Here is a 57,287-nt window from a genome sequence, read left to right as displayed (position 1 = left end):
CGGATGCGACGCAGCTGCGCGCCATGTGGTGGGGCTCGCCCGACCGCGGCAAGCGCACCGTCGCCGTCGCGGAGCTGTTTCACGCCAAGAATGCCGATATTTCCGTGATCGGCGAAAGCATCAGCGGCGATGGCTACTGGACCAAGCTTGCGACCGGAATGGCAAGCCAGAACATCGCCGATGTCTTCCAGCTGGAGCCGAGTACGATCTCCGACTATTCGAAGCGCGGCGCCTGCCTGCCGCTCGACCAGTTCGTGCCTTCGACCCTGAAGGTGGATGCTTTCGGCAAGGACATGCTGAAGCTGACCACGATCGACGACAAGCTCTATGGCGTCGGCCTCGGGCTGAATTCCTTTTCGCTCTTCTATGACGAGGATATCTTCAAGAAGACGGGCCTGACCCCGCCCGGCCCGACGACGACCTGGGCCGAGTATGCCGACCTGGCCGTCGAAATGACCAAGGCCGCCGGCAAGCGGGCCTATTGGGGCGGGCCCTATGGCGCGCGCTACAACTACGTGCTCGATGCCTGGATGCGCCAGCGTGGAAAGAGCCTCTATACCAAGGAAGGCGATCTCGGCTTCGGCGTCGACGACGCCAAGGAATGGTATTCCTATTGGGAAGACCTGCGCAAACGCGGCGGCACGGTGCCGCCCGATGTGCAGACGCTCGACCAGAACGTCATCGAAAGCAATTGCCTGGCGCTCGGCAAATCGGCGATGGGCATGGCCTATTCCAACCAGCTCGTCGGCTACCAGCTCGTGGTCAAGAGCAAGCTGGCGGTCACCATGCTGCCGCGCGAGAAGAAGGACGGTCCTTCCGGCCATTATTATCGTCCCGCTCTCATCTGGAGCGTGGGCGCCAGCAGCAAGAATGGCGAAGCGGCTGCGAAATTCATCGATTTCTTCGTCAACGACGTCGATGCCGGCAAGATCCTCGGCGTCGAACGCGGCGTGCCGATGTCGCCGGCCGTGCGCGAGGCGATCCTGCCGCAGCTCAATCCGGTGGAGCAGCTGACGGTAAAATATGTCGAGCTGCTGAAGGACCAGGTGGGCGACTATCCGCCGCCGGCGCCGATGGGCTCCGGGGAATTCGACCAGAACGTCATGCGCCCCGTCGCCGACCAGCTCGCTTTCGGCAAGATCACGGTCGCCGAGGCGGCGCAGAAGCTGGTGGACGAAGGCAAGGCCAAGCTCAAGAAGGGGTGATTGGGGTTGTGGCCGCATAAGGAGCGGCCCCCTCCGTCATTTCGCGACAGAGGAGGGTATCGCACCCTCCTCCAACGCAGTGCAAATTCCTACTTCCCATCCCAGGGCGTCAACGCGTCCTGCTTCATGCGACGCTGTTGTTCCGGCGGAAGCTTGTAGTCCCCCTTATAGGGCGCGCTTTCGAAGGAGCCGTAGGTCGGGTTGGCGATGGCGATCCAGTCGTGGCCGAAATGGGAGATATTGGCTTCGAAGACCTTCTGCCGCTCCTCGACCGTGCCTTTGTAATCGTCGGTGAAATCGCCGAAATTGTCGCCGAACATCAGCAGGATGCGATAGTTCTTGGCGATGAAGGCGCGGCGCGTGCCCTTGGCGGAGGTCCAGTCAGGCTGCTCCTTGACGCTGAGGAATGTGTCGACGTTGTCCCCCATCGGAAAGCCGAAGCGCTTCAATTCCTCGACGGTCGGCTTCTCCTCGTCGGCCGTGCGGTTGGTGACGTAGAAGACCTTCACGCCTTTCGAGGCGGCGTATTGGGTGAATTCCACCGCGCCGGCGATCGGCTTGTCCTGCTGGGCATTCACATATTGCGTCCAGCTGTCCGCGGTGAAGCTGCTGCCCGTCGTGATGTTGCGCGCCTGATAGGGGGAGGTGTTCAGGATGGTATCGTCGACATCGAGGATGACCGCCGGCGGAAAATCTTGGAAATTGCCCGTCTGCTCGACAGGGGCTGCCGTCCAGCTTTTGTCCGCCAATGCCTCGTCGAGCCGGATGCGGCCGAGCGTATAGGCGCCGAGCGCGTTGGCCTGCGCCTCGACCGATGTCTGGTCCCAGAGAACGGCGTTGAGATTGTCGTCCGGCATGGCGTCCGGCAGATCGGCGGCCAGAGCCGGCAGGGCGGCGACGAGGCTGATGGCTGCGACGAGCGCTCGGCGCCCGGTATATCCGTTTCTCACGCTGTTCTCCTTTTGCTGAAATCCGCAAGGCATATCAAACGCTTCTGATATGTCTCGATATCATGATCCGGGTAAGGATAGTTTGCGCGCGAAGCGAATGTGTCAAGTCTGTGACAGTTTGCGCCGTCATCGTAAAGCAAATTGCCGCCCGCAATCATGAAAGATGCGGGCGGCAATCGGCTTCGATATGAGGATTTTCGCCTGTTTGACGGGGCCTGGATAATGCCCCGCCGCACGAAGACTTTTGTTTTCAGCGCGCGGCCCAGTTGGCGCCGCGGCGGAAGATGGTCTTCATCTGCGGCACGTCGAACTCCTTGGCCTGGTGGCCGAGCGAGGAATAGAAGACGCGGCCCTTGCCGTATTTGCGCTTCCAGGCGACGGGCATGACGACGCCGTCGATCCAGTAGGCATGATCACCGGTAAAGGTCGTGGTGGCCAGCACCTCGTTCGAGGGGTCGACATGCATGTAATATTGCTCCGACGTGTAGGGGAAATCGGTGATCCCCTCCATGATCGGGTCGTCCGGCCGCGTGATGTTGACCGTGTAGTCGATGATGTTGCCGGGGTGGGCGACCCACTGGCCGCCGATGATGAACTGGTACTCGACGCTTTCGCGGAACGAATCGCCCGCGCCGCCATGGTAGCCGGCAATGCCGACACCGCTTTCGATGGCGGCGGCGAGGTTCTTCACCTCTTCCTTCTCGATCTTCGACATGGTGACGATCGGCACGATCAGGCTGAGATCGTGGATCGAAGGGTCGGCGAAGGCCTCGGTGCTGTTTTCGAGGTAGACCTTGAAGCCATCCTCCTCCAGCATGTCGCGGATGATATGGGCGCATTCCTGCGGTTCGTGGCCGCTCCAGCCGCCCCAGACGATAAGTGCTTCACGCATGATAATCCTCCTGAAAATGCGTCGTTAGCGGCCGATCTGCCCGTCCACCAGGGATTCGGACAGAGGGGCGGGACGCTCCGTTTGCGTCGTGATGGTGACCGTGCGCCCGCCGTCGGAGGCCGTCTGGAAGGCTTCCATGACCTCGAGCACATGCAGCGCGAGGCTGCCATTGGCGCGGTGCGGCCGGCTCGAGCGGATGGCGTGCGCCAGGTCGGCAACGCCGAGCGAGCGATAATTGCCATCGGCATAGGGCGCGGTGATCTCGCGTTCGGCAAACTCGCCGCCCTTCTTCAGGAACTCGACGGGGCCGCCGAAGCGATTGGGATCGGGCACAATCAGCGTGCCTTCGGTGCCGTAGACTTCGAGCGGCACATGCTTGTGGCCGGCGACATCGAAGCTCATGCCGATCTGCACGACGGCGCCGCTGGCAAAGGCCATGACGCCGGCGACATGGGTCGGCACATGCACGGGAATGTGCTCGCCGTTGCGCGGCTCGCTGGTGATGATGCGCTCCTTGCGCGGCGTCACGGCGAAGCCTGCGACCTGCGAGACGGGCCCGAGCAGGTTGACGAGATCGGTGATGTAGTAGGGACCCATGTCGAGCATCGGGCCGCCGCCGACTTCATAGTAGAAAGCCGGATTCGGATGCCAGCGTTCGTGGCCGGGGCACATGAAGGTGGCGGTGCCGCCGACGGGGATGCCGATCGCGCCCTCGTCGATGATGGCGCGCGCCGTCTGATGGCCGCCGCCGAGGAAGGTATCGGGTGCCGCGCCGATGCGCAGGCCCTTGGCGGCAGCCGCATCCGCGAGTTTCTTGCCCTCGGCGAAATTGATGCCGAGCGGCTTTTCCGAATAGGTGTGCTTGCCGGCGTCCAGCGCCTGCAGGCCGACGGCGACATGCGCCTTCGGGATGGTCAGGTTGACGATGATCTCGATCGAGGGGTCGGCGAGAAGCGTCGCGATATCGACCGCCTTCAGGCCGAATTCGGAGGCCTTTGCCTCGGCGAGCTCGCGATTGAGGTCGGCCACGCCTTTGATGTCGAGAATGGGAAAGGATTTCATGGCGGTGAGATAGGCGCCGGAAATGTTTCCGCAGCCGATTATGCCGATGCCGACCTTGTTCATAAACGTCCTCCAGATGAATTGTCTTTGTCTGTCCTGGAACGGCTCAGCGTTTCGCATAGGCGCTGAGCCGCTCTATCCTGTTGTTTCGACACAATTCCGGCCGGAAAACCGCTGCGCACTTTTCCTGGAATTGCTTAGGGCTCAGAGGGCCGGCGCCGGTCCCGTCGTTCCCCAGGGCGATTCGTAGAGTTCGCGCAGCGCGACGACGGCCGCACCCTGCGCCCAGGTCTCGTCGGTCGACTGGTCGAACACGAGTTCGGTCACGCCCTTGATTGATGGCGGGATGGCCAGCGAATAGGCTTCCCGAAGGCTGTCGAGAAAGGGCTGGCCGAGCGCCAGGCTGGATCCCACGAGAATGACGCGCGGTGGGGCAAACAGCGTGACGATGTTGGCGAGCGCCATGCCGCAGGCTTCGCCGGCGCGGATCGCAGCGCCGATCAGCGCATTGTCTTCGGCGGCAATCAGCGTCTTGGCATGGGCCATTCCCCGGCCGAGGCGAATGGCTTCGGCGAAGCGGCCGCTCGGCTGATCGCCGAGAATGGCGCTCTCGCCGGCAAGGCTTGCCAGCCGGACGGTGCCCTGCGGCCCCATGCCGAGCACGAGATCGCCGAGATTGTGGCTAAGGCCGCCGGCGCCGCGAAAGAGCTGGCCCCCATGCAGAACGCCGAGCCCCAATGTCTGTTCCAGCGACACCAGAACCATGTCGTCGAGGTCTCTCGCCCTGCCGAACCAGTGATGCGCCAGCGTGATCGCGTGCGCGTCGCTTTCGACGATGGTGGTGACGCCAAGCCGCTCCGACATTTCCTTGGCGAAATCGACGCCGCTTTCGCGGAAGATCGGGCTGGTGCGCACATGGCCGGTGCGATGTTCGATGACCCCCGGCAGGCCGAGGCAGACGGAATCGATCTCGTCGAGAGCCAGATTGGCGTCCACCACGCAGCGGCGCACGCCATCCTCGATCAGGTCGGCGATGACGCCGATCGGCTGCCGATCGACGCGCAGCGCCAGCGTCAGCGTGGAAAGAACCTCGCCGCGAAAGTCCGTCACGACGAAGACCATGCGGTTGGCGGCGATTTTCGCGCCGACGACGCGGGCGGCATCCGGATTGAGTTCCAGCATGACGCGGGGCCGGCCACGGGCCGCCGCCTCGCGCAGGTCGCCCTCGGTGCGCGCCAGGATCAGGCCGTCATCGAGCAGCGATGCCGTGATTGCCGAGACCGTGGTGGTCGAAAGCTGGGTGCGGTCGCTGATTTCGATACGTGCGATGGAGCCCGCCCGCCGGATCGTATCCAGCACGTTGAAGCGGTTTATCGCCCGCATAAGTTCGGGATCTGCTGTTTTCATGAGACTGATGCCGAATGACGGACCCGCTCGGCTGCGGCCTGGTATTTTTAACGGAATGCGAATTAAATAACCTATGGTCATTGCCCAATGTCAAGCCGTTTTACCGGCAATCTGCCGAAAATTTAGCGGCGGTGGTTGACATTTCAGCAAAGCTCCGTTGAATTATTCCGCATAAGGGAAAAAATATTGAGGCTCTTGGTTCCCTTGGGAGGAGAAAATCATGATCCATCTACGTGGGGCGAAAGCCCTTCGCAGCGCCGCTATTGCCGCCACTGCCGGATTGGCTGTTCTGGCCGGCGCGACGAGCGCTTTTGCCGACACCACCGTCAAATGGCTGCATCTTGAGGCCAATCCGGCCTATGTCGCCATCTGGCGCAAGATCGCCGACGAGTACGAGGCCAAGCATCCGGGCACGAAGATCGAGATGCAGTTCCTGGCCAACGAGGCCTTCAAGGCCAAGCTGCCGACCCTGTTGCAATCGAACGATGCTCCCGATTTGTTCTATAGCTGGGGCGGCGGCGTGCTGAAGCAGCAGCAAGAGACCGGCACGCTGCTCGACCTGACCCCGGCGATGGATGCCAAGGACGGGGCCTGGAAGAAGAGCTACAACCAGGCCGCCATCAAGGGCCTGACCTTCGACGGCAAGATCAGCGCCGTTCCCTATCAGATGGGCACGGTTTCCTTCTTCTATAACAAGGCCCTGTTTGCCAAGGCGGGCGTCGATGCCGATGCCATCAAGACCTGGGACGACTATCTGGCTGCTGTGAAGAAGATCAAGGCGGCCGGCATCGTGCCGATCGCCGGCGGCGGCGGCGAAAAGTGGCCGATCCATTTCTACTGGAGCTATCTCGTCATGCGCGACGGCGGCCAGCAGGTCTTCAACGACGCCAAGAATGGCAAGGGCAACGGCTTCAACGACCCGGCGATCATCAAGGCCGGCGAACAGCTTGCGGAACTCGGCAAGCTCGATCCCTTCCAGCCCGGCTATCTCGGCGCGACATGGCCGCAGACGCTCGGCGTCTTCGGCGACGGCAAGGCGGCGATGATCCTCAGCTTCGAGACGACGGTCGCCACCCAGCGCGTCAATTCGGGCGATGGCAAGGGCCTGGCCGACGACAATATCGGCCGCTTCGCCTTCCCGGCGGTGACCGGCGGCGCGGGCGCTCCGACGGATACGCTCGGCGGCCTGAACGGCTGGGCCGTCACCAAGAAGGCACCGCCGGAAACGCTCGATTTCCTCGCCTATCTGACCAATGCCGAGAATGAGCGCACCATCGCGCAGGGCGGTTTGATCATTCCCGTCGCCGTCGGCGCGGAAGATGGCATCAAGTCGCCGCTGATGCGTGGAGCCGCCGACCAGCTGGCGCATTCGACGTGGCACCAGAACTTCTTCGACCAGGATCTGGGTCCCTCCGTCGGCCGCGTCGTCAACGACATTTCCGTCGGCATCGTCTCCGGCCAGTTGTCGCCGAAGGATGGCGCGCAGCAGGTTCAGGACGCCTTCGAGCAGGACCAGCTTTAACGGCATCCGGCGCCGGCGTTTCTTGCGTCGGCGCCAGTCTTCCTTTTGAATTTCAATCGTCGAGACCGCCCATGACCGATGTCAGCGCCACGACCGCCATGCCTTCCGTCGCAAGAGCGAGGCCGACTGCCAAGCGTAAATCGCCGTCGGCGCACGGCCGCATGCCCGTCATCCTGCTGTTCCTGCCGCCGGCGCTGCTGCTTTTCACCATCTTCGTCATTCTGCCGATGGGCGAAGCGGCCTGGTACAGCCTTTATCGCTGGAACGGCTATGGCCCGCCGACGGAATTCGTGGGGCTGCGCAATTTCCAGGTTCTGTTCAAGAACGGCGCCTTCCTGACGTCGCTCAAGAACAATGCGCTCATCATTCTGGTTTCGATTGCCATTCAGGTGCCGCTCGCCATCTGGCTCGCGACGATGCTGGCGAACCGCATTCGCGGCGTCGTGCTCTTCCGGCTGATCTTCTTCCTGCCCTATGTGCTGGCGGAAGTGGCCGCCGGCCTGATCTGGCGCTTCGTCTATGACGGCGACTACGGGCTGTTTGCCGCGATCGCGCATTTCCTCGGCACCGCCACGCCCTATGTGCTCGCCGACAAGGATCTGGCGATGTATGCCGTGCTCGGCGTCATCGTCTGGAAATATTTCGGCTTTCACATGATGCTGTTCATCGCAGGCATGCAGTCGCTGGACAAAAGCGTGCTCGAGGCGGCCGAGATCGACGGCGCCACCGGCTGGCAGAAGTTCCGCTACGTTACCCTGCCGCTGCTCGGCTCGACGCTGCGTCTCTCCGTCTTCTTCGCCGTCGTCGGATCGCTGCAGCTCTTCGACATGATCATGCCGCTCACCGGCGGCGGCCCGTTCAACTCGACGCAGACGATGGTGACCTTCCTCTACAATTTCGGCGTCACCCGCATGCAGGTCGGCCTCGGCAGCGCCGTCGGCGTCGTGCTGTTCGTGATCTGCGTCACCCTCGCCTTCGGCTACAAACGGATATTTATGCGCAATGACTGATATGGCCTCATCCGTTCGACTGACCACCGGCACGAAGATCTATCTCTACGTGTCGCTGACCATCATCGCCGCCATCGTGCTGATCCCGCTCGCGACGACCGCGCTCGGCGGCTTCAAGACGCTCGGCGATCTCCGCACCAATCCCTTCGGATTGCCGGCCGAATGGCATTTCGAGAATTATACGAGCATCCTGTTCGGCGACCGCTACTGGCGGCAGATGATGAATTCGCTCATCATCGCCGTCCTCACGGTGTTCCTGACGCTGTCGGTCTCGGCCATGGCGGCCTTCGCCTTCGCGCATGTGAAGTTCTTCGGCTCGAACTTTCTGCTCAACTATTTCCTCATCGGCCTGATGTTTCCGGCCGCCACCGCCATCCTGCCGCTGTTTATCCGCATCCGCGATCTCGGCCTGCTCAACACCTATTGGGGCGTGGTGCTGCCGCAGGTGGCTTTCGGCCTCGGCATGAGCATCCTGCTTTTTAGAAACTATTTTCGAAACCTTCCGGAAGAATTGTTCCAGGCGGCGTTTGTCGACGGTTGCGGCTATATCCGCTTCTTCTGGCATATCTCCTTGCCGCTCTCGCGGCCGATCATCGCCACCGTCAGCATCATCTCCTTCGTCGGCAGCTGGAACAGCTACATCCTGCCGCTGATCATGCTGAATTCGGATTCGATCTATCCCTGGCCGCTCGGCATGATGGTCTATAGCGGCGAGTTCGGCACGGAATGGGAGCTGGTGCTCGCCTTCATCACGCTCACCATCCTGCCCACCATCATCGTCTTCTTCCTGGCGCAGAAGCACATCATCGCCGGTCTTACCGCCGGTGCGGTGAAATCCTGAGCCTGGAGCGGTTCAGCCTTTCATGGAAACCCTGAACCGCTCCATCTTTTTGTTTTGACGCAATTCCGGACGGAAAACCGCTTCGCACTTTTCCTGGAGTTGCTCTCATCGGAGCAAACAACATGGCATCCGTCGAACTGCACAACATCCACAAGGCCTATGGCGCGCTCACGATCATCCACGATATCTCGCTGGCGATCGAGGACGGCGAGTTCATCGCGCTTGTCGGGCCTTCCGGCTGCGGCAAGTCCACGCTGCTGCGGATGATCGCCGGGCTGGAGGAAATCACTGACGGCGACGTGTCGATCGGCGGGCAGGTGGTCAACGCCATGACGCCGCGCGAGCGCAACATCGCCATGGTCTTCCAGTCCTACGCGCTCTACCCACACATGACGGTCGCCCAGAACATGGGCTTCAACCTGAAGCTCTCGGGCGAGACCAAGCAGGTCATCGAACAGCGGGTCAACGAAGCCGCGCGCATGCTCGATCTCACCAAGCTGCTCGACCGCAAGCCGGCGCAGCTTTCCGGCGGCCAGCGCCAGCGCGTCGCCATGGGCCGCGCCATCGTGCGCAATCCCGCCGTCTTCCTGTTCGACGAGCCGCTTTCCAACCTCGACGCGAAGCTGCGCGTGCAGATGCGCTCCGAAATCAAGGCGCTGCATCAGAAGGTGCAGACCACCTCGATCTACGTGACCCACGACCAGATCGAGGCCATGACGCTTGCCGACCGCATCGTCGTCTTGAATCAGGGCAATATCGAGCAGCAGGGCACGCCGATCGAGCTCTACCGCAAGCCTGCCAATCTGTTCGTCGCCGGCTTCATCGGCTCGCCGGCGATGAATTTCCTCGACGGCGTGGTGGACGGCGTCGAGGGCGCGCCTGCGGTGCGGCTGAAGGACAGCACGCCGATCCGCATTGCCGACGAGCGTAAGGTCAAGGCGGGCCAGAGCGTGAAGATCGGCCTGCGACCCGAGCATTTGAGCCTTGTCAGCAATGGCTCGCCGCTCACCGGCCAGACCCTTCTGGTCGAGCCGACGGGCGCGCAGACGCATGTGCTGTTCGATCTTGCGGGCGATCAGGTGACCGCCGTGGTCGACGGCGAGGCGCCGGTGCGTTACGGGCAGCCGCTGAACGTCTCCATCAGCCCGGAGCAGGTCTACGTCTTCGATGCGTCGAGCGGGCTTGCTCTTTAGAATGGTTCAGCCGGGCTCTCCGAGCCGCTCCATCTCTTTGCCGTCCCGCAATGCCGGGACGGAAAGCCGTTACGCATTTTTCCTGGAATCGCTCAGGTGACGATGTCGATCGAATCGACGCGGTCCGGGTAGAAGGCCATGTAATCCTTGATCCGGCTGACCGACGCGTAGGGATTTTCATAGCTCCAGATCGCGTTCACCGAACCCTCGCCGCCGGCCGGGATGCTGTAATAGGAGCACTCGCCCTTGTAGGGACAGTAGGTCTCATGGCTCGTCTTCTGCAGCGCCGCCATGTCGACATCCCTGCGGGGAATATAGAGCACGGCCGGATAGGACGCCTCCTTGAGCGACAGCGCGTCGTTCGTGTCGGCAATTATCTTGCCGGCGACGGAGACGGTGACATGGGCATGCTTGTCCTCGATGGTGATGGGGTGATCGGGACCGGGGATCTTGACTGCTCTTTCCGACATGATGGGCCTCCTGGGGTGAGGTAAAGGGCGGGCAGTTTCCGTGCCTGAGGCAACTCCACCGTTCCTGTTTCAAGACATATAGGAAGGCCCGCGCGGATTATCAGCCCTTTTGCACCGGCCAGCGCAGGCCATCCATCAAGAGGCGCACGAGGCGGCGGGAGCGATCGTGCCATTCCGGCGAATTGGGCATGGAGTAGGTGCCTGACAACGCATGCAGCACATCCGTGCTGTCGACATCGGCGCGGATCGAGCCGGCGGCGACCGCTTTTTCGATCAGGCCTGCAAGTGCGACGGGCACCCTGCCGTTGCTGTCGGCAAAGAGCTTGGAATTGCTGTTGAGAAGAATGCGCAGGCTGTCGGCCATGCCGCGCTTGGTGGCGATATAGCCGACGAAGCGGTGCATCCACTCTTCCAGGGCCTTGTCGGGAGCAAGTTCGCCGGCAAGCGTCCCGGCCGCTTCGCAAAGCGCTTCGACTTCGTGGCGGTAGACCGCCTCCACCAGATGTTCCCGGCTCGGGAAATGGCGGTAGAGCGTTCCGATCCCGACATCCGCCCGGCGGGCGATATCCTCCAGGGAAGCATCTGTGCCATGGCTGGCGAAGGCCTGAGCCGCGACCTCGATCAGCGTGTCACGATTACGGCGCGCATCGGCGCGCAGAGGCCGGCTGTCGTTCGGCAGCGTATCCTTCGGTTCCGGCAACGGCTTGCGCGCCAATTTCTGCTCCCTGCGGATTGCCGTATGTCGATATCCGGCTCATGCCTGCGTGGCAGGCGGGGATCGGGGATATCGTCCCTACAGATGTATCGGAGAATTGATATCGCATTCGCCAACGAGGCGCCATTGCTGCCCGCATGGGCCTAGGCCGACCTCATGCGCATGGATCGTCGGCAGGCTTATGGCGAGGGAGCGCCGAAATGGTTCGGCCCGAAGCTTGGTCCCAAGCTCGGCCCGCGATCGAAGCTGGAGAAGGCCGCCGTCGGATTGTCGTGTGTCGCCGCCGGAACGTCGAGATAGCTCATGATGTTCTCGACGTGGCTGACCTGCGAGCGCAGGCTGTCGAGCGACTTGCCGGTCAGGTTGGTGCCGGCCGGCAATTGCGCCGTCAGCGGGTTTTCATAGCGGCCGTTGACGCGCAGCTCGTAGTAGAGATGCGGGCCGGTGGAATAGCCGGTCGAGCCGACATAGGCGATGACCTGCCCCTGCGTGACACGCTGGCCGATCCGCAGGTCCGATGGCGTTGCCGAAATATGGGCATAGGTGGTCTCGTAGCCGCCGTCGTGGCGAATGCGGACATATTTGCCGTAGCCGGTTTCCCAGGAGATCTTCTCGACGACGCCGTCGCCGGCGGCCTGGATGGGGCTTCCCATCGGGGCGCGGAAATCGACGCCGTTGTGGAACTTCTTCACGCCGAGAATGGGATGGATGCGCCATGCGAAGCCGTCGCCGAGCGTGCCGTTCGGCACGGGACGGTGCACGAGCGACTTGGCGATCGAGTGGCCGCCTTCGTCGTAGAATTCCGAAGAGCCTTCGTCGTCGTTCTTGTGCAGATAGAAGCGGTGCGTATCGCCGTCGGCGTGGAATTCGATGAACATCAGCTCGTTGCGACCGTCATCCGACTTGCGGAAGAGCAGGTCGACGCTGTCGGGTGCATCGTCCGCGCTGGTCAGCGAAATGCCCTTGGCCTTTGCGAGCTTCATGAGCTGGGCGGCATATTCCTTGCTCAGGCCGGCTTTTTCGAGCTTGGAGCTGACCGTCGTCTCGTCGCTGTCGTCGACATTCTTGAGATCGACCGCCGCAACTTCCGAAGAGGACGGTGCTTCCGCCTGGCTTTCGCTATAGAGCGTGGAAAACAGCCTGTCGTTTGCCATCGGCACGAAGCCATTGGCGTCGTCGCGGGCGACGACCCGCTCGGGGGTCTTTTCGCCGCTCAAGCGGGCCATGACCAGCTTCGGGCGGGCGTTGGGGCTCTTCTTTTCAAGCAGCAGTTCCAGGCTGTCGCCGGGAGAAACGGTATCGGTCTCGAGCGCGCGCTGCAGCTCGTCGCCCGCATCGCTGCTGAGGCCCGCGGAAGCAAGGATATCCTGCAGGTCCTGCTTGTCCTTCGGCATGGACACCAGGCGACGAAACTCGCGGCCCTGCTCGCCGGTCGTCGCCCGGGATACGCTGACGTTCAGCGGCACGCCGCGAACGGGGAAACGGGAGCGGCGGACCGCATCATAATGCGTTGCCTGCGGATAGATGCCATGACGGATATCCGACAGGGAGGGCGGCGAAAACGCAAGGTTTTCCACACGTTCTCCGGCATAGGAAGCATTGATGGGGCCGGCGCTGTCGCGGGTCATTCCGGCTTCGTCGGATTTGAAGACCAGAGTCGTGCGGTGATAGGTGAAGATGCGGGTCTCGCCGCTGGACATCTTCTCGGCCACCTGCGCGAAGCGGGCGCCGTCGAAACGCTGTTTGGCGGCCAGCCGCTCGCTCTTGTGCATTGCCGGCTGCGACGGCGCCAGCTGTGCCGTGCGCATCGGCACGGCCTGCTCGATCGTATGATGGGCCAACAGCGGATAGAGCACGGTTGCCAGAAGACCGAAGGAGGCGGTGCCTGCCAGGCCGATGGCGATCAGATGGCGCAGATGGGCGGAACGCGGCAGAAACGGAATATGAAAATCATGATGCGGCCGAGCCTGGATCGCAGCCTCTGCAGGAAATTGAACGCGCAATGGACTTTCGGCCATGAATTGAGGAACCCTGCAGATTGCGGTGGGCCCAAACTAGGGCAAATCATGGCAAAATCTGGGCAAATATTACGAGGCCGTTAATTGCCGTGAACATCCACAGGTGCAGATTCGCGCGTTCCGGGTGATTCGTCAACCGAAGATGGTGTCGTAGAGCAGCTTGAAGTTCAGCACAAGAATGATTGCCGCAACGATCCACGAAAGGACGGCAACGCTTCTGGAGACGGTGAAACTGCCCATTTTCTCGCGGTTTGTCACAAACTGGACCAGGGGAATGACGGCAAAGGGCAACTGCATGGAGAGCACGACCTGGCTGAGCACGAGCAGATCGGCAGTACCCTTTTCACCATAAATGGCAGTCACGAACACAACCGGAATAATTGCGAGGCTGCGGGTCAAAAGTCGTCTCGCCCAGTGCGGAATCCGCAGGCGCAGGAAACCTTCCATCACGATTTGCCCGGCCAGCGTCGCCGTCACGGTCGAATTGAGACCGGAGGCGAGCAAGGCCACCGCGAACAAGGTGGATGCGATGCCGAGGCCGAGAAGCGGCGACAGCAGTTCGTAGGCCTGGCCGATTTCGGCGACATCGGCATGGCCGCTGTTGTGGAAGGCGGCGGCGGCGACGATCAGGATGGCGGCGTTGACGAAGAGTGCCAGCATCAGGGCGACGGTGCTGTCGACGGTTGCCCATTTGATGGCATCGCGGCGGCCTTCCTCGGTGCGCTTATAGGCGCGGGTCTGCACGATCGAGGAATGCAAATAGAGGTTATGCGGCATGACGGTCGCGCCGATAATGCCCATGGCGATGTAGAGCATCGCGTGATTGGTGACGATTTCCGGCGACGGGATGAAGCCGTGGAGGATCGCGGCGACCGGCGGCGCGGCGGCGGCGATCTGGATGGCGAAACAGGTGGCGATGACGATCAGAAGCGCGATGACGAAGGCTTCGAGATAGCGAAAGCCCCTGCTCATCAGAAGCAGCAGCAGGAAGGCGTCAAGCGCGGTGATCAGCGCCCCGCCGATCAGCGGGATTCCGAACAGGAGTTGCAGCGCGATCGCCGTGCCGATGACTTCGGCAAGATCGCAGGCGATGATCGCGAGTTCGCAGGCGAGCCAGAGAGCCAGATTGACCGGTCGCGGATAGTGATCGCGACAGGCCTGGGCGAGATCCCGGCCGGTGGCGATGCCGAGCCTGGCCGACAGCGCCTGCAGCAGGATCGCCATCAGGTTCGACAGCATGATGACGGTGAGAAGCGTGTAGCCGAACTGCGCGCCGCCGGCCAGATCGGTCGCCCAGTTGCCGGGGTCCATATAGCCGACGGAAATCATGTAGCCCGGCCCGATGAAGGCGATCAGGCGCCGGATCCAGCTGCCGGTGTGAGGCACCATGACGGTGGCGTTGACTTCAGGAAGGCTGGGACGGTCGTCCTCGTCAGGGCTGGCGAACTTCCATGCGCGCTGTCGCGCCGTGGCTTCCTGAATTTGCGTCATGCGGCAGGCTCCGGGGGAGGGTCGGACTGTGAGGTTACTAAACAAATATGCCAGGCAACAGATTTATGCAATATGCTATATTTCATGGTTTTTGCATTTTTGTTGACGGAAATGCCCCGGTTTCCAGACTTTGTGGCAGGGAGGAGCCATCTTGTTCATTGGCGAACGCAGTACGACCGTGCGCCTCGCGCCGGAAGGCGGAGCAGGCAAAACGGGTGAGCCGTTCGGGAGAAAACGCCATATTCGGCCGGAGTGCCGGGTTGGCTGGCGCTGAAAAGTCGGGAGGATCTCTATCGCGAGGGCTTCGGGTCGCGCTTTCCGCATCGATACGGATGACAGGCCTGCCTTTGAGCCTGAATAAGCCAAGGGGCTTCCGCCGCGTTTCAGCCGCGGCGGAAGGTGTTTTCCGGCCGGCGCCTATTCGGCGGCGTCGTGCTTGGAAATGGAATCGCGGACGACGCCGTATTGGCTGCCCCAGCGATCGGTCATCTCGGCGCGGATATCCCACAGGTCGGGGAAGAAGCGATGGCGCGCGCCGGCCTGCAGCAGTTCGACAGGGCGGCCCTTCAGCGACTTCGAACCGAGCCCGATGGAGCGCTGGATCAGATACATGTGGTTGGCGCGGAATTTCTGGAACAGTTCGTCATATTCCACCAGCGCTTCGGCGACCACATAGCTATCGCCGTGATCGTATTTCCCATCATAGATGTCCGCGACCGTCAGGCCGGGGGCGTCGAGATAATGCGCCTTGAAGGCGTGCCAGAGGTCGGGCGGCATGCGCAGCAGGAACTTGAAGCCCGGCGATTCCTGGCCGCTGCCATTGCCGAGCTGCAGGCGGACTTCCTGGTATTCCCTTGGCGACATGGTTTCCAGGAGGTCGAGCTGTGCCGTCATCATGCGCATGATCCGGTTCACGCGGCCCATGAGCGTGACGACGCGATGCGTCTCGTGCTTCTCCATGAAGTCGATGACATCGACCAGCGTATAGGCCATGAGCTTCATCCAGAGCTCTTCGACCTGGTGAACGATCTGAAACTGCAATTCATCGCCGTTGACCATGCCGCTCAACGGCTTCTGACAGGCAAGCAGCTTGTCGCATTGCAGATAAACACCGTAGTCGCGCATCTCAGGCGCCTCGATGCGCGCGTAATAATCTTCCTTCTTCATCTTCGTTCCCTTTATCCCGGCTCCTTGCCGCCAAGCACGTTTGCTCTTTTTCGAGAATACGAAATTTCGGCTTGAACATTGTTCCTATTTGTCATCCAAAATTGGAGAAATAGAGTACGATCGATCATCAATACTGCTCTGGAGAGAACGATGGAATTGGACGCGCTCGACCACAAGATCATTGCCGCGCTGGAGGCCGATGCGCGCATCTCGTTTGCGGCGCTTGCCGATCTGGTCGGGCTCAGCAAGACGCCCTGCTGGAAGCGGGTGAAGGCGCTGGAGGAAGCGGGGGTGATCAGGGGTTACAGGACGCTTCTCGACCCGGCCCGCCTTGGCTTCGGGCTGGAAGCCTTCGTGCAGGTGTCGATCGATGTGGAGCGCTTCGACGCTTTCGAAACCGCCGTGCGCCGGCACCCGCTGATCTGGCGCTGTCACGCCACCACGGGCGAGGCCGATTATCTCCTGCATATCCTGGCGACCGACATGGCCGCGCTCGATCGTCTGCTCCGGCAGGAACTGAACCGGCTGCCCGGCGTGCGTCACACCGTGACATCGATGTCGACGCGGGAAATCAAGTCGGACATTTCCCTCGCCGAGGCGACCCGGCACGCCGGCGGATGACTATCGGCTGTCGCCGCAGCGCATGGAACCGACGAGGCCGCGGATGAGCCGCTCGCCGACATCGACCAGAGGGAAGGATTTGCCCGAGCGAAGCCACTCGGCAAGCAGGCCGTTCATCGAGCATTGAATGCCGCGGGCGGCGGCATCGACGGTCCATAGCGGTCCGAGCGTGTTGCGCTCATGGGCCATCTCGATCAGCTTCTGCAATTTGCCGAACATCTCGTCATTGGCGGTGACGATCCGCTGGGCCGCGTCGGTCAGATGCTCCGTGAACTCACAGCCGAGGATCATGATGGCAAAGACACGCTGCTGGTGTTCGTCTTCGGCCAGGATCTGCAGAACTTCGATAGCGCCTTGCTCGATGAGGCCGAGGGGGTCGTCGTGTCCATGCTCGATGGCATAGTCGACGATGGCCTCCTGCGGCAGGCGGATCTCGCTGTGCAGCGCGGTCAGGACCTCGGCCTTGTCCTTGAAATGCCAGTAGATCGCACCGCGCGTTACGCCGGCGCGTTTGGCGATCTTTTCGAGGCTCGAGCCACTGACGCCGTTCTCATAGAAAATCTCGGCAGCAGCGGTGAGGACTTCCTCCCTGGTCTTGGCTGCATCTTCCTTCGTTCTGCGCATGCGCCTCCTCAAAAACTTCCACGAGCGAAACGGGGGATTTCGCCTCGGTCTATCTACATGATTTTACGTGATAATATCTGAAGCCGGCATGTGGCTTCCGATGTCGGAGGTAAAAGTCACGTCGATTTGATATTTACAATCATTCATGTATGTTTGTATATTGCGACGCAACAAAAATGTCGAATCTCGCGGTGATTTTCCCATGACGACGTATAAATCCCCCCTTCTGCGCAACAGTCTCGTTGCCGCTGGACTGCTCTTTTTCTGCGCATCTCCCTCCCTCGCGCAGCAGGCCGGACAGATGCCGCCGCCACAGGTGACCGTGGTCGACGTCAAGCCCCAGACCGTGGCCCTCGCTTACGAATATGCTGCGCGCATCTCCGCCTTTAGGCAAGTCGATGTGCGAGCCCGCGTGGGCGGTATCCTGTTGAAAAGAAACTTTGTCGAAGGCGCCGAGGTCAAGGCCGGCGACGTGCTCTTCCTCATCGATCCGGCAACCTACAAGGCGGCGCTTGCCCAGGCTCAGGCGCAATTGCAGCAAAGCCAGGCTCAGTTGGCCCAGGGGCAGCGAGAGGAAAAGCGCAACATCACCCTGTTCGACCAGAACGCCGTTACCCAGAAGGCGCGCGATGATGCGACTTCGACCCGGCAGCTGGCGGAAGCGGCGGTTGCCGCCGCGCAAGCCCAGGTCCAGACGGCGCAGCTCAATCTCGACTATACCCAGGTCACGGCCCCGGTCGGCGGCATCACCAGCCTGGAACAGGTTTCCGAGGGGAGCCTGATCGGCACGACGGGCGATAGCGGGCTACTCACCAGCATCACGCAGCTCGATCCCGTCTACGTCAATTTCTCCTTCTCGGATGCCGAAGCGGCCGAAGTGCGCCGGCTGATCGACATGAAGAAGGCCAAGGGCGAAGCGCCCAATCTCGGCGTCAAGATTTCCTTCGGCGACGGCACGACCTACGATCATGACGGCATGGTCGATTTCACCTCGTCCACCATCGACGTGTCGACCGGTACGCTGCAGGCCCGCGCCGTGGTCGACAATCCCGACCGTCGTCTGCTGCCGGGCCAGTTCGTGCGCGCGAAGGTGACGGGCGTTTCGCTCGACAACGCCATCACGATCCCCGAAGTGGCGCTGATGCAGAGCCCGCAGGGGCAGTTCGTCTACACGATCGACCAGGACGGCAAGGCGCATGTCAACCCGGTCACGCTTGGCCAGAAGATCGGTAGCAGCTGGCTGGTGCTTTCCGGCCTCAAGGCCGGCGACAAGCTGATTACCGAAGGCATCATCAAGGTGCGCCCGGGCGCACCGGTACAGGCGACGGCGGACGCAACGCCCAAGGACGCGAAAAAGGTGGCGCAGAACTGATGTTGGGCAACAGATTCTTCATCGATCGCCCCGTTTTCGCGGCGGTGATCTCGATCGTCATCCTGCTTGCGGGCGCCGTCTGCCTGCGCATCCTGCCGATCGCGCAATATCCGGAGCTGACGCCGCCGCAGGTCGTGGTCACCGCGACCTATCCCGGCGCCAGCGCCGAGACGGTGGCGCAGACCGTCGCCGCGCCGCTCGAGCAGCAGATCAACGGCGTCGAAAACATGCTCTACATGCAGTCGACGAACTCCAACAGCGGCTCGATGCAGATCACGGTGACCTTCGCGCTCGGCACGGATCCGGACCAGGCTGCGATCAACGTCAACAACCGCGTGCAGCGTGCCGTCTCCACCCTGCCGCAGGACGTGACGCGCCTTGGCGTCGTCGTCACCAAGCGCTCGACGTCGATCCTCGGCTTCATCGCCATGTACTCGACCGACAGCCGCTATGACCGCACCTATGTCGGCAACTATGCGCTGCTCAACGTCGTCGACGATCTCAAGCGCATTCCGGGCGTCGGCGACGTCAACCTGCTCGGCGATATCGACTATTCGATGCGCATCTGGCTGCGGCCCGACAAGCTCGCGCAGTACAATCTGACGCCGAGCGATGTCGCGGCGGCCATCCAGGAACAGAACTCGCAGTTTGCCGCCGGCCGTTTCGGCGACCAGCCGAGCAACAATCCGCAGGCCTTCACCTATACCGTGACGACGCAGGGGCGCCTGCCCGACGTCGATGCCTTCGGCGAAATCATCCTGCGCTCGACCGCCAATGCCGCAACGCTGCGGCTGAAGGACGTGGCGCGCATCGAGCTCGGCACCAAGAGCTATTCGGTTCAGAGCAGCCTCAACGGCACGCCGGCGATCCCGATCGCCGTCTATCTGCAGCCGGGCGCCAACGCTTTGAACACGATGAAGGCGCTCAGGACGCGTCTGGACGAGCTGCAGAAGTCGTTCCCGCAGGGTGTCGCCTATGAGATCCCCTACGACACGACGAAGTTCATTCAGGTGTCGATCGAGGAGGTGATCCACACCTTCATCGAAGCGATCCTGCTCGTCGTCATCGTCGTCTTCGTCTTCCTGCAGAACTGGCGGGCGACGCTCATCCCCATCATCGCCGTGCCCATCTCGATCGTCGGCACCTTTGCCGGCATGTACCTGCTCGGCTTCTCGATCAACCTTCTGACGCTGTTCGGCCTGGTGCTGGCCATCGGTATCGTCGTCGACGACGCCATCGTCGTGCTCGAAAACGTCGAGCGCCTGATGTCGACGGAGAAGCTGTCGCCCAAGAAGGCGGCGATCAAGGCGATGGGCGAGGTCACGGGTCCTGTCATCGCCATCGTGCTCGTGCTCTGCGCCGTCTTCATTCCGGTCTCCTTCATGGGCGGGCTGGCGGGCCAGATGTACAAGCAGTTCGCCGTCACCATCGCGATCTCGGTCACCCTGTCCGGCATCGTGGCGCTGACGCTGACGCCGGCGCTCTGCGCGCTGATCCTGAAGCCAGGCCATCATGAACCGGTCCTGCCGTTCCGCATCTTCAACCGGGCCTTCGACGGGTTGACGCGGGGCTATGCCGCCGGCGTCGCCTTCTTCCTGAAGCGCGTCATCGTCGGCTGCGTGCTCGTCGCCGGCCTGCTCGGCGTGACGGGCTATCTCTTCTATACGTTGCCGGGATCGCTGGTGCCGGACGAAGACCAGGGTTCGTTGTTCCAGATCGCCATCCTGCCGCCGGCCGCGTCGCTGACGCGCACGCAGGCCGTCATGGACGAGGCGATGGTCAACACCCAGAAGCTGCCCGGCGTCGAAAACGTCTTTGCGGTCTCGGGTTTCGACCTTCTGTCGGGCGGTCTGAAGAGCAGCGCCGGCGTTGCCTTCGTGACGCTGAAGGACTGGAGCGAACGCAAGACGCCCGAACTCGATGCCCGCAATCTCGCCGGCCCGATGATCGGCGCCAACATGGGCATCAAGGATGCCATGGTGCTTGCCTTCAATCCGCCGCCGATCATGGGTCTTTCGACCACGGGCGGTTTCGAGGTCTATCTTCAGGATCGCAGCGGCAAGGGCGTCTCGGGGCTTTCCGATCAGGCCCAGAAGCTCGTGGCTGCCGCCTCCAAGCGGCCGGAGCTTGCGGGTGTCCGCACCACGCTCGACACCAACGTTCCGCAGTTCCGCGCCGATCTCGACCGCGAGAAGGCCAAGGCGCTCGGCGTGCCGATCAACTCCGTCTTCGACGCCATGCAGGCGACCTTCGGCAGCCTCTACGTGAACGATTTCACGCTTTATGGCCGCAACTATCAGGTCAACCTGCAGTCGGAAGCGCCGTTCCGCGAATCGCCCGACGATCTGCGCCAGGTCTTCGTCCGCTCCGACAGCGGCAAGATGATCCCGCTCGATACGCTCATCAAGGTGACGCGCACCATCGGGCCGGACCAGCTCGAGCGCTACAATGCCTTCAATGCCGCCAAGATCACCGGCAACCCGGCGCCGGGTTATACGTCGGGCGACGCGATCAAGGCCATGCAGCAGGTGGCGGCGGAAACCCTGCCGGAAGGGTTCCAGATCGCCTGGACGGGTTCCGCCTATCAGGAACTGGAGACCAGCGGCGCCGGCACGCAGGCAATGGTCTTCGGCATCATCATGGTGTTCCTGATCCTGGCCGCGCAGTATGAAAAGTGGAGCCTGCCGCTCGCCGTCATCACCGCGATCCCCTTCGCGCTGTTCGGCGCGCTGCTTGCCACCTATCTGCGCGGGCTCACCAACGACGTCTACTTCCAGATCGGCATGGTGACGCTGATCGGCCTGGCGGCGAAGAACGCCATCCTGATCGTCGAGTTCGCCGTGCTGAAACGCAAGGAAGGCATGAGTGCGGCGGAAGCCGCGCTCGAGGCGGCGCGGCTGCGCTTCCGCCCGATCGTGATGACGTCGCTTGCCTTCATTCTCGGCGTCGTGCCGCTGGCCATCAGCAGCGGCGCCGGCTCCGCCAGCCGCCATGCCATCGGCACCGGCGTCATCGGCGGCATGCTGGCGGCGACCTTCATCGCCACCTTCTTCATCCCGATGTTCTACCGCCTGATCGCCTGGAAGCAGCCGAAGCCGGCGGAAGACGACGAGGATGACGCGATCGAGCAGCGCCCGCACGCGCAGGCGGCGGAGTAGGGTTGTCTGCTCCGTCCTCTCTCAGCTCTCCTGTGGGCTGATGAGCGTGACAGACCTGAAATAGGTCCGGAAGCGTCTCGTATCGCGCGTCAGGAGAGGCAGGCCGTTGATGGCCGCATGGGCACCAATGAAGAAATCGGGCAGGACGCCACTGCGTGTCCCGCCCGATTTCCTGTATTGAGCGAAAACCTTGGCAGCAAGGAAAAGCGCCGCGCGCGGAATCGGCGTTACGCTGAGCCCGGTCTCGGCAAGCATGTCGTCGAGATCTTCGATCCTGTCATAGCGCGCGGAAATTTCCGCATAGACGACGTCATTGATACACAAAGGGCCGAGAAGACTTGCGGCGTCGAGTTGCGCGAGCGACCAGTCGTACCACACAGGATCATTCGTAATGATATCCAGCAATATGTTGGAATCGACGAAAATCACGTCAGTCGTCGCCGCGCGTCAACGCCATGATTTCATCCGTGGTCATTCCTTTTCCGGCATGACCACGGAATTTGGCGAATCGGCTGGTCTGCTTCTGCGCATCCACCGGGACGACGGCGATATTGCCATCGGGCAACCGGCGAAAATCGACCTGGCTTCCAGGTCCGATCCCAAGCATGTCGCGAACGGCCTTGGGAATGGTAACCTGTCCTTTTGCCGTTATGGTCGTGCTCATCCGTTCCTCGGTAATAACTCTCTAAGCGAAGGTATTACTCCCGGCGATGGAATTCAAGGCTGCCAAGCCGTCAGCGGCCTGCTCGACGATCACATCGGCGGCATGGTTCCGTTGAGGCCGACAGCGACGCGGTCGGCGGAAACGGTGGAATCGCTATTTCGTTCTCCGGTGATGAAGACGCCGGCGCCGGGCTTCAGATCGGCTTTCGTCGCCGACGTCAGCGTCACGACGGGCGTGCCCTTCGGAATGTTGATCTTGCGCTGGCCACCCTTGTAGGTGAGCGTCAAGGTCGGGCCGTTGACCGAGGTCACGGCGTTGGCGACCGTGGCGTTGGTCATCGAACCGTTCGGCGCGGAATCCCAGGGACGGTCGCCTTCGCCCGTTCCCTTCATCGAAACGGGGAAAATGACCACTTCGATGGCGCCGTTGATGCCGCTGTCGGTCGGCTGCGAAGCGATGCCGACGAAATCGCCGGGCTTGATGTCGCCGACGGCCGCCTGGACGACGCCGCCGACGTTCCAGCCGGATTTCAGCGCGACCGTCACGTCCTTGCCGTCGCGGGACTTGACCTTGAGCGTGTCGCCATCGAGGCTTTCCACGGTGCCGCGCACTTTGACGCGCTCGGCGGCGTAAGTGCTTTGCGAGGCGGCGAGCATGGCTATGGTGAGCGTCAGCGCACCCGCGATCAGACGTTTGCGATGCATGGGCAGTGTCTCCCTTGAATGTCGGCCGCGCGATGTGCCGGTCGCCTTGGATACGAAGCTTGGAACTGATGGATGGCAGGCCGCGTGCCGGGCCTGAAGCCATCCGCGCCGCGATCCTATGCGCGGCTTCCCTTCTTCGCCATTCAAACAAGCGTGAGACGGCCGCCGAGAGCAGCGAGGCCAGAAATTCTTGGAAAAGCCGGCTATTTCATGGAACGTCAAGCATTGCTTAACGTTTACCAGTAGACTGCGCTGGTTATCTCGAATTCCCTATCGCGCATTGCGCTGGGCTGGGGAGATTGGAGAACGACATGACCGCGATTCGTCCGTTATTGATCGGAATCCTGTTGATTCTGACGCTGGTTCTGATTGCGCTCAGTATTCTGCTCGTCAATCCAAACCACCCGCTTCGCCAATCCGACAGCCTTATCCCGATGCAGACCGAGCCTGTTCAGCAGCGGCCATAGCGACGGCATGTTTCAGCTTGATGGCGTAAAGCGCGCCACCAGGCTATGGCGATCGCCCGGATAGGTGAGGCGGACATGGGTTATCGGGCCGGCGGCGCTCCAGGTGCGTCGTTCGACCACGAGGCAGGCGGTGCCCTTCTGGACATCCAGGTTCGCGGCGGCATCGCTTTCTGCGGCGATGGCGCGAATCTGATGTTCGGCGGTGCTCCACGGGACCTGGTTGATGAGCCAGGGTCCCGGCGGCAATGTCGCGAAATCGGCATCCGCGGCCTCCGGCACGGCATCGAGATTGATGACGCGATCCTCCACGCAGAAGGGGCGGGGGCCCGCATAGTGAATGCAGGTGATCTCCAGCACCGGAAGCGAGCCGACATATTGCAGCCTGCGCGCGTCCTCGGCCCGTCCGTTCCGCTTCACAAGCTTCGTCAGCTTGTGCGAATAGGGCAGATTGAGCGACAGGACCTCCGACTTGATGTCGTGGATCTCCAGCACGGCGGATTGCGCCTGCGGATGGGTGACGAAACTGCCCGAGCGCTTGCGCCGCTCGATGAGGCCGGCCCGTGCAAGCTGGGTCAACACCTTGTTCACCGTCATGCGCGAGCAGTCATATTGTTCCGCCAGGTCTATTTCGAACGGAATGCGATGCCCCGGCGGCCAGGCGCCGGAGACGATCTGGCCCTCGATATCGCTGAGGATACGCTGATGCAGAGTCGCCTCTTTGCCTGTCGTCATGCCGCCCGTCTGTTCCGTGTAAGACATGGGATTTCCCGCAAGTTATTTAGGGGGCAATCGATGGGAGGGAAAGCGCTTTTTAACCGATGAGTTCGGCCATTGCCTTGCGGAAGCGCGCGGAAATCGCCTCTCTCTTCTGATGACGACCGCCAGCGACCTGCTTTTGGCCCAGCGTCCAGACGCCGTCGACCGTGACGCCGCCGGCAAAGGTCCAATGATCGAGAATGCGATCGCCGGCAAGGTAGGGTGCCGCGCTGATATCGAGCGAAACGATGTCGGCATAGTTGCCGACGGCGAGCCCTGCCGGAGCTTTCAGGGCGATGCCGCCGCCCACCAGGGCGCCGTCGAACAGCATGCGCGCCGTCGACCCGCCAGGGGCGGCGATGACGTTGCGGGCGCGCAGCGCCAGACGCTGCGAATATTCGAGTTGCCGCAGCTCCTGCGGGACCGAAATCAGGATGTTGGAATCGGAGCCGACGCCGTAACGGCCGCCTTCCTCCAGGAAGAGCGGGGCGGGGAAGACGCCATCGCCGAGATTGGCTTCGGTGATCGGGCAGAGGCCGGCAATCGCGCCGCTCCTCGCCATGCGCCGGGTTTCATCCTCGGTCATGTGCGTGGCGTGGATCAGGCACCAGCGGCTATCGACCGGGGCGTGATCGAGCAGCCATTGCACCGGCCGGGCGCCGGACCACGCGATGCAGTCCTCGACTTCCTTCACCTGCTCGGCAACGTGGATATGGATCGGTCCGTCGCCGGCGATGGGCACGAGCTTTGCCAGCTCCTCGGGCGTGACGGCGCGCAGGCTGTGCGGCGCAATGCCGAGCTCGGCGCCCGGCAGGCGGTTCGTCACCGTGCGGCAGCCGGCCATCAGCGCCTCGAAGCTTTCGATCGAGTTGATGAAGCGCCGCTGGCCTTCGATGGGGGCGGCACCCCCGAAGCCGGAATGGGCATAGAAGACGGGCAGCAGCGTCAGCGCAATGCCGGTTTCGGCGCTGGCGGCGCCGATGCGCTCGGCCAGCTCGGCGATGTTGGCGTAAGGGCTGCCATCCTTGTCGTGGTGCAGGTAGTGGAATTCGCCGACGCGGGAGAAGCCAGCCTCCAGCATCTCCATATAGAGCTGCGCGGCGACGGCCTCGACATGATCGGGGGTCATCGACAGGGCGAACTTGTACATGACGGTGCGCCAGCTCCAGAAGCTGTCGTTGGCCGGGCCGCGGACTTCGGCAAGGCCGGCCATGGCGTGCTGGAAGGCATGGCTGTGCAGGTTCGGCACCGCGGGGACAAGAACATCCTGCCTGTCGTCGCTGCCTTCGGGCGCGACACCTGTCGCGATGGCGGCGATGCGGCCGCCTTCGAGGGTCAATCGCACATTTTCGTGCCATCCGTCGCCAAGCAATGCCGTGCGTGCATGAAGTGTCGTCATGGTCTCACCCTTTTCTTTCGGACGCAGAGTCCAAAATCCCTCTTGTCAGCCTTTCGAATATGTATATACATTATGAGCGAGAGAGGAAAGGCGTAAAGCTGATGCGTGGGAACAATTTTTCTGAAGATAGCAAGGAAAACGCGGCTACCAGCCGTGTGTGGCGCAATGCGCGTCTCGCGACCCTGAAAAAGGGCGAGGTCCGGCTCGGCACGATCGAGAAGGGCGCAATCCTGACCCGGGAAGGCCGCATCGTCTTTGCCGGCAATGAAGCCGACCTTCCCGACGTTGCCGGTGCCGAAAGCATCGATCTCGAGGGGCGCTGGGTTACACCCGGCCTCGTGGATTGCCATACACATATCATATATGGCGGCAATCGCGCTCGTGAATTCGAAATGCGGCTGGAAGGCGCGAGCTATGAAGAGATCGCCCGCGCCGGCGGCGGCATCGTCTCCTCCGTGAACGCGACGCGCGCGCTGTCGGTGGATGAGCTCGTTGCCGTCGCGCTGCCGCGCCTCGACACGCTGCTTTCCGAAGGCGTCACGACGGTCGAGGTGAAGTCGGGCTACGGCCTGAGCGTCGAATCCGAACTCAAGATGCTGCGGGCCGCCCGCAAGCTGGCCGAGATCCGCCCCGTTCGCGTCGTCACGTCCTATCTCGGCGCGCATGCGACGCCGGCGGACTACAAGGGCCGCAACGGCGACTATATAAACGATGTGGTGCTGCTAGGCCTGAAACAGGCGCACGCGGAAGGGCTTGTCGATGCGGTCGACGGTTTCTGCGAGGGGATCGCCTTTTCGACGGCGGAAATTGCCCGCGTCTTCGATCTCGCCAAGTCGCTCGGCATTCCGGTGAAGCTGCATGCGGAGCAGCTCACCAATCTCGGCGGTGCCAAGCTTGCCGCCTCCTATGGCGCGCTTTCCGCCGACCATCTCGAATATCTGGACGAGGATGGCGTGAACGCCATGGCGGCATCCGGCACCGTCGCCGTTCTCTTGCCCGGCGCCTTCTATGCCATCCACGAAAAGCAGAAGCCGCCGGTCGAGGCGCTGCGCAAGGCGGGCGTGCCGATCGCGGTCGCGACCGATTGCAATCCCGGTACGTCGCCGCTGACTTCGATGCTGCTGACCATGAACATGGCTGCGACGCTCTTCGGCCTGACCGTGGAAGAGTGCATCGCCGGCGCGACGCGCGAAGGCGCGCGTGCCCTCGGGCTCCTGTCCGAGACGGGCACGCTCGAGGCCGGAAAGTCGGCTGATTTTGCCATATGGGATGTCGAAAGCCTTGCGGAGCTTGTCTACCGCTTCGGCTTCAATCCCCTCCATGCCCATGTCTTCAAGGGAAAAAGGTTCTACCGATGACCATCGTTCTCCATCCAGGTTCCGTTTCGCTGCAGCAGTTGGCAGAGATCTACTGGGCCGGCGAGCCGGCTAGGCTCGATGCTTCCTTCGATGCCGGCATTGCCAAGGCGGCTGCCCGCATCGCCGAAATCGCGGCGGGAAATGCGCCGGTCTACGGCATCAACACCGGCTTCGGCAAACTGGCATCCATCAAGATCGACGCAGCCGATGTCGCCACCCTTCAACGCAATCTGATCCTTTCGCATTGCTGTGGCGTCGGCCAGCCGCTGCCCGAGAATGTCGTGCGCCTGATCATGTCGCTGAAGCTGGTTTCGCTCGGCCGCGGCGCTTCCGGCGTGCGGCTGGAGCTGGTGCGGCTGATCGAGGCCATGCTTGAAAAGGGTGTCGTGCCGGTCATCCCCGAAAAAGGCTCGGTCGGCGCGTCCGGCGATCTGGCGCCGCTGGCGCACATGACCGCCGTCATGATGGGTCACGGCGAGGCATTCTATGCCGGCGAGCGGCTCTCCGGCGCGGCAGCGCTCGAAAAGGCCGGCCTGAAGCCGGTCGTGCTTGCCGCCAAGGAAGGACTGGCGCTGATCAACGGCACGCAGGTTTCGACCGGGCTTGCGCTGGCCGGCCTCTTCCGCGCCCATCGCGCCGCTCAGGCAGCCCTTATCACCGGCGCCATGTCGACGGATGCGGCCATGGGGTCTTCGGCACCGTTCCATCCCGACATTCACACGCTGCGCGGCCATCAGGGCCAGATCGATACCGCATCGGCCCTGCGCGGCCTGCTTGCCGGTTCCGTGATCCGTGAAAGCCATATCGAAGGCGACGAGCGCGTGCAGGATCCCTATTGCATCCGCTGCCAGCCGCAGGTGGACGGCGCCTGCCTCGACCTCCTGCGTTCGGTCGGACGCACGCTCGAAATCGAAGCCAACGCCGTTACCGACAACCCGCTGGTGCTCTCGGACAATTCCGTCGTCTCCGGCGGTAATTTCCACGCCGAACCGGTGGCCTTCGCCGCCGACCAGATCGCCATCGCAGTCTGCGAAATCGGCGCAATCGCCCAGCGCCGTATCGCGCTGCTCGTCGATCCCGCGCTGAGCTACGGCCTGCCGGCCTTCCTCGCCAAGAAGCCGGGCCTGAATTCCGGCCTGATGATCGCCGAAGTGACCTCGGCTGCGCTGATGTCCGAAAACAAGCAGATGTCACACCCGGCCTCGGTCGACTCGACACCGACCTCGGCCAATCAGGAGGACCACGTATCCATGGCCTGCCATGGTGCGCGCCGCCTGCTCGGCATGACCGAAAACCTCTTCAACATCATCGGCATCGAGGCGCTGACGGCTGCCCAGGGTGTCGAGCTGCGCGCGCCGCTGACGACCAGCCCGGAATTGACGCTCGCCATATCCGCGATCCGTGCGGCCGTGCCTTCGCTGGACGAAGACCGCTACATGGCAAACGACCTGAAAGCCGCCGGCGAGCTGATCGCTTCCGGCGCACTCAATGCCTCGATTTCAACCGACATCCTGCCCTCTTTGGAGATGTGACATGACCAACCCACGCCATAACATTCGCGAAATCCGCGCACCCCGCGGCCCGGAACTCAACGCCAAGAGCTGGTTGACCGAAGCGCCGCTACGCATGCTGATGAACAACCTCGATCCGGACGTCGCCGAAAACCCGAACGAGCTGGTCGTTTACGGCGGTATCGGCCGCGCCGCCCGCACCTGGGACGATTTCGACCGTATCGCCGCGACGCTGAAGACGCTCAACGAAGACGAGACGCTGCTCGTGCAGTCGGGCAAGCCGGTCGCCGTGTTCCGCACCCACAAGGATGCGCCGCGCGTGCTCATCGCCAACTCGAACCTCGTGCCGCACTGGGCCACCTGGGATCACTTCAACGAGCTGGATAAGAAGGGCCTTGCCATGTACGGCCAGATGACGGCCGGCTCGTGGATCTATATCGGCACGCAGGGCATCGTGCAGGGCACCTACGAAACCTTCGTGGAAGCCGGCCGCCAGCATTATGACGGCAACCTCAAGGGCAAGTGGATCCTGACCGGCGGCCTCGGCGGCATGGGCGGCGCACAGCCGCTGGCAGCCGTCATGGCCGGCGCCTGCTGCCTCGCCGTCGAGAGCGACGAAACCCGCATCGATTTCCGCCTGCGCACCCGCTACGTCGATGAAAAGGCAAAGACGCTCGACGAAGCGCTTGCCCTGATCGACAAGTGGACGAAGGCCGGCGAAGCGAAGTCTGTCGGCCTGCTCGGCAATGCCGCGGAAATCTTCCCGGAACTCGTGAAGCGCATGAAGGCCGGCGGCCCGCGCCCCGATATCGTCACCGACCAGACCTCCGCCCACGACCCGCTGAACGGCTACCTGCCGGCCGGCTGGACAGTTGCCGAACACAGGGCCAAGCGCGAGAGCGATCCGAAGGCCGTCGAAGCTGCCGCCCGCGCCTCGATGAAGGTGCATGTCGAAGCCATGGTCGACTTCTGGAACGCCGGCGTTCCGACGCTCGACTACGGCAACAACATCCGCCAGGTCGCCAAGGACGAAGGCTTTGAAAACGCCTTCGCTTTCCCGGGCTTCGTGCCGGCTTACATCCGTCCTCTCTTCTGCCGCGGCATCGGCCCCTTCCGCTGGGCTGCTCTCTCGGGCGATCCGGAGGATATCTACAAGACCGACGCCAAGGTGAAGGAACTCACCCCCGGCAACACCCACCTGCACAACTGGCTGGACATGGCGCGTGAGCGCATCGCCTTCCAGGGCCTGCCGGCGCGCATTTGCTGGGTCGGTCTCGGCGATCGTCACCGCCTTGGCCTGGCCTTCAACGAAATGGTCAGGAATGGCGAGCTGAAGGCGCCCGTCGTCATCGGCCGCGACCATCTCGACTCCGGCTCGGTCGCTTCGCCGAACCGCGAAACCGAAGCCATGAAGGACGGCTCGGATGCCGTTTCCGACTGGCCGCTCTTGAACGCGCTGCTCAACACCGCCTCGGGCGCGACCTGGGTATCGCTGCACCACGGCGGCGGCGTCGGCATGGGCTTCAGCCAGCACTCGGGCATGGTCATCTGCGCCGACGGCACGGATGATGCAGCCCGCCGTCTGGAGCGCGTTCTCTGGAACGACCCGGCAACCGGCGTCATGCGCCATGCCGATGCCGGCTACGACATCGCCCTCGACTGGGCAAAGCAGCAGGGCCTGCGCCTGCCGGCTATCCTGGGGAACTAAGATGAAGCTGCTACGCGCCAATGACCACAAGCGCATGCCCTGGAAAAACGGTGGCGGGGAAACGGTGGAGATCGCCGTTTCGCCCGACGGTGCCGGGCTTGCCGAATTCGACTGGCGCGTCAGCATGGCGACCGTTGCCTCGGACGGACCGTTCTCGGTCTTTCCGGGCATCGATCGTACACTATCCATTCTGGAGGGAGAGGGCATGACCCTCTTCATCGAAGGCCGCGTGCCCGAGCGCCTGACACAGGCAAGCGCGCCGCTTCCCTTTGCGGCCGATGCCCCGACGTCGGCCAATTTGATCGACGGGACGATCACCGATCTCAACGTCATGACGCGGCGAGGCCGCTTCACGCATTCCGTGCGGCGCGTTTCCGTTGACGGAACTGTCAGTCTTGCTTCCCGGCGAGGCGTGACCCTTATCCTTTGTCATCGTGGTCACGCTGAAATCGCCAAGCTTTCGCTTTCGGCACTGGATTGCCTTCTTCTGGACGCAGGCGGACAGGAAACAAGCGTCTCCGGAAAAGCGGAGCTGTTTCAGATCGATATTCAGGCCAATCGTCTACGCTAGGCGGGGATAACCAGCCGAAGCGATGCGCGCGATAGAAGGCCATCGCTATGTTGTAGATGTCTGAATAGCGCCGGTCGAACAGACCGGCGTTGATTTGAGCTTGTTGGAATTGGGTTGAATTGATTGTCTTGACACTCGAGCCTCTGTGCAGCTCCATTGGCGGCAGTGTCAGAGGATGCTTCCATGAGCGACGATGAGATCCCCGCCGATAGCAAGCTCACCACGTCCAAGCGCCGTTGGGCGGCGGAGGGCAAGTTTCTGACCGGGCGCATCAGCCGGCCCGAGACCGAGCGGCTGCCGCCGGGGCAGCATCTCGTGAAAAACTGGCCGGTGCTTGATCTCGGGGAGCAGCCGCATGTCTCACTGTCGAGCTGGCGGCTCGATGTATTTGGCTTCGTGGAAAAGCGGCTCAGCCTCGATTGGGCTGCTTTTCAGGCAATCGAGCAAAGCACCCGTGTCAGCGACATCCATTGCGTGACGACCTGGTCGCGCTACGACAATCGCTGGGAAGGGGTTTCGACGCGTGATCTCCTTGATCTCGCCATGCCGACGGCCGAGGCGCATCATGTGCTGCTGACCAGCTATGACGGCTATACCACCAACCTGCCGCTTTCGGATTTCGCGGCCGAGGACGCGATCCTCGCCACCGCCTGGGAGGGCAAGCCGCTGGCCGGCGAGCATGGCGGCCCGATGCGCCTGGTCGTGCCGCATCTCTATTTCTGGAAGAGCGCCAAGTGGCTGAGCCGCATCGAGCTCATCGGCGCCGACAGGGCCGGCTTCTGGGAGAAGAACGGCTATCATATGTATGGCGACCCCTGGCGGGAGCAGCGCTACTCGGACGATTGATTCGGGCACGACGGGGCCGCCAGGCCGTGCGGTGGATGCAAGCGCGAAAGAGATCGCGATTTCCTATGTTATGCCGATTTTGATGGCGCCGACGTGGCTTTGCGGCTTTGCAAGCCGCCGCGATGGGCGTATTCAATGATGGTATGATTGTTGCCGGAGTACCGGCCCCTTTAACGCCCTTCTCTGAAATTTCATGCCATGACCGTTGCCAGGACCACAGATCAGCCTTCCGAAGCAAGTTTCGGCCGGCAGTCCCGCATCATCGCCCTCGTCGTCGCCGTCTCCTTCTTCATGCAGATTCTCGACGGCACCATCGTCACCACGTCGTTGCCGCAGATGGCGAAAACGTTTGGTGTCGAGCCGGTCTCGATGAGCATCGGCATCACGGTCTACCTGCTGACCATGGCGGCTTTCGTGCCGCTTGCCGGCTGGGCGGGCGATCGCTACGGCGCAAGGCGGGTGTTTCTCGCGTCGATCACCATCTTCACCGTGGCATCGCTGTTTTGCGGTTTGTCGGGCAATCTCACCGAATTCATCATCGCCCGCGCCGTCCAGGGCGTCGGCAGTGCGCTGATGACGCCGGTGGGGCGCATCATCGTGCTGAAAAACGCGCGTAAATCCGATCTCGTACACGCCATGTCGATGATCACCTGGCCGGCGCTGACCGCTCCCGTCATCGGCCCGGTGCTCGGCAGCTTCATCACCACCTATTTCAGCTGGCACTGGAACTTCCTGATCAACATCCCGATCGGCATCATCGGTCTCGGTCTCGTCCTGCGCTTCGTGCCGGACCAGCGGGAGGAGAAGGTCGCGCGGCTGGATTTCATCGGTTTCCTGCAATCGGCTGCCGGGCTGACGTTTCTGCTCGCCGGTCTGGAATTCGTGGTTCAGGGCACTACCGGACTGGCGCCCAGCATCGGGCTCGTTGCCGCGGGCGTGGTTTTCTCGGTTGTCGCGACCAGGCATTTCATGAAGGTCGATGCGCCCTTGCTCGATCTCTCCGCTTTCAAGGTGCAGACCTTCGCCATGTCGACGCTTTCGGCCGGCACGGCAAGCCGCGTCGCGATCAATGCCACGCCCTTCCTCATTCCGCTGCTCTTCCAGGTCGGTTTCGGCCGCACGGCGATCAACGCCGGCACCTATCTGCTCTTCTATTTCGCCGGCAATCTCGGCATGAAGGCGATCACGACGCAGATGCTGAGAGCCTTCGGCTTCCGCGACGTGCTCGTCGTCAATGGCCTGATCTCGTCGGCCAGCATTGCCGCATGTGCGTTTCTATCGCCTTCCACGCCGGATTTGCTGATATATTGCCTGCTATTCATTGCCGGCCTTTCGCGATCGATGAACTTCACGGCGCTGAATACGCTCGGCTTTGCCGATATCCATGCCGCACAGCGCAGTTCCGCTTCGACATTATCGAGCATGCTGCAGCAGGTGTCGCTGTTGCTCGGCGTTGCCGTGGCGGCCGCGGTGCTTAATCTTTCACGTACGTTTCATGGGGGTGAAACGCTCTCGCTTGTCGATTTTCGCTGGGCTTTCCTCGTCGTTGGCCTTATCGGTGGCATCTCCGCATTGCGTTTTATCAGCCTGCCGCACGATGCCGGCGCAGAGGTGTCCCGCCACAAAGTGAAGACCTGATCAAAACCTTCAAACTCTTAACGATATTGAGACGCAAGCCGCTGTAAAAATGGCTTGCCAGTTCCCATATGAATTTCGCAACAACTCCCATAGGAGGCAGTCCCATGCTGCTTAGAACCCTCGCTATCTCCGCTCTCGTTGTCGGCATGTCCAGCGCCGCCATGGCGGAGCAGGTGCACAAGCATCATCCCAAGCGCGTCAATGTCGAGGCGTTCCAGGCCGATGTCGGCAATGTCGATCATTCGAAGGATGCAATTCTTCCGGACGGCACGATCAATACCGACCCGTCGGTGACCGGCCCGATCCGCGCCGGTGACTCGATTTCCCGGCTGCAATGCGCCGCTGCCCCCAACTCCGTCGGTGCACGTTCGAACACGTTCTCCGCAGGCTCGGCCTCGCTTTGCCCGTAACGGCTGGATGGTATCGAGCCGGCTTCGCCCACTCGGGGCGGCCTAGGCCAGTTCGATATCGGTCTGCTTGAACCGGTCGCTTTTCGACAATAGCGGCTGGCGGTAATAGCGAGCGCAGGCATAGGTCATGCAATCGTCAAGGCTGAGGCGTGCCGAATGGCTGTCTTGGCCGTAGTGTTCGTAAGCCTCGGTCGCCAGTGCGGCGGCGCGGGGCGGCACGGCAAGCTGCTGAATGTTCATGAGCTGCAGAAACGTGCGGACAGCTTCGCCGGCCTCGGTCGGCGATAATCCCAAAATGGCGGACACCAGGATTGCGGCATTCACAACCGCAAGCGGCGACGTCATTCGCGCCGTTGCCGGCTGCATGCGGATGGCGAAGGCGCGCGCCTCCTCTTCGTCGGTCATCATTGCCGACAGCACCGAAGCGTCGATAAACATCAAACGTCTCCCGTCGTGCCGGCATTCTCGCCCTTGGCAGTGGCTTTCTGCTTGAGATTACGGCAGAAGGCGACGGCGACATCGGCAAGGGCCGGTTTCGTCAGTTCTTCATCCAGTGCCTTCTGCAAGGCCAGTCGCACCGCCTCGGTCTTGGTGGGAGCTTTGGTCAGGGCCTGATAGCGCCGGGCCAGCCGATCGATGGCGTCGTCCTTGATGTAAAGCGGCATGGAATATCCTTTCAATTTTTGCGGATATCCTTAAGGCGTATATGCCGGGAGGGCAATCGCATCCGTCTGCGGCCTTGAGTTCATCTTTTGCGATATTTAGATGACGGACATCATCTAACGTGGTAGCAATAGCGTTCAAAGATGCCGTTCGCTGACCGTGAGGAGTTGTCATGCCCGCTATCGATCCTGTCGTGATTGTGTCCGCCACGCGCACGCCGCTTGGCCGTTTCCAGGGAGAGCTCGCTTCGCTGCAGGCGCCCGAGCTTGGTGCCCATGTCATCCGCGCCGCGCTGGAGCGCGCCGGCCTTTCGGCAGAGAGGGTGGACGAGGTTCTGTTCGGCTGCGTCCTGCCTGCGGGGCAGGGACAGGCGCCGGCACGGCAGGCTGCGCGCGGGGCCGGCCTGCCGGATGCGGTCGGCGCCACCACCATCAACAAGGTCTGCGGCTCCGGCATGAAGGCGACCATGCTGGCGCATGACCTCATTCTTGCCGGATCGGCCTCCATCGCGGTCGCCGGCGGCATGGAGTCGATGTCGAATGCGCCCTATCTGCTCGCCAAGGCACGCGGCGGCTATCGCATGGGCCACGACCGCATCTTCGACCATATGATGCTCGACGGGCTGGAGGATGCCTATGAAAAGGGCCGCTCCATGGGCGATTTCGGCGAGATGGCGGTCGAGGCCTATCAGTTCAGCCGCGCCGATCAGGATGCCTATGCGGTCGAGACCCTGTCGCGTGCCCGCAAGGCGCTGGAAACGGGCGCTTTCGAGGCGGAGATCACGCCGGTTTCGGTGATGGCCAAGGGCGGTCCGGTCACCGTTGCCAGGGACGAGCATCCGCAGAAGGTGTCGCCGGAAAAGATCCCGACACTGAAACCCGCGTTCCGCAAGGACGGCACCATCACGGCCGCCAGCGCTTCCGCCAATGCCGACGGTGCGGCAGCCCTGATCCTGACGCGCCGTTCGATCGCCGAGCGCGAGGGTTTGCCCATTCTCGCCGAGATCAAGGCCCATGCCACGCACAGCCAAGAGCCGGCCTGGTACACGACGGCGCCGATCCCGGCGATCCGCAAGGTGCTCGACAAGACGGGATGGAAGGTCGGCGATGTCGATCTGTTCGAGATCAACGAGGCCTTCGCCGTCGTCGCCATGGCGGCGGCAAAGGATCTCGGCATCGAGCGCGATCGACTCAACGTCAACGGCGGCGCCTGCGCCCTCGGCCACCCCATCGGCGCCACGGGCGCGCGCCTGATCGTGACGCTGCTGCATGCGCTCGAACGTCAAGGCGCCAGGCGCGGTGTCGCAGCACTCTGCATCGGCGGCGGCGAGGCGACGGCGATTGCGGTGGAGAGGGTTGGATAGGCGTCGCTTCAGGCGCGCTTGTTTCATCGGTGTCGGTGGACTGGCCCTTACCCTAGCTTCTCCTCGCAGGTGAGGAAGGGACGACCGCGCGACAAACTGCCTATGCAAAGGTCCGGCTTTATGCAGTGAATACCATCAGTATCGACTTCGGCCCAAACTGGTCATTACAGAATGGACCGCGCATGTCTGAGATGGAGTGGCAATAAATATAACAGCTTTGCCGCCCAAAGGCACTGCAAATCGCTCACCCGTTATAGGCATATATTACGCGCAACTCGTTGGGAACTATGATGATCAGGCCAATTCGCCCATAGGCGTAATAGCTTCCCGGCGTAAATAAGGCGCGGTTGATCATGTCCTCCCACGTCTTCTCCAAGGGAATAGAGAACCCATACTTGTTAAGGTAGTCGCCAATACCGGGGGAGGTCCAATACTTGTGGCCTTCATAAGACGCCGAACCCCAATCGTCATCGATCATCAATGGCGTTTCGTGCCAATCGGTGTACCTTCCGTGCCACCCCTCCCGAATGTTTCGCGGCAATTTTTCCAGGTAGTCTATCCCACGAGCCTTCAGTTGCGCAGCAGCTGAGGCAGGCAATTGGAAGACCAATAGCCCTGTCTCATTTCCGCCTGGGCCGAAGCCCCACGACTGCTCCGTAACATATAGAACATTTGAAACATTTAATGCTTCTGGAACAAAACTGAGGTGATGGTCCCTGATGTATAGCTGGCACCCTACCCACGGTATTCCAACTATCAGAACGACGACAACGGCGCATTTCCAATATTTCGCCATATTATTCTTTGTCTTCCGCCTAGTGATCCTTTGATTGCGACCAGTCAGTGGCTGTGTTCAAGTGCTCCGGGTGCCACTTTGAAGGTCCGAAATGGATCTTAGGTTACCATTTATGCAAGCTTATTCTGGCGGCTGCAATTGGCGCAAAGCTGCTACAAATGCCGCGATCCTGACAGGTGGCACTCTCACCGAATTCCGCGAAGGTCGCAGGATAGGCAGCTGAAGCGCTTTCTTACCACCGGCGGGAGAGGCTGGGGTGGGGGTATCGAGCACCGCAGTAGCGGTAGGAATGCAGCCATCCAAACCGCCGTCCATTCTCACCCCTCCGACAACTCCTCCAAGATCGGACAGTCCGGCCGCTCGTTGCCGTGGCAGGCGTGGACGAGATGTTCCAGCGTGTGGCGCAGTTCCGTCAGTTCACGGATCTTGCGGTCGATTTCGATGAGTTTCGTGGCGGCGATGTCCTTGACGTCGGCGCTGGCGCGGCTCTTGTCTTCATAGAGCGCCAGCAGCTGCCGACACTCCTCCACCGAGAAGCCGAGGCTTCGCGAGCGGTGGAGAAAGCGCAGCTTGTGCACGTCGTCGGCGCCGTAGTCGCGGTAGCCGTTGTCGCTGCGGTCGGGTCGGATCAGTCCGATATCCTCGTAGTAGCGGATCGTCTTGGCCGGCAGGCCGGAGCGGCCGGATGCTTCGCCGATGTTCATCTTCTTCTCCCTATTTCGCGATCCGCAGCCGCAGGGCGTTGGCGATGACCGAGACCGAGGACAGGCTCATCGCCGCGGCCGCGATCATCGGCGACAGCAGCAGGCCGAAGACCGGATAGAGCACGCCTGCGGCCAGCGGCACGCCGAGCGCATTATAGCCGAAGGCGAAGGCAAGGTTCTGCTTGATGTTGCGGATCGTCGCTTCCGACAGGCGGCGTGCCCTGACGATACCGTTGAGATCGCCCTTCACCAGCGTAATGCCGGCGCTTTCCATGGCGACGTCAGCGCCGGTTCCCATGGCGATGCCGACATCGGCGGCGGCGAGCGCCGGCGCATCGTTGACACCATCGCCGGCCATGGCGACGACATGGCCCTTGGCCTGCAGCTCGTCGATCAGCGCCTTCTTGCCCTCGGGCAGCATGTCGGCGCGCACCTCGTCGATGCCGAGCTGCCTGGCGACCGCAGCGGCGGTTTTGCCATTGTCGCCGGTCGCCATGACGATCGTCAGGCCGCTCTCGTGCAGCGCCTTGATCGCGGCCGCGGTGGTCGGCTTGATCCGGTCGGCGACGGCGACAAGGCCGGCGAGCTTGTTGTCGATGGCGACGAACATCACGGTCTTGCCTTCGCCGCGCAGGCGCTCGGTCTCGGCCTTCAAGGCATCGGTCGCGACCGCAAGATCAGCCATCATCGCGGCATTGCCGAGGGCGATCGCGGTTTCGCCGGCGCGGCCTTCGACACCCTTGCCCGTGATCGCCGAGAAGCCGGAAACGTCGATGAAGCTTGCGCCGCGTTCCTCGGCACCGGCAACGATCGCTTCGGCGAGCGGATGTTCGGAGCCGCGTTCCAGGCTGGCTGCGAGCGATAGAAGGTGCGTCTCCTCGATGCCCGTCGTCGTGACGACGTCCGTGAGGTTCGGCTTGCCTTCGGTCAGGGTGCCGGTCTTGTCGACGATCAGCGTATCCACCTTCGCGAAGCGTTCCAGCGCCTCGGCGTCGCGCACCAGCACGCCTTCCTGTGCGCCGCGGCCCGTGGCGATCATGATCGACATGGGCGTCGCCAGCCCGAGCGCGCAGGGGCAGGCGATGATCAGCACCGCGACGGCGGCGAGCAGCGCATGCGCAAGGCGCGGCTCCGGCCCGACGAAGGCCCAGACGGCGAAGGCGACGATCGCGGCCGCGACCACGGCAGGCACGAAGACGGCGGAGACACGGTCGACCATCGTCTGGATCGGCGCGCGCGAGCGCTGCGCCTTGGCGACAAGCTCGACGATGCGCGACAGCGTCGTGTCGGCGCCGACCTTTTCGGCCTGCATGACGAGCGTGCCGTTCTTGTTGATCGTGCCGCCGGTCAAGGTATCGCCGCTGGCCTTTTCGACCGGCAGGGGCTCGCCCGTTATCATCGATTCATCGATGGTGGATTGCCCTTCGACGACGGAGCCATCAACCGGAACGCGCTCGCCGGGGCGTACGCGCAGCCGGTCGCCGGCCTGGATTTCGTCGACGGGCACATCGGTCTCGCCGCCGTCGGCGCCAATGCGGCGCGCCGTCTTGGGGGCAAGGTCGAGAAGCGCGCGGATGGCCGAGCCGGTGCGTTCGCGCGCCTTCAATTCCAGGACCTGGCCGACGAAGACCAGCGCGATGATGACCGAAGCGGCTTCGAAATAGACCGGCACGCTTTCGCCATGGCCGCGGAAACTCATGGGAAACAGGCCGGGGGCAAGCGTGGCAACGAGGCTATAGAGATAGGCGGCGCCGACGCCGAGGCCGATCAGCGTCCACATGTTGGGGCTGCGGTTGACGAGCGAGTTCCAGGCGCGGCGGAAGAAGGGCAGGGCTGCCCAGAGCACGACCGGCGTCGCGAGGATGAGTTCGACCCATGTGGCGAAGGGTTCGCCGATCCAGTCGCGCATGGGCAGGCCGATCATCGGGCCCATGCTGATGACAAGCAGCGGCAGCGACAAGGCGGCGCTGATCCACAGCCGGCGGGTGAAATCGACAAGCTCCGGATTCGGGCCTTCGTCGGCGGCCGGCACGCCCATGGGTTCCAGCGCCATGCCGCATTTCGGGCAATCGCCGGGATGGTCGCTGACGACTGCGGGATGCATCGGGCAGGTATAGAGCGTGCCCTTCGGCACTGGCTTGGTGGCCGGCCGGTTGCCATCGAGATAGGCCGAAGGGTCCGCTTCGAACTTCGCCTTGCAGCCGGCGGAGCAGAAATAGAATTTCTCGCCCTCATGTTTCAGAAAATGACGCGCCGTGGCGCGATCCACGCTCATGCCGCAGACCGGATCCTTGGCGGAAAGATAATTTTCCGGCGCAGCTTCGAATTTCGCATGGCAGCCGTTGCTGCAGAAGTGAAAGCTGCGGCCCTGATAGTCCAGCGATGGCTTTCCGGCGTTGGGATCGACGGTCATGCCGCAGACGGGATCGCGGATCACCGCATCCTGCGTCTGGGTGTCGTGATGGTGGTGATGACCGTGGCCGTGATGGCTGTGATCCTGCTCGTCGTGCAATGCCATATCGAACTCCTTTGCCCCGGTGGGGGGTATCGGATTGCTTTATGAACCTTCCTGTCACTGGAAGGTCAAGCGGAAAATAGTGATTGCCATCCACAGTTCACAGATGCCCCTTCCTATCTCGCCGCGAAGGGCGATGATAAGTTCCGTAAGATCGATGCAATGATGTGATTCCAATGCGATATGATCTGACCACGCTTCCGCTTGCCACGCTTCTGCCCGCCGTAGTCAGGGCGGAAGACATGCTGGCGCGGCTGGACGAGCGTGTCCAGCGGCATGCGGTGGCGGATGGTTTTCGCGAGCGCGGACATTTTTTCGATGCCGCCGGTGCGCTCTGGGTCAGCGGCGAACTGGTGCATGTGGAGGATCTCGTGTTGCACGATGCGCGCATGGATACGCGCACGCCCACGCATGAGCTGACCATAGCCCATGCCGTGCTGCGGAGCCGGCGACGCCTTTGGACCGCCGATCCTTCCTGGGGGCTCGAGGCTGCCGGCCTTGCCGTATTGCGCGGCGACGTGGGCGAGGCTGAAGACGCGATCCTGCCGCGCCCGACACCGGCCCGGACCATGGAGCCCGAAGAGGAGGAGGACGAGGAAGACAGTTTCGGTGTCGATTTCGCCGAGATCGACGCCATCCTCGCCCGATCCGACAAGATCCTCAACGGTGGCGTCCCGGAACCTCGACCGGTGTCCGTCGATGCCGATGACCCTCTTGCCCTGATCCGCGACGAGGATTGGGATGAGGATGTGCGGCTGGAAAGCTGGCGTGCCATCATCCGCGAGGCGGATCTGCTGCCGCCGGTTCTCGGTGCGGCGGTGCTTTTCGACGCCTGGGAGCGGATCGAGCCGCTGCGGCGACAGCACTGGCTCGGCGGCCTGCTGGCCAGCGCCTATCTGCGCAGCCGGGGCAAGGTGACCTCGCATCTTTTCTGCCTGAATGTCGGGCTGAAAGCCGTGCGGCATGACCGGCGGCGCGCGCCGGACCGCACGACGCGTCTTGCGGCTTTTCTGGAGGCCATGGCGCTCTCGGCCGATTCGGGCCTGAAGGAGCTGGATCGCCTTTCGCTCGCCAGGCTGCAGATGGAGCTGCGGCTCAAGGACCGGCGGTCGAACAGCAGCCTGCCGGAGGTCATCGACATCGTGCTGTCGCGGCCGATCGTCTCGGCCAAAATGATCGCGCGGCATGTCGGCGTCACCTCCAGGGGCGCGCTCAATCTGGTGGCCGAACTCGGCCTGCGCGAAATGACGGGCCGTGGCCGCTATCGCGGCTGGGGTGTGCTTTGAGCGCCGCAACGGCTGGTGCGCGCAGAAGCATCAAGCCTTGCAACCACAACCCTGGTTTTTCGTCCAATGTTACAGTTTGTTACGCTAAGTGGCGCTAAAATGGACAAAATTTAATGGCCATACCAAATTCCTAAGCAGTGCGATGCAAGCTAGAGTCGCGCAATGAATAGCGGCGGATCGTGGATCGCCGAAGGCTTTGAAGGAAGGTGTATGGATGGCTCGGACATTTCGGGTCGTAGTGTGGTTGGCGGTGATCGGCGCTGTGGGATACGGCGCCTATGCGACCCGTGATCGTTGGCTTGGGCCGGCGGAGAAGCTGCTCGGTTATCAGAGCGCAACCGCACCCGGCGAGCAAGCCCAGGGCGAGCGCCGTGGCGGCCAGGGCCAGGGCCAGGGTGGCGGCGGCGGACGGCGGCGCAGCATGTCGCAGTTCAGCGGTCCCGTTCCCGTATTGGCCGCCGACGCGATGACGGCGGATGTCCCCGTCTATATCGATGGCGTCGGGTCGGTGAAGGCGCTCAACACCGTCACCGTGCGCGCGCAGGTCAGCGGCAAGATCGTCGAAATCGATTTCGAGGAAGGCCAGGACATCAGGAAGGGCGATGTCATCGCCCGCATCGACGATGGAGTCTACAAGGCGCAGCGTGACCAGGCGGTCGCCAAGAAGGCGCAGGATGAAGCCCTGCTTGCCGGCGCCCAGCGTGACCTTGCCCGCTTCCAGCTCATGGTGAAGAGCGCTTCCGGCACGCAGCAGCAGGTCGATACCCAGATGTCGCTCGTCGCGCAATATACGGCGCAGATCCAGGTCGACGTGGCGGCCATCGAAAGCGCGCAGGCGACCCTCGACTACACGACGATCAAGGCGCCCATCGACGGGCGCACGGGCATCCGCAACGTCGACGTCGGCAACCTCGTCAGCTCGTCGGATGCGACAGGCATCGTGACGCTGTCGCAGATCAAGCCGATCTCCGTCCTGTTCTCCATTCCGCAGCAGCAGCTCGCCCGCGTCAATGCGGCCAGTGCCGCCGGAACGCTCTCCGTTCAGGCCATGGGAAGCGATGGCCAGACGGTGATCGACAACGGCGCGCTGGGCGTGGTCGACAACCAGGTCGATCCGACCACCGGCACCGTGCGGCTGAAGGCGAATTTTCCGAACGACAAGCTGGCATTGTGGCCCGGCGCCTTCGTTAATGCGCGTCTGCTCGTGGAGACGCTGAAGGGCGTCACCGTCATCCCGAGTGCCGCCGTGCAGCGCGGACCGAACGGCACCTTCGTCTATGTCATCAATCAAGCTCAGACCGTTGCGATGAAGTCGGTGAAGGTGCGCCAGCAGGACGATACGCTCGCCGTCATCGCCGATGGCATATCTCCGGGCGACAAGGTGGTGACGACAGGCTTTGCGCGGCTTCAGGACGGATCGAAGGTGCAGATCTCGGGCAATCCGGATCAGGCCGCGCCGAATGCGCCGACGACGGACGATCAAGGCCAGCCCATCGCGGAAAACGACCCGCAGGATGGCGGTTCGGGCAGCGCGAATGCGAGCGAGCGTCCCCATCGCCGGCATAACGGTCAGGGTGGAAACGGCGGCCATCGCGGCCAGCATGCCGCCGGCACCGAGCAGGGGGCAGATACGAGCGGCGGCTCCGCATCCGGCAACTCCACCGCAGCTCCGACGCAGCAGCAATGAACGTCTCGTCGCTCTTCATCGGCCGTCCCATCGCCACCTCGCTTCTCGGGGTTGCTGTCCTGTTGGGCGGTATTCTCGGCTTTCTCTTTCTGCCGGTCGCGCCGCTGCCGCAGGTGGATTTCCCGACGATCCAGGTGACCACGCAGCTTCCCGGCGCCGACCCCGACACGATGGCGGCCCTGGTGACGGCGCCGCTGGAGCGCCCCCTCGGCCAGATCCCGTCGCTCGCCTCGATGACCTCGTCGAGCGCTTTCGGCATCAGCCAGATCACGCTGCAGTTCGATCTCGGCCGCGATATCGACGGCGCTGCGCAGGACGTGCAGGCGGCGATCAACGCGGCCGGCTCGACCTTGCCGCGCACGCTTCCCTATCCGCCGACCTATTCGAAGGTGAACCCGGCCGATACGCCGATCGTGACGCTCGCTCTACGCTCCGACAGCTATTCTATCCGCGAACTCAGCGATTTCGCCGACACGATGATGGCGCAGCGCCTGAGCGAAGTGTCCGGCGTCGGCGACGTCAACATCCAGGGCGGGGTCAAGCCCGCCATCCGCATTCAGGTAGACCTGCCGCGCCTTGCCTCCTATGGCCTCGCGCTCGAGGATATCCGCACCGCCATCACCAATGCCAGCGTTGCCGGCGCCAAGGGCGCGCTTGACGGCACCCAGCAGAGCTTCACGCTTGCCGCCAACGACCAGATCGTCGATCCTAACGTCTATAAATCCGTCATCGTCGCCTATCGCAACAGTGCGCCGGTGCAATTGAAGGACGTGGCGACAGTCGTCGAAGGGCTGGAGAACAACCGCGTCGGCGCGTGGTATCAGGGGCAGCCCGCCGTCATTCTCGACATCATGCGCCAGCCGGGCGCCAACGTCATCCAGACGGTCGAAAATGTGCTGAAGCAGATCCCGAAGCTGAAGCAGGCCATGCCCGCCGGCGTTTCCCTCGATATCGTCAACGACCGCACGGAGACCATCCGCGCCTCGATCCATGACGTGCAATGGACGCTGGTCATCAGCATCGGCCTCGTCATCCTCGTCGTCCTCTTGTTCCTGCGGACGATGACGGCGACCTTCATTGCCGGCGTCGCGCTGCCGCTGTCGCTGATCGCGACCTTCGGCGTGATGTGGTTCGCCGGCTTCAGCCTCGACAATCTCTCGCTCATGGCCCTGACGATCGGCACCGGCTTCGTCGTCGACGACGCCATCGTCATGATCGAGAACATCGCCCGCCATATCGAAGAGGGCGAAAACCCGATGCAGGCGGCGCTGAAGGGCGCCGGCGAGATCGGCTTCACCATCATTTCGCTCACCGTCTCGCTGGTTGCGGTGTTCATTCCGCTGCTGTTCATGACCGGGATCGTCGGGCGCATGTTCCGCGAATTCGCGCTGACGCTCACCATCGCCGTGGTGGTGTCCGCTCTTGTTTCGCTGACGCTCACGCCGATGATGTGCGCGCGCATCCTGCGCAAGCCGAAGGATCGCGAAGGCGGGTTCCTGGCCGGCGCCGACCGCCTGACGGAACGGCTGATCGAAGGCTATCGCCGCAGCCTCGTCTGGGCGGTGGATCGCAGCGGCCTGATGCTCGTGGTCACCGTCGTCACGCTTGCCGCGACGATTGCGCTCTATGTCGTCATTCCCAAGGGCTTCCTGCCGGCGCAAGACACGGGCCTGATTACGGCGGTGATCGAGGCCGAACCGACGACTTCCTTCGAAACGATGAAGCAGGTGCAGGCGACCGTGGCCGATCGGCTGCGCAAGGATCCGGATGTCAGCGGCGTGGTTTCGGTCATCGGTACCAGCGCCAGCAATCTGACGCTGAACACCGGCAACCTCAGCCTCGTGCTGAAGCCCCGAAGCGAGCGCAACGTTTCCGCCGATCAGATCATCGACCGGATGCGCGCTGAGGTCACCGGCCTGCCGGGCATTCACGTTACTTTCCAGAGCGTGCGCGATATCTCGATCAGCACCCGGGCAAGCCGCGCACCCTACCAGTACACGCTGACCGGGACGGATACGGCGACGGTGGTCGATTGGGCCGCGAAGCTGGTGCAGCGGCTGCAGCAGAGCCCGAAACTCATGGACGTCTCCTCCGAGGTCGAAATGGGCGGCGGCCGCATCTTCGTCAACGTCGACCGCGAAACCGCCTCGCGGCTCGGCGTGTCGATGCAGGCCGTCAGCGATACGCTGAACGACGCCTTCGGCCAGCGCCAGATCGCGACGATCTATGGCCAGGCCAACCAGTATCGCGTCATCCTGGAGGCGGCGCCGCAATATCAGTCGGACCCGAAGTCGCTGGACAAGCTCTATGTTGCCGGCGCCAGCGATACGCAGGTGCCGCTCAACGCCTTCACGTCGGCCAGCTTCACGACCGCGCCGCTGGTCATCAGCCATGACGAGCAGTTCCCGGCGGTGACGCTCAGCTTCGATCTTGCCAAGGGCGCGTCGCTCAGCGATGCCGTGAGCGAAATCAAGGCGGCGGAGCAGGACATCGGCATGCCCGACAACATCCAGCGCAAATATTCCGGCGACGCCGAGGAATTTGCCTCGTCGCTGGCGGGCGAGCCCTGGCTGATCCTGGCGGCCGTGGTGACGATCTACATCGTGCTCGGCCTGCTTTACGAGAGCGCCGTTCATCCCGTGACCATCCTTTCGACGCTGCCGTCGGCCGGTGTCGGGGCCCTGCTGGCGCTGATGCTGTTCGGTCAGGATCTGTCCATCATCGCGCTGATCGGCATCGTGCTGCTGATGGGCATCGTCAAGAAGAACGCGATCATGATGATCGACTTCGCGCTGGAGGCGGAGCGCAAGGAGGGCCTCGAGCCACGCGAAGCCATTCTCAAGGCTTCGATCCTGCGTTTCCGGCCGATCATGATGACGACGCTCGCGGCGCTCTTCGGGGCCTTGCCGCTGGCGCTCGCCCAGGGCACGGGCGCGGAGCTGCGCATTCCGCTCGGCATCACCATCATCGGCGGCCTCGTGCTTTCGCAGCTGCTGACGCTCTATACGACGCCGGTGATCTATCTCGCCTTCGAGCGCCTGCGCGCCAAGGTCGTCGGCCGCACCACGGGTACGCCGAGCGCCGAAATGAACGAACTGGCGGGTGGCGGGACATGAACATCTCGGAGCCGTTCGTCAAACGCCCTGTCGGGACGACGCTTCTGGCGATCGGGTTGATGATCCTCGGCATCGTCGCCTATCGTTTCCTGCCCGTCGCAAGCCTGCCGACCGTGGACCTGCCGACGATCGTCGTTTCGTCCAGCCGTCCCGGCGCGGATCCCGCCAGCATGGCGGCAAGCGTGGCCGCACCTCTCGAGCGGCATCTCGGCACCATTGCCGGCGTCACGCAATTGACGTCGGTAAGCTCGCTTGGGTCGAGCACCATCATCATCCAGTTCGACCTCTCGCGCAGCGTCGATGGTGCCGCCCAGGACGTGCAGGCGGCTTTGAACGCGGCGGCGACCGACCTGCCGGGCGATCTGCCGACGCTACCGTCCTTCCGCAAGATCAATCCGGCGGCGGCGCCTGTGCTGATCCTGGCGTTGACGTCGGACAACGTCTCACCGAGCGCCATCTATGATGCGGCCGACACAGTGGTCGTGCAGCGCATTTCGCAGGTGGACGGCGTCGGCGGCGTCACCGTCAGCGGCGCCGACCAGCCGGCGGTGCGCGTCAGGCTCGATCCCGACCGGCTTTCGGCCATGGGGCTCTCGCTCGATACCGTCCGCACCGCGATCGTCAACGCCAACGTGCTCGGTCCGTTCGGCTCCATCGACGGAGCCGGCGGTGCGTTCTCCATTGCCATGAACGGGCAATTGCGGACCCCGGAAGACTACGGAAAGATCATCGTGCAGAGCGGAGACGGCACGGCCGTTCGCCTTGCCGATATCGCCACGGTCGAGCCGGGTGTGCGCAACAGCCGCTCCGACGCCTGGTATGACGGCAAGCCGGCCGTGCTGCTGAATATCACCAAGCAGGCCGATGCGAACGTCATCGCCACCGTCGATGGCGTCAAGCAGCTGATCCCCGAGCTGCAGCGGCTCATTCCCACCGGTGTCAAGGTTTCCATCCTTTCCGACCGCACGACGACGATCCACGCCAGCGTCAACGACATGCAGTGGACGCTGCTTGCCACCATCTGCCTCGTCATGGCGGTGGTCTTCGTCTTCCTGCGGCGCGCGACGCCGACCTTTGCGGCCGGCGTCACCGTGCCGCTGTCGCTTGCCGGAACCTTCGCGGCGATGTGGCTCTTCGGACTGTCGATCGACAATCTCTCGCTCATGGCGCTGGCCGTATCCGTCGGCTTCGTGGTCGACGACGCCATCGTCATGATCGAAAACATCTATGCCAATCTGGAAACCGGCATGAAGCCGATGCGGGCGGCGCTCGAAGGGGCGAAGCAGATCGGTTTCACGGTCATTTCGATCAGCCTCTCCCTGCTTGCAGCCTTCATACCGCTCTTCTTCATGGGCGGCATCGTCGGCCGCTTCTTTCAGACCTTCTCGCTGACGCTTGGTTTCACTATCGTCGTTTCGACACTGGTGTCGCTGACGCTGACACCGATGATCTGCGGGCATCGGCTGCGTCAGCACGATATCGATGCCCGGCCCGGGCCGTTCGGCCGCCTTGTCGAGGGCACGTTGGGCGCGATCATCGGCTTTTATGGCCGTACGCTGAAAGCGGTGCTGCACCATCGGGTGCTCTCCGTACTCGTCATCATCGGCTGCGTGGTGATGTCGGGCTACCTCTACGTCAAGGTGCCGAAGGGCTTCATTCCGCAGGACGACACAGGGTTCATCCAGGGCGGGACGCAGGCGGCGACCGACATCTCCTATCCGGCCATGGTCAAGCTGCAACAACAGGCGGCGGATATCGCCTCGAAGGATCCGGCGGTTTCCGGCCTCGGCTCCTCCGTCGGCGGCGGCGGTTTTTCCAGCTCCGTCAATCGCGGCCAGCTCTATATTTCGCTGAAGCCGGAGTCCGAGCGTGCGCCGACGGCCGAGGTCATAGACCGGCTTCGCAAGCAGCTGATGGCCGTTCCGGGCCTCAGTACCTTCCTGTTTTCGCCCGGCGATATCCGCGCCGGTGCGCGCCAGTCGCAATCGCAATATCAGTTCACGGTCTGGAGCGCGAATTACGACGAGCTGGTGGAATGGGCGCCAAAGGTGCTGCTGCGACTGCAGGCCCTGCACGAGTTGACCGATGTCGCGACCGACAGGCAGCCGAACGGCCTGCAGGCGACCGTCAACATCGACCGGAGCATGGCCTCGCAGCTCGGTGTCAGCATTCAATCCATCGATGCGGCCCTGAACAACGCCTTCGCCCAGCGGCAGATCTCGACGATCTACACGCAGCGTAACCAGTATCGCGTCGTGCTGGAGGCGGATCCGACCTACGCTCTCGATCCCAGCGATATTTCCAAGCTCTATGTGCCGGCCTCCGGCGGCACGCAGGTTCCGCTGAGTGCCGTCGCGTCGATCGATCGGACGCTGGCGCCGCTGGTGGTCAATCACCAGGGCCAATATCCGTCCGTCACCATTTCCTACAATCTGGCGCTCAATACGCCCCTGCAGGCGGCGAACGACGCCATTCAGCAGGCGGTGCTGGAAATGCATCTGCCTGATACGCTGCATGCGGATTTCGCCGGCGATGCGGCGAGCGTCACCCAATCGTCCGGCAGCCAGCCCTTGCTGCTTCTGGCGGCGCTGCTGACGGTCTACATCGTTCTCGGCATTCTCTATGAGAGCCTGGCGCATCCGCTGACGATCATCTCGACGCTGCCGTCGGCTGGTCTCGGAGCGCTGCTCGCGCTCGTCATCAGCGGCACGGAGCTGACGATCATCGCCTTCATCGGCATCATCCTGCTGATCGGCATCGTCAAGAAGAACGGTATCATGATGGTGGATTTCGCGCTGCAGGGCGAGCGCACGCTCGGCCTGTCGTCGGAGGAGGCCATCTATCAGGCGTGCCTCAAGCGCTTCCGGCCGATCCTGATGACGACGCTGGCCGCGCTGATGGGCGCCATTCCGTTGATCATCGCCAGCGGCCCCGGCGCGGAGCTGCGCCGCCCGCTCGGCATCACCATCGTCGGCGGTCTTGTCGTGTCGCAGGTGCTGACGCTCTATACCACGCCGATTATCTATCTGATGCTTGCCAAGCTGCATGCGAAATGGTCGCCGAAGCCGCAGACCACGGCGTCGGTGCCTGCCGCGTCGAGCTGACGAGGTCTTCGTCATCGATCGCGGATCGCGATCTCGAACGGGATTGATCGTTCCCGGCGCGGCGGCGGAGATCAAGGGAATTTGCGTTCCAAGCGTCGAGGTGAGCCAGACGTGTCCCGCCCGCCTTACCGCGGCAGCTTTCAAGCCCATACAGCGCCGTTCGGAAAGGCAGCATCGCACACGGTGCCTGCACCGGAAGGCTTTCTGCTTTTCATTGCATTATAAAACAAAAGGGCTCCCGTTATGGCGGGAGCCCTTTTTGGTTGATTTTAGGCCGAAGCCGTCCGCACCGGAATGCCGGGAGCGGACGGATATCGGTGGTTAGTGCGTGGCGGCGCCGCTGTCGGTTGCCGCCGTCTCCGGCGTCGGCGTCGACCTGATCTTGCCCTTGAAGATCCGGCGTACCGAGACGAAGAGCAGCGGAATGAAGAAGACGCCGAGCACGGTGGCCGAGATCATGCCGCCCATGACGCCAATACCGATCGAGTTCTGGCTGCCCGATCCGGCGCCGTTGGCGATCGCCAGCGGCAGAACGCCGAGGATGAAGGCGAGCGAGGTCATCAGGATCGGCCGCAGGCGCTGTCGGGCCGCCTCCAGCGTCGCGTCGATCAGGTTCTTGCCCTGATTCTGCTGCTCGATGGCGAATTCGACGATCAGAATGGCGTTCTTCGCCGCCAGGCCGATGGTCGTCAGCAGGCCGACCTTGAAGTAGACGTCGTTCGACTGGCCGAACAGGGTTGCGGCCAGCAGCGCCCCGAAGATGCCGATCGGAACCGACAGCATGACGGCGAGCGGGATCGACCAGCTCTCGTAGAGAGCGGCAAGTGCCAGGAAGACGACCAGGATCGAGATCGCGTAGAGCTGGCTTGCCTGGTTGCCGGAGAGCTTTTCCTGTGCCGACAGGCTCGTCCATTCGTGGCTGAAGCCCGGCGGCAGGCTCGCCATGATCTTGTCGATCTCGTTCATGGCGTCGCCCGACGAAACGCCCGGAGCGGCGGCGCCCTGGATTTCGACGGCCGACGAGCCGTTGTAGCGTTCCAGGCGCGGCGAGCCATAGTTCCACTCGCCTCTGGAGAAGGCCGAGAACGGCACCATGGCGCCATCCGAATTGCGCACATACCAGCGGCCGAAATCTTCCGGCTGCATGCGGAAGTTCTTGTCGGCCTGCACGTAGACCTTCTTCACGCGACCGCGGTCGATGAAGTCGTTGACGTAGGTGCCGCCCCATGCGGTCGACAGGGTGGCGTCGATGTCGGAGAGCTGGATGTTCAGCGCGCTTGCTTTCTCTTCATCGATGTTCAGAGAATATTGCGGCGTGTCCTCCTGGCCGTTCGGGCGAGTGCCGAACAGCTTGGCGTTCTTCGCAGCGGCGCCGAGCAGCTGGTTGCGGGCTGCGATCAATGCCGCATGGCCGGCACCGTTGATGTCCTTGATGAAGAAGTCGAAGCCGCTCGAGCTGCCGAAGCCCGGGATCGCCGGCGGGGCAAGCGCGAAAACGCTACCGTCCTTGATCTTGGAGAAGGCGCCCATGGCGCGGGCGGCAATCGCCTGAGCCTTCGATTGCGGTGTCTTGCGCTGCTCGAAGTCCTTCAACCTCACGAAGACGATACCGACGTTCTGGCCCTGACCGCTGAAGCCGAAACCGGCGACCGCGAATGCGCCGTCCACATAGTCTTTCTCGGTATTGAGATAATAGTCCTTCACCTGGTCGAGCACGGCCCAGGTTCGGGAATCCGCGGCGCCGGGTGGAAGCTGGATGGCCGTCAGCAGGATGCCCTGGTCCTCGTCCGGCAGGAACGAGCTTGGGAGGTGGTTGAACAGGTAGCCGACGGCGCCACCGATCGCGACGAACGCCAGCAGGAAGACGATGGTGAGGCGGATCATCCCGTGAATGCCGCGCTGGTAGTAATGCGTCGCCCGCTCGAAGTTGCGGTTGAACCAGCCGAAGGCGCCCTTTTCCTTGGACCCGTGCTGGGGCTTCTTGAGGATGGTGGCGCAAAGGGCCGGCGTCAGGATCAAGGCGACGATGACCGAGAGGACCATCGCCGAGACGATCGTGACCGAGAACTGGCGGTAGATGACGCCGACCGAACCGGAGAAGAAGGCCATCGGGATGAAAACGGCCGAAAGGACCGTGGCGATGCCGATCAATGCGCCGGTGATTTCCTCCATCGATTTGATCGTCGCCTCGCGCGGCGATAATCCCTCTTCCTCCATGACGCGCTCGACGTTTTCGACGACGACGATGGCGTCGTCGACCAGAAGGCCGATGGCGAGCACCATGCCGAACATGGTCAACGTATTGATCGAGTATCCGAACAGGGAGAGCACGCCGAACGTGCCGAGCAGGACGACCGGGACGGCGAGCGTCGGGATCAGCGTGGCGCGGATGTTCTGCAGGAAGACGAACATGACGATGAAGACGAGCACGATGGCTTCGAACAGCGTCTTGACCACGTCCTCGATCGACAGCTTCACGAACGGCGTCGTGTCGTAGGGGTAGACCACCTCGACATTCGGCGGCAGGGTCTGCTTCAGGTTGTCGATGGTCGCCCTTACTCCCTCCGCCGTGTTGATGGCGTTGGCGCCGGAGGCGAGCATCACCGCAAGGCCGGCCGAAGGATGGCCGTTATAGGTGCTCGACGTGGTGTAGCTATCGGCCCCGAGCTCGACAGTGGCGACATCGTTGAGGCGCACCAGCGCGCCGTCGGACTGGCTCTTAAGAATGATGTTTTCGAACTGCTCGGGCGTCTGCAGGCGGCTCTTGGCCGTTACGGTCGCGTTGAGCTGCTGACCCTTGCGCTGCGGCAGCGCGCCGAGCTGGCCGGCCGAAACCTGCGAGTTCTGCGACTGGATCGCGCTGGTGACGTCGCTCACCATCAGCTGGTACTTGGCGAGCTTGTCCGGGTCCACCCAGATGCGCATGGCATAGCCGGCGCCGAAGATCTGCGTATCGCCGACGCCCTCGATGCGCTTCAGCGTATCGTTGAGCGTGCTGGAAATATAGTCGGCAAGGTCGTTGGAGTTCAGCTTGCCGTCGGTGGATACGAAGCCGACGACCATCAGGAAGTTCGAGGTCGACTTGGAGACGATGATGCCGGTGTTCTGCACGGCCTGCGGCAGCTGCGCCGTGACGAGCTGCAGCTTGTTCTGCACCTGCATCTGCGCGACGTCGGGATCGGCCTTGTTGGTGAAGGTCAGCGTGATCGAAGCCTGGCCGGTCGAGGTCGAGGTCGATGTCATGTAGTCGAGATTGTCGATGCCGGTCATGCCCTGCTCGATGACCTTGGTCACCGAGTTTTCGACGGTGGCGGCATCGGCACCGGAATAGGTGGCGCTAATGCGCACGCTGGTCGGCGCGATCTGCGGATATTGCGAAATCGAGAGCGTGAGGATCGAAAGTGCCCCCGCCAGCATGATGACGATGGCGATGACCCAGGCAAAGATCGGCCTGTCGATGAAAAAACGGGACATCCTCTACCTCACTTCTGAGCGCCGGAGGAGGCGCTCTTGGTGTCGGCCTTTTCCAATGCGGCCTGTTCCGCGGGCTTGCCGTCGGCGGTGGCCTGCTTCACCTCGCCGGTCGCATCGTCGATGGTCACGGGAGAGACGTTGACCTCCTGGCCGTCGCGCACGCGCTGGCTGCCCTCAACGATCACGCGCTCGCCGTCCTTGATGTCTTCGCTCACCAGCCAGCTGTTGCCGATGCTGCGCTGCACCTTCAGCACCCGCTGCTGCACCTTGTTGTCGGCCGTCACGAACATGGCGATCGGTTCGCCCTTCGTGTTGCGCGTCACGGCGCGCTGCGGCACAAGGAAGCTGTTCTCGGCTATGCCTTCCTGGAGGGTGGCGCGCACGTACATGCCGGGCAGCAGCACGCGGTCCGGATTGGGGAAAACGGCGCGGACGGTAATCGTACCGACGGTTTCGGCAACGGCCGCTTCCGCGAATTCGAGCTTGCCGGTTTCCTTATACTGGCTGTTGTCTTCCAGCGTCAGATGGACCGAAACATTGTCGCCGCTGGTCTTCAGGCGGCCTTCCGTAATGGCGCGGCGGAACTCCAGCAGATTGGTGCTCGACTGGGTGACGTCGACGTTGATCGGATCGAGCTGGCGGATGGTGGTGAGCGCCGTCGTCTGGTCTGCCGTGACGAGCGCGCCTACCGTGACCGCGGAAGCGTCGACGCGGCCGGCGATCGGTGCGCGCATCTTGGTATAGTTGAGATTGATCCGCGCTGTTTCCAGGGCCGCTTTTGCGGATGCGATGTCGGCGTTCGCCTGGGCTAGCGTGGAGACGGCGTCATCAAGGTTCTGCTTGCTGACGGCGTCCTGCGCCGTGAGGCTCTTGTAGCGATCCACTTTCGACTGGGCGCTGGGCAGGGCGCCTTCCGCCTTCTGCAAGGCAGCGACCGCGCTGTCGTAGGATGCCTGATACGAGGCCGGATCGATCTCGTAGAGCACGTCGCCTTCCTTGACTTCGCTGCCTTCCTTGAAATTGCGGCTGCGGATGATGCCGCCGACCTGCGGCCGCACTTCGGCGACGAGGTAGGCGCTGGTGCGGCCGGGCAGTTCGGCGGTGATCGCGACGGATTGCGGATGCAGTGCCATTGCGCTGACTTCCGTCTTGACCGCGGGAGCGTTGTTCTGGGCGGTATTCTGCTGGTTGCAGCCGGCCAGCATCACCGCAGCGACAAGCCCTGCGATGGTCATCGAAGCGCGGCCGGCTGACAGGCGAGCGGACATCGTCGGATATGCGGGTGCAGAAGTGGGAGGAGCGAGCTTTCGCACGTTGCTATTTCCTGTTGCCTTATTTACAGTACCAAGTCGTACAGAAAATATGTATACTGCTTCAAATGTCAATCGCATTCGGCTGTTGGGGTCAAGACGGAAGTGCTGACAAAAGAACGAGCAGGCAAGGCCGACCAGGCCATCAAGCGCCGCCCGCGCGGCCGCCCGAAAACGGTGAATGACGATGCTCGCCGAGCCGAGATCGTCAAGGAGGCGCGCGCGACCTTCTATGAGCTTGGTTACGGCGGTACGACGATGGATCTCGTGGCCGCCCGATGCAGGATTTCGAAGCAGACCCTCTACAAGCTGTTTCCGAGCAAGAGCGATCTTTTCATGGCGATCATCGCCGAGCATCGCGCATCCATGCTGGCCCTGCCGCGCGATCCCGAAGAGGATCTGCCTTTCGCCGAAGCGCTCGAACAGATCTTCATGATCGACATTGATGAAGAGCAGGAGCGGGAGCGCGATGCCTTCATTCATCTCGCCATCAGCGAATCGCAGCGATTTCCGGAGATTGCGACGCTGCTGCACACCCACGGCGCCCAGCAATCGCAGCGGATTCTGGCCGACTGGCTTGCCGAACAGCAGCGGCGCGGGGTGATCGAGATCGACGATGCCGCGAGCGGCGGGCGCATGCTCATGAACATGATCTTCGGTGCGATGATTTCCAAGCCGGGCCATCCGAACGATTGGCCGGATCGCGAAACACGGCTGCGCCACCTGCGCCAATGCATCGCGATTTTCACTGCCGGCGTTCAGCCGCGCAAAGGCTGCCGATAAGCTGTTGCCAGAGAGTTCCGGCTGATTGAAAAGCAATACCGATATGGCCTATCCGGCCATATCGGTATTGTTGCCCGTCCCGGAAAAGTGGGGATCGTTCTTTCAGTGTGCCACGATGTTTGCTGTGTCCGTTCCCTCATCGAACAAGGGGTTCGGCAAGCCGTTTGCATACATTTCCTGCAGCACGGCCCCAAGTGCCAGATCCAGGCACCAGACAGGGAATTCCGCATTCAGGTTCTTGGCGCTCTGCCGTGCATAGGTAATGAGCCGAGCGATTGATGCCAGTTCCTTGAGCGAGTCCGGATCCTGGTGTGCTGCTCCGATCGGAAGTGCTGCTGTCATTTCATGCCCTCTATTGCCCCCGTTCCCGGCGGACGAATCGTATCCGGCCGAGAACATGAGCAAACCGTAACGGATGTTTTCTGGCTTGGCGCGTGACATGCAGCGTGACACGAGTCTTGATTGTGACGAAATTCGGCGTTTGCAATTACAGGGCGCGAAATGGCCCTGAAAAGCGGCCGAAGGGGCATGACAAGCCCATCGCGCCTGCGGGCTGCCTGATACGCGACGTGTTCATGTGGCTTCAGGCGAAGGCACTTGCCTCTGGACCGGCGCGGCGACTCGTGCGGGGTATCTCGACGCCACGCGTATCGGCATCCATGCCCGAAGGCGACATCTCAATTGCGAAGGCTTGCCGACAAGCTCGTCGTGTGCGGCACATGGTCCGCCAAAGGCTCGGAGGCGTTTGCCAGCGACTTGATCAGCATCAGTACGGACTGGCGAACGCTGGGATCGTTGATCTTCATGAAGGCCTTGTTGAGGCCGAGGCCCTCCTTGGAGGTCAGGAAATCCGACAGGTCCTCAAGGCCGTTGATCGCGCCGAGGCCGTCCGTGTTCAGGGGCTGGGTCGTGTCCTGCTGGAAGAAGAAGGCAACCGGAACCGCCAGCACGCCGGCTATGGCCTGCAATCGGCTGGCGCCAATGCGATTGGTGCCCTTTTCGTATTTCTGTACCTGCTGAAACGTCACGCCGATCTGTTCGGCGAGCCGCTCCTGGCTCATGCCAAGCATAAGACGACGCGTGCGCACGCGAGAGCCCACATAGGCATCGATCGGGTTCGGTACTTTTGCACTCACTGCGCAATCTCCTTGTCAAATAGGGGCTGGCGGACAACACCATGCTCGTGACCCTTCAAGGGAAGGGGCGCCTGCTCTATCTGCCCGCAAAATGTGCGTTAAATATGGGTGGGACTCAACTAAAGGTCTTTTTCTGTAATGTTTTATAATTCCGTCGCACGCATAAACCGCAGAAAAGACGATTCGCGTCAATGCGGATTGAAGGTGGAAGACGGCTTGCAATTATAGACCGGGCACTGCGGGTTGTCCTTCGTGGGAACGGAGGTGCGCTCGGCATAACCGGATATGCCGCATTGCCCGCTGTCGGCGACATAACGATCGTAGAGGACGAGACCGCCGCGCCGCGCGGGATAGCGCAGTATCACCGCACGCTCGCCGGCAACGAGTTGCTGCACGGCAGCGCAGGTTTTGCCCAGCGACTCGTAGCGCGAGATTGCCGATGCCGGCCCGGCGGTTGCGATCGTTGTCAGAAGCAAGGCTATGGCAATGGTCTTCATGGATCGGTCCCCTGTGCAAAGGCGCATGCACTAAGATAACCGCAATGCGGGAAATGCCAAGATCGAACGATGCTTCCCGTTGCAAGGCCGGGTATCCTGCTATGCGGAAACATCGGCGACCATATTTATGGTCCCGGCGCCGGTGGAATAAAATTGCGCCGTCACGTTATCGGGATTGCGCGCTGAAAGCTGACTGAAAGGTTGCCCGCGCTAGGTTGGCTGAGCTTCGTGGAGGAAGCGCATTTTGTGCAGCGTCGCATGGCGCAGCTATTCAAACAGGAGGAGACATTGATGCGTTCATCGCGCGCCCTTTTTCATACCGTAGCCCTTTCCCTCGTCATGACTGCTGCTTCGCTTGCAGCCACGGCCGCGAATGCCGCCGACAAGATTTCGATCATGGTGGGTGGTTACGAGAAGCAGATCTATCTGCCGGCCAAGCTTGCCGAATCCCTCGGTTACTTCAAGGATGAAGGCATCGAGGTCGAGCTTCTCAACGAATCCGCCGGCGTCGATGCCGAGAACCAGCTGCTGGCAGGCGCCGTTCAGGGTGTCGTCGGCTTCTACGATCACTGCGTCGACCTGCAGGCCAAGGGCAAGTTCATCAAGTCCGTCGTGCAGTTCAGCCAGGCACCGGGCGAGGTGGAGCTGGTCTCGGCCAAGCATCCGGAAATCAAGTCCTTCGCCGATCTGAAGGGCAAGAGCGTCGGCGTGACCGGTCTCGGTTCGTCCACCAACTTCCTGACGCTCTACATGGCCTCCAAGGCCGGTCTTTCCCCGGCTGACGTAACGCCCGTTCCGGTCGGCGCCGGCCAGACCTTCATCGCCGCCCTGCAGCAGGACGCCATCCAGGCCGGCATGACCACGGAACCGACGATCTCGCGCCTTCTGAAGACCGGCGAGGCCAAGGTTCTCGTCGATCTGCGCACGCTCAAGGGCACCGAGGAAGCGCTCGGCGGCACCTATCCGGCCGCATCGCTCTACATGGATGCCGCATGGGTCGACGCGCATAAGGAAGAAGTCCAGAAGCTTGCGAATGCTTTCGTCAAGACGATGCGCTTCATCCACACGCACTCCGCTGCCGAAATCGCCGACAAGATGCCGAA

At 62.5% G+C, this 57,287-nt stretch carries 48 protein-coding genes (2 of these 48 running past the window's edge); 23 read left to right on the top strand and 25 right to left on the bottom strand.

Going from position 1 to position 57,287, the window contains the following annotated elements:
* A protein-coding gene (locus tag ACQZ6J_RS15355; RefSeq protein ID WP_449084675.1) for an ABC transporter substrate-binding protein crosses the window boundary here: on the top strand, positions 1–1,205 show its 3' portion. It extends 88 nt beyond the left edge of the window; 1,205 of the gene's 1,293 nt are visible here — the last part of the coding sequence; its start codon lies beyond the left edge, outside the window; its stop codon occupies positions 1,203–1,205.
* An 89-nt stretch (positions 1,206–1,294) separates the two neighbouring features.
* Here the strand turns inward: ACQZ6J_RS15355 and ACQZ6J_RS15350 are convergent, their stop codons facing one another.
* From ACQZ6J_RS15350 to ACQZ6J_RS15335, 4 genes are all read right to left on the bottom strand, one after another.
* The gene (locus tag ACQZ6J_RS15350; RefSeq protein WP_449084674.1) at positions 1,295–2,155 is read right to left on the bottom strand and encodes a 5'-nucleotidase, lipoprotein e(P4) family; all 861 of its coding nucleotides are present in this window, start codon (positions 2,153–2,155) and stop codon (positions 1,295–1,297) included.
* 250 nt (positions 2,156–2,405) lie between these two features.
* A complete protein-coding gene (locus tag ACQZ6J_RS15345) occupies positions 2,406–3,047 on the bottom strand; it encodes a ThuA domain-containing protein (protein WP_015341580.1) in 642 nt (213 codons plus the stop codon).
* A 24-nt stretch (positions 3,048–3,071) separates the two neighbouring features.
* Positions 3,072–4,172: a Gfo/Idh/MocA family protein gene (locus ACQZ6J_RS15340; protein WP_449084673.1), complete on the bottom strand. Its 1,101-nt coding sequence runs from the start codon at positions 4,170–4,172 to the stop codon at positions 3,072–3,074.
* Positions 4,173–4,313: 141 nt separating this feature from the next.
* Positions 4,314–5,516 carry an ROK family protein gene (locus ACQZ6J_RS15335; protein ID WP_449084672.1) on the bottom strand — a complete coding sequence of 401 codons (1,203 nt, stop codon included), beginning with the start codon at positions 5,514–5,516 and terminating at the stop codon, positions 4,314–4,316.
* Between the two features lie 220 nt (positions 5,517–5,736).
* Here ACQZ6J_RS15335 and ACQZ6J_RS15330 point away from each other — a divergent pair, with 220 nt between their 5' ends.
* The 4 genes from ACQZ6J_RS15330 to ACQZ6J_RS15315 all read left to right on the top strand — a co-directional run bounded on the left by ACQZ6J_RS15330 (position 5,737) and on the right by ACQZ6J_RS15315 (position 10,082).
* Entirely contained in the window at positions 5,737–7,038 is a 1,302-nt protein-coding gene (locus ACQZ6J_RS15330; protein WP_163987195.1) for an ABC transporter substrate-binding protein, read from the top strand.
* Between the two features lie 71 nt (positions 7,039–7,109).
* Positions 7,110–8,048, top strand: coding sequence for a carbohydrate ABC transporter permease (locus ACQZ6J_RS15325; RefSeq protein ID WP_163987194.1), 939 nt, complete (start codon positions 7,110–7,112; stop codon positions 8,046–8,048).
* Positions 8,041–8,889 (top strand): carbohydrate ABC transporter permease, encoded by an 849-nt coding sequence (locus tag ACQZ6J_RS15320; RefSeq protein WP_163987193.1) that lies wholly within the window; start codon positions 8,041–8,043, stop codon positions 8,887–8,889. Before ACQZ6J_RS15325 ends, ACQZ6J_RS15320 begins: the two co-directional genes overlap by 8 nt.
* A 122-nt stretch (positions 8,890–9,011) precedes the next feature.
* Positions 9,012–10,082, top strand: coding sequence for an ABC transporter ATP-binding protein (locus ACQZ6J_RS15315; RefSeq protein ID WP_449084671.1), 1,071 nt, complete (start codon positions 9,012–9,014; stop codon positions 10,080–10,082).
* A gap of 92 nt (positions 10,083–10,174) precedes the next feature.
* On the opposite strand, the gene ACQZ6J_RS15310 is transcribed toward ACQZ6J_RS15315, so the two are convergent.
* From ACQZ6J_RS15310 to ACQZ6J_RS15290, 5 genes are all read right to left on the bottom strand, one after another.
* Positions 10,175–10,552 (bottom strand): DUF427 domain-containing protein, encoded by a 378-nt coding sequence (locus ACQZ6J_RS15310; RefSeq protein WP_449084670.1) that lies wholly within the window; start codon positions 10,550–10,552, stop codon positions 10,175–10,177.
* Between the two features lie 100 nt (positions 10,553–10,652).
* Positions 10,653–11,267: a TetR/AcrR family transcriptional regulator gene (locus ACQZ6J_RS15305; RefSeq protein WP_449084669.1), complete on the bottom strand. Its 615-nt coding sequence runs from the start codon at positions 11,265–11,267 to the stop codon at positions 10,653–10,655.
* Between the two features lie 179 nt (positions 11,268–11,446).
* Complete coding sequence (locus tag ACQZ6J_RS15300; protein ID WP_449084668.1) at positions 11,447–13,285, bottom strand: peptidoglycan DD-metalloendopeptidase family protein; 1,839 nt, start codon at positions 13,283–13,285, stop codon at positions 11,447–11,449.
* 132 nt (positions 13,286–13,417) lie between these two features.
* Positions 13,418–14,776, bottom strand: coding sequence for an Nramp family divalent metal transporter (locus ACQZ6J_RS15295; RefSeq protein WP_449084667.1), 1,359 nt, complete (start codon positions 14,774–14,776; stop codon positions 13,418–13,420).
* A 417-nt stretch (positions 14,777–15,193) separates the two neighbouring features.
* The gene (locus ACQZ6J_RS15290; protein ID WP_449084666.1) at positions 15,194–15,943 is read right to left on the bottom strand and encodes a tryptophan 2,3-dioxygenase family protein; all 750 of its coding nucleotides are present in this window, start codon (positions 15,941–15,943) and stop codon (positions 15,194–15,196) included.
* Positions 15,944–16,093: 150 nt separating this feature from the next.
* Between ACQZ6J_RS15290 and ACQZ6J_RS15285 the strand changes: the two genes are divergently transcribed.
* Positions 16,094–16,564 carry an Lrp/AsnC family transcriptional regulator gene (locus ACQZ6J_RS15285; protein WP_163987186.1) on the top strand — a complete coding sequence of 157 codons (471 nt, stop codon included), beginning with the start codon at positions 16,094–16,096 and terminating at the stop codon, positions 16,562–16,564.
* On the opposite strand, the gene ACQZ6J_RS15280 is transcribed toward ACQZ6J_RS15285, so the two are convergent.
* Positions 16,565–17,188: a TetR family transcriptional regulator gene (locus ACQZ6J_RS15280; RefSeq protein ID WP_163987185.1), complete on the bottom strand. Its 624-nt coding sequence runs from the start codon at positions 17,186–17,188 to the stop codon at positions 16,565–16,567.
* 202 nt (positions 17,189–17,390) lie between these two features.
* Between ACQZ6J_RS15280 and ACQZ6J_RS15275 the strand changes: the two genes are divergently transcribed.
* Both ACQZ6J_RS15275 and ACQZ6J_RS15270 read left to right on the top strand, forming a co-directional pair.
* Positions 17,391–18,560 (top strand): efflux RND transporter periplasmic adaptor subunit, encoded by a 1,170-nt coding sequence (locus ACQZ6J_RS15275; RefSeq protein WP_163987184.1) that lies wholly within the window; start codon positions 17,391–17,393, stop codon positions 18,558–18,560.
* Entirely contained in the window at positions 18,560–21,718 is a 3,159-nt protein-coding gene (locus tag ACQZ6J_RS15270; RefSeq protein WP_163987183.1) for an efflux RND transporter permease subunit, read from the top strand. Before ACQZ6J_RS15275 ends, ACQZ6J_RS15270 begins: the two co-directional genes overlap by 1 nt.
* A gap of 21 nt (positions 21,719–21,739) precedes the next feature.
* Here ACQZ6J_RS15270 and ACQZ6J_RS15265 read toward each other — a convergent pair whose 3' ends face one another.
* From ACQZ6J_RS15265 to ACQZ6J_RS15255, 3 genes are all read right to left on the bottom strand, one after another.
* Positions 21,740–22,147, bottom strand: coding sequence for a PIN domain-containing protein (locus tag ACQZ6J_RS15265; protein WP_163987369.1), 408 nt, complete (start codon positions 22,145–22,147; stop codon positions 21,740–21,742).
* Between the two features lies 1 nt (position 22,148).
* Positions 22,149–22,382 (bottom strand): AbrB/MazE/SpoVT family DNA-binding domain-containing protein, encoded by a 234-nt coding sequence (locus ACQZ6J_RS15260; RefSeq protein WP_449084665.1) that lies wholly within the window; start codon positions 22,380–22,382, stop codon positions 22,149–22,151.
* An 89-nt stretch (positions 22,383–22,471) separates the two neighbouring features.
* A complete protein-coding gene (locus tag ACQZ6J_RS15255) occupies positions 22,472–23,086 on the bottom strand; it encodes a single stranded DNA-binding domain-containing protein (RefSeq protein WP_163987181.1) in 615 nt (204 codons plus the stop codon).
* Positions 23,087–23,397: 311 nt separating this feature from the next.
* On the opposite strand from ACQZ6J_RS15255, the gene ACQZ6J_RS15250 reads away from it, so the two are divergent.
* Complete coding sequence (locus tag ACQZ6J_RS15250) at positions 23,398–23,553, top strand: hypothetical protein (protein WP_204326573.1); 156 nt, start codon at positions 23,398–23,400, stop codon at positions 23,551–23,553.
* 12 nt (positions 23,554–23,565) lie between these two features.
* Here the strand turns inward: ACQZ6J_RS15250 and hutC are convergent, their stop codons facing one another.
* Together hutC and ACQZ6J_RS15240 are read right to left on the bottom strand one after the other, a co-directional pair.
* Positions 23,566–24,285 carry a histidine utilization repressor gene (gene hutC, locus ACQZ6J_RS15245; RefSeq protein ID WP_449084714.1) on the bottom strand — a complete coding sequence of 240 codons (720 nt, stop codon included), beginning with the start codon at positions 24,283–24,285 and terminating at the stop codon, positions 23,566–23,568.
* Between the two features lie 79 nt (positions 24,286–24,364).
* Entirely contained in the window at positions 24,365–25,708 is a 1,344-nt protein-coding gene (locus ACQZ6J_RS15240; protein WP_449084664.1) for a formimidoylglutamate deiminase, read from the bottom strand.
* A 101-nt stretch (positions 25,709–25,809) separates the two neighbouring features.
* Here ACQZ6J_RS15240 and hutI point away from each other — a divergent pair, with 101 nt between their 5' ends.
* From hutI to ACQZ6J_RS15205, 7 genes are all read left to right on the top strand, one after another.
* Entirely contained in the window at positions 25,810–27,066 is a 1,257-nt protein-coding gene (hutI, locus tag ACQZ6J_RS15235; RefSeq protein ID WP_449084663.1) for an imidazolonepropionase, read from the top strand.
* On the top strand, positions 27,063–28,598 hold the full coding sequence (gene hutH, locus ACQZ6J_RS15230) for a histidine ammonia-lyase (protein WP_449084662.1): 1,536 nt from the start codon (positions 27,063–27,065) through the stop codon (positions 28,596–28,598). Before hutI ends, hutH begins: the two co-directional genes overlap by 4 nt.
* 1 nt (position 28,599) lies before the next feature.
* Complete coding sequence (gene hutU / locus ACQZ6J_RS15225) at positions 28,600–30,285, top strand: urocanate hydratase (protein ID WP_113359079.1); 1,686 nt, start codon at positions 28,600–28,602, stop codon at positions 30,283–30,285.
* Between the two features lies 1 nt (position 30,286).
* Positions 30,287–30,856 (top strand): HutD/Ves family protein, encoded by a 570-nt coding sequence (locus ACQZ6J_RS15220; RefSeq protein WP_449084661.1) that lies wholly within the window; start codon positions 30,287–30,289, stop codon positions 30,854–30,856.
* 183 nt (positions 30,857–31,039) lie between these two features.
* The gene (locus ACQZ6J_RS15215; RefSeq protein WP_449084660.1) at positions 31,040–31,702 is read left to right on the top strand and encodes a sulfite oxidase-like oxidoreductase; all 663 of its coding nucleotides are present in this window, start codon (positions 31,040–31,042) and stop codon (positions 31,700–31,702) included.
* A 198-nt stretch (positions 31,703–31,900) separates the two neighbouring features.
* Positions 31,901–33,340: an MFS transporter gene (locus ACQZ6J_RS15210; RefSeq protein ID WP_449084659.1), complete on the top strand. Its 1,440-nt coding sequence runs from the start codon at positions 31,901–31,903 to the stop codon at positions 33,338–33,340.
* Positions 33,341–33,444: 104 nt separating this feature from the next.
* Positions 33,445–33,750, top strand: coding sequence for a hypothetical protein (locus ACQZ6J_RS15205; protein WP_163987173.1), 306 nt, complete (start codon positions 33,445–33,447; stop codon positions 33,748–33,750).
* A 42-nt stretch (positions 33,751–33,792) separates the two neighbouring features.
* On the opposite strand, the gene ACQZ6J_RS15200 is transcribed toward ACQZ6J_RS15205, so the two are convergent.
* A complete protein-coding gene (locus ACQZ6J_RS15200) occupies positions 33,793–34,188 on the bottom strand; it encodes a type II toxin-antitoxin system VapC family toxin (RefSeq protein ID WP_449084658.1) in 396 nt (131 codons plus the stop codon).
* Positions 34,188–34,415, bottom strand: coding sequence for a type II toxin-antitoxin system VapB family antitoxin (locus ACQZ6J_RS15195; protein ID WP_163987171.1), 228 nt, complete (start codon positions 34,413–34,415; stop codon positions 34,188–34,190). The genes ACQZ6J_RS15200 and ACQZ6J_RS15195 overlap by 1 nt, the downstream gene beginning before the upstream one ends.
* Before the next feature lie 170 nt (positions 34,416–34,585).
* On the opposite strand from ACQZ6J_RS15195, the gene ACQZ6J_RS15190 reads away from it, so the two are divergent.
* Complete coding sequence (locus tag ACQZ6J_RS15190) at positions 34,586–35,776, top strand: acetyl-CoA C-acyltransferase (protein ID WP_449084657.1); 1,191 nt, start codon at positions 34,586–34,588, stop codon at positions 35,774–35,776.
* A gap of 244 nt (positions 35,777–36,020) precedes the next feature.
* On the opposite strand, the gene ACQZ6J_RS15185 is transcribed toward ACQZ6J_RS15190, so the two are convergent.
* The 3 genes from ACQZ6J_RS15185 to ACQZ6J_RS15175 form a co-directional block, all read right to left on the bottom strand.
* Positions 36,021–36,254 carry a hypothetical protein gene (locus ACQZ6J_RS15185; protein ID WP_449084656.1) on the bottom strand — a complete coding sequence of 78 codons (234 nt, stop codon included), beginning with the start codon at positions 36,252–36,254 and terminating at the stop codon, positions 36,021–36,023.
* A gap of 635 nt (positions 36,255–36,889) precedes the next feature.
* Entirely contained in the window at positions 36,890–37,276 is a 387-nt protein-coding gene (gene cueR, locus ACQZ6J_RS15180) for a Cu(I)-responsive transcriptional regulator (protein WP_449084655.1), read from the bottom strand.
* A gap of 10 nt (positions 37,277–37,286) precedes the next feature.
* Positions 37,287–39,794, bottom strand: a complete 2,508-nt coding sequence (locus ACQZ6J_RS15175; protein WP_449084654.1) for a heavy metal translocating P-type ATPase — start codon at positions 39,792–39,794, stop codon at positions 37,287–37,289.
* A 173-nt stretch (positions 39,795–39,967) separates the two neighbouring features.
* Between ACQZ6J_RS15175 and ACQZ6J_RS15170 the strand changes: the two genes are divergently transcribed.
* From ACQZ6J_RS15170 to ACQZ6J_RS15155, 4 genes are all read left to right on the top strand, one after another.
* A complete protein-coding gene (locus ACQZ6J_RS15170; protein WP_449084653.1) occupies positions 39,968–41,077 on the top strand; it encodes an RHE_PE00001 family protein in 1,110 nt (369 codons plus the stop codon).
* A 214-nt stretch (positions 41,078–41,291) separates the two neighbouring features.
* Positions 41,292–42,764: an efflux RND transporter periplasmic adaptor subunit gene (locus ACQZ6J_RS15165; RefSeq protein ID WP_449084652.1), complete on the top strand. Its 1,473-nt coding sequence runs from the start codon at positions 41,292–41,294 to the stop codon at positions 42,762–42,764.
* Positions 42,761–45,880 (top strand): efflux RND transporter permease subunit, encoded by a 3,120-nt coding sequence (locus ACQZ6J_RS15160; protein ID WP_449084651.1) that lies wholly within the window; start codon positions 42,761–42,763, stop codon positions 45,878–45,880. Before ACQZ6J_RS15165 ends, ACQZ6J_RS15160 begins: the two co-directional genes overlap by 4 nt.
* A complete protein-coding gene (locus ACQZ6J_RS15155; protein WP_449084650.1) occupies positions 45,877–48,984 on the top strand; it encodes an efflux RND transporter permease subunit in 3,108 nt (1,035 codons plus the stop codon). Before ACQZ6J_RS15160 ends, ACQZ6J_RS15155 begins: the two co-directional genes overlap by 4 nt.
* A 321-nt stretch (positions 48,985–49,305) precedes the next feature.
* Here the strand turns inward: ACQZ6J_RS15155 and ACQZ6J_RS15150 are convergent, their stop codons facing one another.
* Positions 49,306–52,458, bottom strand: coding sequence for an efflux RND transporter permease subunit (locus tag ACQZ6J_RS15150; RefSeq protein WP_449084649.1), 3,153 nt, complete (start codon positions 52,456–52,458; stop codon positions 49,306–49,308).
* Positions 52,459–52,466: 8 nt separating this feature from the next.
* Positions 52,467–53,726 carry an efflux RND transporter periplasmic adaptor subunit gene (locus tag ACQZ6J_RS15145; protein WP_163987163.1) on the bottom strand — a complete coding sequence of 420 codons (1,260 nt, stop codon included), beginning with the start codon at positions 53,724–53,726 and terminating at the stop codon, positions 52,467–52,469.
* Between the two features lie 147 nt (positions 53,727–53,873).
* Here ACQZ6J_RS15145 and ACQZ6J_RS15140 point away from each other — a divergent pair, with 147 nt between their 5' ends.
* Positions 53,874–54,551 carry a TetR/AcrR family transcriptional regulator gene (locus tag ACQZ6J_RS15140; RefSeq protein ID WP_449084648.1) on the top strand — a complete coding sequence of 226 codons (678 nt, stop codon included), beginning with the start codon at positions 53,874–53,876 and terminating at the stop codon, positions 54,549–54,551.
* Positions 54,552–54,653: 102 nt separating this feature from the next.
* Here ACQZ6J_RS15140 and ACQZ6J_RS15135 read toward each other — a convergent pair whose 3' ends face one another.
* From ACQZ6J_RS15135 to ACQZ6J_RS15125, 3 genes are all read right to left on the bottom strand, one after another.
* Positions 54,654–54,893 (bottom strand): hypothetical protein, encoded by a 240-nt coding sequence (locus ACQZ6J_RS15135; RefSeq protein WP_163987161.1) that lies wholly within the window; start codon positions 54,891–54,893, stop codon positions 54,654–54,656.
* 335 nt (positions 54,894–55,228) lie between these two features.
* The gene (locus ACQZ6J_RS15130) at positions 55,229–55,687 is read right to left on the bottom strand and encodes a helix-turn-helix domain-containing protein (RefSeq protein WP_163987160.1); all 459 of its coding nucleotides are present in this window, start codon (positions 55,685–55,687) and stop codon (positions 55,229–55,231) included.
* Positions 55,688–55,875: 188 nt separating this feature from the next.
* The gene (locus tag ACQZ6J_RS15125) at positions 55,876–56,184 is read right to left on the bottom strand and encodes a hypothetical protein (RefSeq protein ID WP_163987159.1); all 309 of its coding nucleotides are present in this window, start codon (positions 56,182–56,184) and stop codon (positions 55,876–55,878) included.
* Positions 56,185–56,475: 291 nt separating this feature from the next.
* Here ACQZ6J_RS15125 and ACQZ6J_RS15120 point away from each other — a divergent pair, with 291 nt between their 5' ends.
* A protein-coding gene (locus ACQZ6J_RS15120) for an ABC transporter substrate-binding protein (protein WP_163987158.1) crosses the window boundary here: on the top strand, positions 56,476–57,287 show its 5' portion. Its footprint extends 202 nt past the window's final position; only the first 812 of its 1,014 coding nucleotides appear in the window; it begins with the start codon at positions 56,476–56,478; its stop codon lies beyond the right edge, outside the window.

Source organism: Rhizobium sp. A37_96, from assembly GCF_053521765.1.
The sequence above is the reverse complement of the archived record's forward strand: the minus strand, read 5'-3'. Positions and strand labels throughout refer to the sequence as shown.

Excerpts from the sequence above, each read along its gene's own strand:
- ACQZ6J_RS15345 (WP_015341580.1), bottom strand. The coding sequence starts at position 3,047 with ATGCGTGAAGCACTTATCGTCTGGGGCGGCTGGAGCGGCCACGAACCG.
- ACQZ6J_RS15340 (WP_449084673.1), bottom strand. The coding sequence starts at position 4,172 with ATGAACAAGGTCGGCATCGGCATAATCGGCTGCGGAAACATTTCCGGC.
- ACQZ6J_RS15335 (WP_449084672.1), bottom strand. The coding sequence starts at position 5,516 with ATGAAAACAGCAGATCCCGAACTTATGCGGGCGATAAACCGCTTCAAC.
- ACQZ6J_RS15330 (WP_163987195.1), top strand. The coding sequence starts at position 5,737 with ATGATCCATCTACGTGGGGCGAAAGCCCTTCGCAGCGCCGCTATTGCC.
- ACQZ6J_RS15325 (WP_163987194.1), top strand. The coding sequence starts at position 7,110 with ATGACCGATGTCAGCGCCACGACCGCCATGCCTTCCGTCGCAAGAGCG.
- ACQZ6J_RS15320 (WP_163987193.1), top strand. The coding sequence starts at position 8,041 with ATGACTGATATGGCCTCATCCGTTCGACTGACCACCGGCACGAAGATC.
- ACQZ6J_RS15315 (WP_449084671.1), top strand. The coding sequence starts at position 9,012 with ATGGCATCCGTCGAACTGCACAACATCCACAAGGCCTATGGCGCGCTC.
- ACQZ6J_RS15310 (WP_449084670.1), bottom strand. The coding sequence starts at position 10,552 with ATGTCGGAAAGAGCAGTCAAGATCCCCGGTCCCGATCACCCCATCACC.
- ACQZ6J_RS15300 (WP_449084668.1), bottom strand. The coding sequence starts at position 13,285 with ATGGCCGAAAGTCCATTGCGCGTTCAATTTCCTGCAGAGGCTGCGATC.
- ACQZ6J_RS15295 (WP_449084667.1), bottom strand. The coding sequence starts at position 14,776 with ATGACGCAAATTCAGGAAGCCACGGCGCGACAGCGCGCATGGAAGTTC.
- ACQZ6J_RS15290 (WP_449084666.1), bottom strand. The coding sequence starts at position 15,943 with ATGAAGAAGGAAGATTATTACGCGCGCATCGAGGCGCCTGAGATGCGC.
- ACQZ6J_RS15285 (WP_163987186.1), top strand. The coding sequence starts at position 16,094 with ATGGAATTGGACGCGCTCGACCACAAGATCATTGCCGCGCTGGAGGCC.
- ACQZ6J_RS15280 (WP_163987185.1), bottom strand. The coding sequence starts at position 17,188 with ATGCGCAGAACGAAGGAAGATGCAGCCAAGACCAGGGAGGAAGTCCTC.
- ACQZ6J_RS15275 (WP_163987184.1), top strand. The coding sequence starts at position 17,391 with ATGACGACGTATAAATCCCCCCTTCTGCGCAACAGTCTCGTTGCCGCT.
- ACQZ6J_RS15270 (WP_163987183.1), top strand. The coding sequence starts at position 18,560 with ATGTTGGGCAACAGATTCTTCATCGATCGCCCCGTTTTCGCGGCGGTG.
- ACQZ6J_RS15260 (WP_449084665.1), bottom strand. The coding sequence starts at position 22,382 with ATGAGCACGACCATAACGGCAAAAGGACAGGTTACCATTCCCAAGGCC.
- ACQZ6J_RS15255 (WP_163987181.1), bottom strand. The coding sequence starts at position 23,086 with ATGCATCGCAAACGTCTGATCGCGGGTGCGCTGACGCTCACCATAGCC.
- ACQZ6J_RS15250 (WP_204326573.1), top strand. The coding sequence starts at position 23,398 with ATGACCGCGATTCGTCCGTTATTGATCGGAATCCTGTTGATTCTGACG.
- hutC (WP_449084714.1), bottom strand. The coding sequence starts at position 24,285 with ATGACGACAGGCAAAGAGGCGACTCTGCATCAGCGTATCCTCAGCGAT.
- ACQZ6J_RS15240 (WP_449084664.1), bottom strand. The coding sequence starts at position 25,708 with ATGACGACACTTCATGCACGCACGGCATTGCTTGGCGACGGATGGCAC.
- hutI (WP_449084663.1), top strand. The coding sequence starts at position 25,810 with ATGCGTGGGAACAATTTTTCTGAAGATAGCAAGGAAAACGCGGCTACC.
- hutH (WP_449084662.1), top strand. The coding sequence starts at position 27,063 with ATGACCATCGTTCTCCATCCAGGTTCCGTTTCGCTGCAGCAGTTGGCA.
- hutU (WP_113359079.1), top strand. The coding sequence starts at position 28,600 with ATGACCAACCCACGCCATAACATTCGCGAAATCCGCGCACCCCGCGGC.
- ACQZ6J_RS15220 (WP_449084661.1), top strand. The coding sequence starts at position 30,287 with ATGAAGCTGCTACGCGCCAATGACCACAAGCGCATGCCCTGGAAAAAC.
- ACQZ6J_RS15215 (WP_449084660.1), top strand. The coding sequence starts at position 31,040 with ATGAGCGACGATGAGATCCCCGCCGATAGCAAGCTCACCACGTCCAAG.
- ACQZ6J_RS15210 (WP_449084659.1), top strand. The coding sequence starts at position 31,901 with ATGACCGTTGCCAGGACCACAGATCAGCCTTCCGAAGCAAGTTTCGGC.
- ACQZ6J_RS15205 (WP_163987173.1), top strand. The coding sequence starts at position 33,445 with ATGCTGCTTAGAACCCTCGCTATCTCCGCTCTCGTTGTCGGCATGTCC.
- ACQZ6J_RS15200 (WP_449084658.1), bottom strand. The coding sequence starts at position 34,188 with ATGTTTATCGACGCTTCGGTGCTGTCGGCAATGATGACCGACGAAGAG.
- ACQZ6J_RS15195 (WP_163987171.1), bottom strand. The coding sequence starts at position 34,415 with ATGCCGCTTTACATCAAGGACGACGCCATCGATCGGCTGGCCCGGCGC.
- ACQZ6J_RS15190 (WP_449084657.1), top strand. The coding sequence starts at position 34,586 with ATGCCCGCTATCGATCCTGTCGTGATTGTGTCCGCCACGCGCACGCCG.
- ACQZ6J_RS15185 (WP_449084656.1), bottom strand. The coding sequence starts at position 36,254 with ATGATCGATGACGATTGGGGTTCGGCGTCTTATGAAGGCCACAAGTAT.
- cueR (WP_449084655.1), bottom strand. The coding sequence starts at position 37,276 with ATGAACATCGGCGAAGCATCCGGCCGCTCCGGCCTGCCGGCCAAGACG.
- ACQZ6J_RS15175 (WP_449084654.1), bottom strand. The coding sequence starts at position 39,794 with ATGGCATTGCACGACGAGCAGGATCACAGCCATCACGGCCACGGTCAT.
- ACQZ6J_RS15170 (WP_449084653.1), top strand. The coding sequence starts at position 39,968 with ATGCGATATGATCTGACCACGCTTCCGCTTGCCACGCTTCTGCCCGCC.
- ACQZ6J_RS15165 (WP_449084652.1), top strand. The coding sequence starts at position 41,292 with ATGGCTCGGACATTTCGGGTCGTAGTGTGGTTGGCGGTGATCGGCGCT.
- ACQZ6J_RS15160 (WP_449084651.1), top strand. The coding sequence starts at position 42,761 with ATGAACGTCTCGTCGCTCTTCATCGGCCGTCCCATCGCCACCTCGCTT.
- ACQZ6J_RS15155 (WP_449084650.1), top strand. The coding sequence starts at position 45,877 with ATGAACATCTCGGAGCCGTTCGTCAAACGCCCTGTCGGGACGACGCTT.
- ACQZ6J_RS15150 (WP_449084649.1), bottom strand. The coding sequence starts at position 52,458 with ATGTCCCGTTTTTTCATCGACAGGCCGATCTTTGCCTGGGTCATCGCC.
- ACQZ6J_RS15145 (WP_163987163.1), bottom strand. The coding sequence starts at position 53,726 with ATGTCCGCTCGCCTGTCAGCCGGCCGCGCTTCGATGACCATCGCAGGG.
- ACQZ6J_RS15135 (WP_163987161.1), bottom strand. The coding sequence starts at position 54,893 with ATGACAGCAGCACTTCCGATCGGAGCAGCACACCAGGATCCGGACTCG.
- ACQZ6J_RS15125 (WP_163987159.1), bottom strand. The coding sequence starts at position 56,184 with ATGAAGACCATTGCCATAGCCTTGCTTCTGACAACGATCGCAACCGCC.